This window comes from Streptomyces sp. NPDC107654 (assembly GCF_055639035.1).
Map to the genome: position 1 here is coordinate 110,508 of NZ_JBVKBI010000009.1, position 57,186 is coordinate 167,693.

At 73.3% G+C, this 57,186-nt stretch carries 46 protein-coding genes and 1 pseudogene (2 of these 47 running past the window's edge); 28 read left to right on the top strand and 19 right to left on the bottom strand.

Annotated elements, in window-relative coordinates; all coding sequences use genetic code 11:
- Both ACZ7N4_RS17980 and ACZ7N4_RS17985 read left to right on the top strand, forming a co-directional pair.
- Nucleotides 1-647, top strand: the 3' portion of a protein-coding gene (locus ACZ7N4_RS17980) for a DSD1 family PLP-dependent enzyme (RefSeq protein ID WP_471359272.1). It extends 568 nt beyond the left edge of the window; 647 of the gene's 1,215 nt are visible here — the last part of the coding sequence; the start codon falls outside the window, past its left edge; it ends in the stop codon at nucleotides 645-647.
- Between the two features lie 51 nt (nucleotides 648-698).
- Complete coding sequence (locus tag ACZ7N4_RS17985) at nucleotides 699-1,682, top strand: threo-3-hydroxy-L-aspartate ammonia-lyase (RefSeq protein ID WP_471359273.1); 984 nt, start codon at nucleotides 699-701, stop codon at nucleotides 1,680-1,682.
- Nucleotides 1,683-1,861: 179 nt separating this feature from the next.
- On the opposite strand, the gene ACZ7N4_RS17990 is transcribed toward ACZ7N4_RS17985, so the two are convergent.
- Nucleotides 1,862-3,931 (bottom strand): SpoIIE family protein phosphatase, encoded by a 2,070-nt coding sequence (locus ACZ7N4_RS17990; protein ID WP_471359274.1) that lies wholly within the window; start codon nucleotides 3,929-3,931, stop codon nucleotides 1,862-1,864.
- 745 nt (nucleotides 3,932-4,676) lie between these two features.
- Here ACZ7N4_RS17990 and ACZ7N4_RS17995 point away from each other — a divergent pair.
- Together ACZ7N4_RS17995 and ACZ7N4_RS18000 are read left to right on the top strand one after the other, a co-directional pair.
- Nucleotides 4,677-5,576 carry an endonuclease/exonuclease/phosphatase family protein gene (locus ACZ7N4_RS17995; protein WP_471359275.1) on the top strand — a complete coding sequence of 300 codons (900 nt, stop codon included), beginning with the start codon at nucleotides 4,677-4,679 and terminating at the stop codon, nucleotides 5,574-5,576.
- A 148-nt stretch (nucleotides 5,577-5,724) separates the two neighbouring features.
- Nucleotides 5,725-6,717, top strand: a complete 993-nt coding sequence (locus ACZ7N4_RS18000; protein WP_471359276.1) for a trypsin-like serine peptidase — start codon at nucleotides 5,725-5,727, stop codon at nucleotides 6,715-6,717.
- Between the two features lie 11 nt (nucleotides 6,718-6,728).
- On the opposite strand, the gene ACZ7N4_RS18005 is transcribed toward ACZ7N4_RS18000, so the two are convergent.
- The 4 genes from ACZ7N4_RS18005 to ACZ7N4_RS18020 form a co-directional block, all read right to left on the bottom strand.
- The gene (locus tag ACZ7N4_RS18005; RefSeq protein WP_471359495.1) at nucleotides 6,729-7,682 is read right to left on the bottom strand and encodes a quinone oxidoreductase family protein; all 954 of its coding nucleotides are present in this window, start codon (nucleotides 7,680-7,682) and stop codon (nucleotides 6,729-6,731) included.
- Nucleotides 7,683-7,818: 136 nt separating this feature from the next.
- Nucleotides 7,819-8,205, bottom strand: coding sequence for a DUF2267 domain-containing protein (locus ACZ7N4_RS18010; protein ID WP_471359277.1), 387 nt, complete (start codon nucleotides 8,203-8,205; stop codon nucleotides 7,819-7,821).
- 188 nt (nucleotides 8,206-8,393) lie between these two features.
- On the bottom strand, nucleotides 8,394-9,725 hold the full coding sequence (locus ACZ7N4_RS18015; RefSeq protein ID WP_471359278.1) for an erythromycin esterase family protein: 1,332 nt from the start codon (nucleotides 9,723-9,725) through the stop codon (nucleotides 8,394-8,396).
- A gap of 80 nt (nucleotides 9,726-9,805) precedes the next feature.
- Nucleotides 9,806-10,006, bottom strand: coding sequence for a hypothetical protein (locus ACZ7N4_RS18020; RefSeq protein WP_229896029.1), 201 nt, complete (start codon nucleotides 10,004-10,006; stop codon nucleotides 9,806-9,808).
- A 675-nt stretch (nucleotides 10,007-10,681) separates the two neighbouring features.
- Between ACZ7N4_RS18020 and ACZ7N4_RS18025 the strand changes: the two genes are divergently transcribed.
- On the top strand, nucleotides 10,682-11,266 hold the full coding sequence (locus tag ACZ7N4_RS18025; protein ID WP_471359279.1) for a histidine phosphatase family protein: 585 nt from the start codon (nucleotides 10,682-10,684) through the stop codon (nucleotides 11,264-11,266).
- 331 nt (nucleotides 11,267-11,597) lie between these two features.
- Here the strand turns inward: ACZ7N4_RS18025 and ACZ7N4_RS18030 are convergent, their stop codons facing one another.
- Together ACZ7N4_RS18030 and ACZ7N4_RS18035 are read right to left on the bottom strand one after the other, a co-directional pair.
- Nucleotides 11,598-11,975: a (2Fe-2S) ferredoxin domain-containing protein gene (locus tag ACZ7N4_RS18030; RefSeq protein ID WP_471359280.1), complete on the bottom strand. Its 378-nt coding sequence runs from the start codon at nucleotides 11,973-11,975 to the stop codon at nucleotides 11,598-11,600.
- A gap of 202 nt (nucleotides 11,976-12,177) precedes the next feature.
- The gene (locus ACZ7N4_RS18035; protein ID WP_471359281.1) at nucleotides 12,178-12,825 is read right to left on the bottom strand and encodes a superoxide dismutase; all 648 of its coding nucleotides are present in this window, start codon (nucleotides 12,823-12,825) and stop codon (nucleotides 12,178-12,180) included.
- A 288-nt stretch (nucleotides 12,826-13,113) separates the two neighbouring features.
- On the opposite strand from ACZ7N4_RS18035, the gene ACZ7N4_RS18040 reads away from it, so the two are divergent.
- Genes ACZ7N4_RS18040 through ACZ7N4_RS18055 form a run of 4 tightly spaced genes read left to right on the top strand, consistent with a single transcriptional unit; the run spans nucleotide 13,114 to nucleotide 16,578 of the window.
- Nucleotides 13,114-13,452, top strand: coding sequence for an antibiotic biosynthesis monooxygenase family protein (locus tag ACZ7N4_RS18040; protein WP_471359282.1), 339 nt, complete (start codon nucleotides 13,114-13,116; stop codon nucleotides 13,450-13,452).
- Nucleotides 13,449-14,336, top strand: a complete 888-nt coding sequence (locus tag ACZ7N4_RS18045) for an NAD(P)-dependent oxidoreductase (RefSeq protein WP_471359283.1) — start codon at nucleotides 13,449-13,451, stop codon at nucleotides 14,334-14,336. Before ACZ7N4_RS18040 ends, ACZ7N4_RS18045 begins: the two co-directional genes overlap by 4 nt.
- 53 nt (nucleotides 14,337-14,389) lie before the next feature.
- On the top strand, nucleotides 14,390-15,340 hold the full coding sequence (locus tag ACZ7N4_RS18050) for an amidohydrolase family protein (protein ID WP_471359284.1): 951 nt from the start codon (nucleotides 14,390-14,392) through the stop codon (nucleotides 15,338-15,340).
- The gene (locus tag ACZ7N4_RS18055; protein WP_471359285.1) at nucleotides 15,337-16,578 is read left to right on the top strand and encodes a cytochrome P450 family protein; all 1,242 of its coding nucleotides are present in this window, start codon (nucleotides 15,337-15,339) and stop codon (nucleotides 16,576-16,578) included. Before ACZ7N4_RS18050 ends, ACZ7N4_RS18055 begins: the two co-directional genes overlap by 4 nt.
- Before the next feature lie 314 nt (nucleotides 16,579-16,892).
- On the opposite strand, the gene ACZ7N4_RS18060 is transcribed toward ACZ7N4_RS18055, so the two are convergent.
- Entirely contained in the window at nucleotides 16,893-17,471 is a 579-nt protein-coding gene (locus ACZ7N4_RS18060) for a helix-turn-helix domain-containing protein (RefSeq protein ID WP_471359286.1), read from the bottom strand.
- Nucleotides 17,472-17,586: 115 nt separating this feature from the next.
- On the opposite strand from ACZ7N4_RS18060, the gene ACZ7N4_RS18065 reads away from it, so the two are divergent.
- Nucleotides 17,587-18,423, top strand: coding sequence for an EamA family transporter (locus tag ACZ7N4_RS18065; RefSeq protein ID WP_471359287.1), 837 nt, complete (start codon nucleotides 17,587-17,589; stop codon nucleotides 18,421-18,423).
- 138 nt (nucleotides 18,424-18,561) lie between these two features.
- Nucleotides 18,562-19,269, top strand: a complete 708-nt coding sequence (locus ACZ7N4_RS18070; protein WP_471359288.1) for a B3/B4 domain-containing protein — start codon at nucleotides 18,562-18,564, stop codon at nucleotides 19,267-19,269.
- A gap of 4 nt (nucleotides 19,270-19,273) precedes the next feature.
- Here ACZ7N4_RS18070 and ACZ7N4_RS18075 read toward each other — a convergent pair whose 3' ends face one another.
- From ACZ7N4_RS18075 to ACZ7N4_RS18085, 3 genes are all read right to left on the bottom strand, one after another.
- Nucleotides 19,274-20,266: a DMT family transporter gene (locus tag ACZ7N4_RS18075; RefSeq protein ID WP_471359289.1), complete on the bottom strand. Its 993-nt coding sequence runs from the start codon at nucleotides 20,264-20,266 to the stop codon at nucleotides 19,274-19,276.
- Nucleotides 20,263-20,880 (bottom strand): TetR/AcrR family transcriptional regulator, encoded by a 618-nt coding sequence (locus ACZ7N4_RS18080; protein WP_471359290.1) that lies wholly within the window; start codon nucleotides 20,878-20,880, stop codon nucleotides 20,263-20,265. Before ACZ7N4_RS18080 ends, ACZ7N4_RS18075 begins: the two co-directional genes overlap by 4 nt.
- A gap of 247 nt (nucleotides 20,881-21,127) precedes the next feature.
- Nucleotides 21,128-21,997, bottom strand: coding sequence for a universal stress protein (locus ACZ7N4_RS18085; RefSeq protein ID WP_471359291.1), 870 nt, complete (start codon nucleotides 21,995-21,997; stop codon nucleotides 21,128-21,130).
- A 627-nt stretch (nucleotides 21,998-22,624) separates the two neighbouring features.
- Here ACZ7N4_RS18085 and ACZ7N4_RS18090 point away from each other — a divergent pair.
- On the top strand, nucleotides 22,625-24,001 hold the full coding sequence (locus tag ACZ7N4_RS18090) for an alkaline phosphatase PhoX (protein ID WP_471359292.1): 1,377 nt from the start codon (nucleotides 22,625-22,627) through the stop codon (nucleotides 23,999-24,001).
- A gap of 197 nt (nucleotides 24,002-24,198) precedes the next feature.
- Here the strand turns inward: ACZ7N4_RS18090 and ACZ7N4_RS18095 are convergent.
- Both ACZ7N4_RS18095 and ACZ7N4_RS18100 read right to left on the bottom strand, forming a co-directional pair.
- Nucleotides 24,199-24,525 (bottom strand): annotated as a pseudogene (locus tag ACZ7N4_RS18095) (P-type ATPase actuator domain-containing protein); the annotation flags it as partial.
- 280 nt (nucleotides 24,526-24,805) lie between these two features.
- Complete coding sequence (locus ACZ7N4_RS18100) at nucleotides 24,806-25,501, bottom strand: type 1 glutamine amidotransferase domain-containing protein (RefSeq protein ID WP_471359293.1); 696 nt, start codon at nucleotides 25,499-25,501, stop codon at nucleotides 24,806-24,808.
- 257 nt (nucleotides 25,502-25,758) lie between these two features.
- Here ACZ7N4_RS18100 and ACZ7N4_RS18105 point away from each other — a divergent pair, with 257 nt between their 5' ends.
- From ACZ7N4_RS18105 to ACZ7N4_RS18125, 5 genes are all read left to right on the top strand, one after another.
- Entirely contained in the window at nucleotides 25,759-27,129 is a 1,371-nt protein-coding gene (locus ACZ7N4_RS18105) for a hypothetical protein (RefSeq protein WP_471359294.1), read from the top strand.
- A gap of 3 nt (nucleotides 27,130-27,132) precedes the next feature.
- Nucleotides 27,133-28,020: a hypothetical protein gene (locus tag ACZ7N4_RS18110; protein ID WP_471359295.1), complete on the top strand. Its 888-nt coding sequence runs from the start codon at nucleotides 27,133-27,135 to the stop codon at nucleotides 28,018-28,020.
- Complete coding sequence (locus ACZ7N4_RS18115; protein WP_471359296.1) at nucleotides 27,993-28,949, top strand: alpha/beta fold hydrolase; 957 nt, start codon at nucleotides 27,993-27,995, stop codon at nucleotides 28,947-28,949. The genes ACZ7N4_RS18110 and ACZ7N4_RS18115 overlap by 28 nt, the downstream gene beginning before the upstream one ends.
- Before the next feature lie 138 nt (nucleotides 28,950-29,087).
- Nucleotides 29,088-30,398 carry a phosphatase PAP2 family protein gene (locus ACZ7N4_RS18120; protein ID WP_471359297.1) on the top strand — a complete coding sequence of 437 codons (1,311 nt, stop codon included), beginning with the start codon at nucleotides 29,088-29,090 and terminating at the stop codon, nucleotides 30,396-30,398.
- 331 nt (nucleotides 30,399-30,729) lie between these two features.
- Nucleotides 30,730-31,761, top strand: a complete 1,032-nt coding sequence (locus ACZ7N4_RS18125; protein WP_471359298.1) for a fatty acid desaturase family protein — start codon at nucleotides 30,730-30,732, stop codon at nucleotides 31,759-31,761.
- Nucleotides 31,762-31,774: 13 nt separating this feature from the next.
- Here the strand turns inward: ACZ7N4_RS18125 and msrA are convergent, their stop codons facing one another.
- Nucleotides 31,775-32,296 (bottom strand): peptide-methionine (S)-S-oxide reductase MsrA, encoded by a 522-nt coding sequence (msrA, locus tag ACZ7N4_RS18130; protein ID WP_471359299.1) that lies wholly within the window; start codon nucleotides 32,294-32,296, stop codon nucleotides 31,775-31,777.
- A 237-nt stretch (nucleotides 32,297-32,533) separates the two neighbouring features.
- Here msrA and ACZ7N4_RS18135 point away from each other — a divergent pair, with 237 nt between their 5' ends.
- Nucleotides 32,534-34,594: a galactose-binding domain-containing protein gene (locus tag ACZ7N4_RS18135; RefSeq protein ID WP_471359496.1), complete on the top strand. Its 2,061-nt coding sequence runs from the start codon at nucleotides 32,534-32,536 to the stop codon at nucleotides 34,592-34,594.
- Between the two features lie 93 nt (nucleotides 34,595-34,687).
- Here ACZ7N4_RS18135 and ACZ7N4_RS18140 read toward each other — a convergent pair whose 3' ends face one another.
- Together ACZ7N4_RS18140 and ACZ7N4_RS18145 are read right to left on the bottom strand one after the other, a co-directional pair.
- Nucleotides 34,688-36,757 (bottom strand): SpoIIE family protein phosphatase, encoded by a 2,070-nt coding sequence (locus ACZ7N4_RS18140; protein ID WP_471359300.1) that lies wholly within the window; start codon nucleotides 36,755-36,757, stop codon nucleotides 34,688-34,690.
- Nucleotides 36,758-36,985: 228 nt separating this feature from the next.
- Nucleotides 36,986-38,245 carry an MFS transporter gene (locus tag ACZ7N4_RS18145; RefSeq protein WP_471359497.1) on the bottom strand — a complete coding sequence of 420 codons (1,260 nt, stop codon included), beginning with the start codon at nucleotides 38,243-38,245 and terminating at the stop codon, nucleotides 36,986-36,988.
- Between the two features lie 119 nt (nucleotides 38,246-38,364).
- Between ACZ7N4_RS18145 and ACZ7N4_RS18150 the strand changes: the two genes are divergently transcribed.
- Nucleotides 38,365-38,835 (top strand): winged helix-turn-helix transcriptional regulator, encoded by a 471-nt coding sequence (locus ACZ7N4_RS18150; protein ID WP_471359301.1) that lies wholly within the window; start codon nucleotides 38,365-38,367, stop codon nucleotides 38,833-38,835.
- Nucleotides 38,836-38,846: 11 nt separating this feature from the next.
- Here the strand turns inward: ACZ7N4_RS18150 and ACZ7N4_RS18155 are convergent, their stop codons facing one another.
- Nucleotides 38,847-40,448, bottom strand: a complete 1,602-nt coding sequence (locus tag ACZ7N4_RS18155) for a M4 family metallopeptidase (protein WP_471359302.1) — start codon at nucleotides 40,446-40,448, stop codon at nucleotides 38,847-38,849.
- A gap of 146 nt (nucleotides 40,449-40,594) precedes the next feature.
- Nucleotides 40,595-41,575: a LysR family transcriptional regulator gene (locus ACZ7N4_RS18160; protein WP_471359303.1), complete on the bottom strand. Its 981-nt coding sequence runs from the start codon at nucleotides 41,573-41,575 to the stop codon at nucleotides 40,595-40,597.
- A gap of 310 nt (nucleotides 41,576-41,885) precedes the next feature.
- Here ACZ7N4_RS18160 and ACZ7N4_RS18165 point away from each other — a divergent pair, with 310 nt between their 5' ends.
- Entirely contained in the window at nucleotides 41,886-42,896 is a 1,011-nt protein-coding gene (locus tag ACZ7N4_RS18165; RefSeq protein ID WP_471359304.1) for a hypothetical protein, read from the top strand.
- Nucleotides 42,897-42,953: 57 nt separating this feature from the next.
- Here ACZ7N4_RS18165 and ACZ7N4_RS18170 read toward each other — a convergent pair whose 3' ends face one another.
- Nucleotides 42,954-44,879 (bottom strand): flavin-containing monooxygenase, encoded by a 1,926-nt coding sequence (locus ACZ7N4_RS18170; protein ID WP_471359305.1) that lies wholly within the window; start codon nucleotides 44,877-44,879, stop codon nucleotides 42,954-42,956.
- A gap of 667 nt (nucleotides 44,880-45,546) precedes the next feature.
- Between ACZ7N4_RS18170 and ACZ7N4_RS18175 the strand changes: the two genes are divergently transcribed.
- From ACZ7N4_RS18175 to ACZ7N4_RS18210, 8 genes are all read left to right on the top strand, one after another.
- A complete protein-coding gene (locus ACZ7N4_RS18175; protein ID WP_471359306.1) occupies nucleotides 45,547-47,025 on the top strand; it encodes a sugar transferase in 1,479 nt (492 codons plus the stop codon).
- A gap of 74 nt (nucleotides 47,026-47,099) precedes the next feature.
- A complete protein-coding gene (locus tag ACZ7N4_RS18180; RefSeq protein WP_471359307.1) occupies nucleotides 47,100-48,416 on the top strand; it encodes a nucleotide sugar dehydrogenase in 1,317 nt (438 codons plus the stop codon).
- Nucleotides 48,406-49,671, top strand: a complete 1,266-nt coding sequence (locus ACZ7N4_RS18185) for a glycosyltransferase family 4 protein (RefSeq protein ID WP_471359308.1) — start codon at nucleotides 48,406-48,408, stop codon at nucleotides 49,669-49,671. Before ACZ7N4_RS18180 ends, ACZ7N4_RS18185 begins: the two co-directional genes overlap by 11 nt.
- On the top strand, nucleotides 49,668-51,065 hold the full coding sequence (locus ACZ7N4_RS18190; RefSeq protein ID WP_471359309.1) for a Wzz/FepE/Etk N-terminal domain-containing protein: 1,398 nt from the start codon (nucleotides 49,668-49,670) through the stop codon (nucleotides 51,063-51,065). The genes ACZ7N4_RS18185 and ACZ7N4_RS18190 overlap by 4 nt, the downstream gene beginning before the upstream one ends.
- Complete coding sequence (locus ACZ7N4_RS18195) at nucleotides 51,062-52,624, top strand: Wzz/FepE/Etk N-terminal domain-containing protein (RefSeq protein WP_471359310.1); 1,563 nt, start codon at nucleotides 51,062-51,064, stop codon at nucleotides 52,622-52,624. Before ACZ7N4_RS18190 ends, ACZ7N4_RS18195 begins: the two co-directional genes overlap by 4 nt.
- A 2-nt stretch (nucleotides 52,625-52,626) precedes the next feature.
- The gene (gene asnB / locus ACZ7N4_RS18200) at nucleotides 52,627-54,561 is read left to right on the top strand and encodes an asparagine synthase (glutamine-hydrolyzing) (RefSeq protein WP_471359311.1); all 1,935 of its coding nucleotides are present in this window, start codon (nucleotides 52,627-52,629) and stop codon (nucleotides 54,559-54,561) included.
- Between the two features lie 17 nt (nucleotides 54,562-54,578).
- A complete protein-coding gene (locus ACZ7N4_RS18205) occupies nucleotides 54,579-56,750 on the top strand; it encodes a bi-domain-containing oxidoreductase (protein WP_471359312.1) in 2,172 nt (723 codons plus the stop codon).
- On the top strand, nucleotides 56,747-57,186 hold the 5' end (the start) of the coding sequence (locus ACZ7N4_RS18210) for an alginate lyase family protein (RefSeq protein ID WP_471359313.1). 1,513 nt of this gene lie beyond the right edge of the window; 440 of the gene's 1,953 nt are visible here — the first part of the coding sequence; it begins with the start codon at nucleotides 56,747-56,749; its stop codon lies off the right edge, out of view. The genes ACZ7N4_RS18205 and ACZ7N4_RS18210 overlap by 4 nt, the downstream gene beginning before the upstream one ends.

Consider the following 57,186-nt stretch of genomic DNA (forward strand, 5'->3'; position numbering starts at 1 on the left):
TGACCCACGCGGGCGAGTCGTACCACTGTCACACCGCCGAGGAGCGGCGCGCGGCGGCGCGGAACGAGCGGGACGCCGTGGTCGCCGCGGCCGAGCGGCTGCGCGCGGCCGGCCTGCCCGTGCCCACCGTCAGCGTCGGCTCCACCCCCACCGCGCACGCGGCCGACGACCTCACCGGAGTCACCGAACTGCGCGCCGGCAACCACGTGTTCTTCGACCTGGTGATGGCCGGCCTCGGTGTGTGCGGGCTGGACGACCTCGCCCTGTCGGTCGTGGTCACCGTGATCGGTCACCGCCCCGAGTACGGATGGGTCGTCACCGACGGCGGCTGGATGGCGATGTCCCGCGACCGCGGCACCTCCGCCCAGCCGCAGGACCAGGGTTACGGCCTCGTCACCGACCTGAACGGCACCCTGCTCCCGGACGTGGTCATGACCGCGGCCAGCCAGGAGCACGGCACGCTCACCGCACGGAACGGAGCCGTCCTGCCCGAACTCCCCATCGGCACCCGGCTGCGCGTCCTGCCCAACCACGCCTGTGCCACCGCCGCCCAGCACCAGGGCTACCACGTCGTCGACGGTGCCCACGGCCCGGCGGCGTCCGCCCCGGAGATCACGGCATACTGGCCGCGCGTCACCGGCTGGTGAGCCGTCTGCCGCCCCTTCCCCCCGCCCGTCGAGGACAACCCGAGGACCCCCATGGCCACCGCCGCACCCCCCGTTTCGCTCGCCGACGTCCGCGAGGCCGCCGCCCGTCTCCAGGGCATCGCCCACCGCACGCCGGTCCTCACCTCCCGCACGCTGAACTCCCTCGTCGGCGCGGAGGTGTTCATCAAGGCAGAGAACTACCAGCGGATGGGTGCCTTCAAGTTCCGCGGTGCCTACAACGCCGTCGCCCGGCTGACCGCCGAGCAGCGGGCGAAGGGCATCGCGGCCTACTCGTCCGGGAACCACGCCCAGGCCACCGCGCTCGCCGCCCGGGAGCTGGGCACCACGGCCGTCATCGTGATGCCGGAGGACGCGCCGCGCTCCAAGGTGGCGGCGACCGTCGGATACGGAGCGGAGGTCGTCACCTACGACCGCTACACCCAGGACCGCTCCGCGCTCGCGCACGCCCTGGCCGAGGAGCGCGGGCTGACCCTGATCCCGCCCTACGACCACCCCCACGTCATCGCCGGCCAGGGCACCGCCGCGCTGGAACTCCTGGAGGAGACCGGCCCGTTGGACGCCCTCCTGGTGCCCGTGGGAGGCGGCGGGCTCATCGCCGGCAGTGCGACCGTCGCGACGGCGCTGCACCCCGGGATCCGCGTCATCGGTGTCGAACCGGAGGCGGGTGACGACACCAAGCGGTCGCTGCAGGCCGGGGCACGCGTGACCGTCCCGGTCCCCCGCACCATCGCCGACGGCCAGGCCCTGGACACCCCCGGCGAGATCACCTTCCCCATCAACCAGCGCCTGGTCGACTCCGTCGCGCTCGTCAGCGACGCCGAGATCGTCACCGCGATGCGCTTCGCGTTCGAACGGCTGAAGACCGTCCTGGAACCCAGCGGCGCCACTCCGCTGGCCGCACTGCTGGCCGGAAGCGTCGAGAACCCGCCGCGGCGGATCGGCGTCATCGCGTCCGGCGGCAACATCGACGCCGACCGATTCAACGCCCTCACGCAGCGGCCCGAGCGGGAGTGACGCGGATGAGGTGAGCAGCCGGCGCGGTGGGGTGAGCAGCGGTCGCCGCTGGGGCGGGTCGCCGGCGCGGGGCGAGGCGTGGCGGCGCAGGACGAGGAGCCCCAGGGCGTGGCGGCGCAGGACAGGGAGCCAGGGCGTGGCGGCTCGGCAGCAGGCGCCTCAGGGCGTGCCCCGCCCCCTCAGGGCTCCACCCGCGCCACCAGCAGCGCGACGTCGTCGTCGCCCCCGGGCGGCCGGAGTGTCTCCAGGACCCGGTCGCACGTCTCCCCCAGATCCCGGTCGGCGGTGGCGGTCAGGGCGTCGAGGAGGGTGCCGAGGCGGGCGTCGATCGGGTCGCGGCGGGTCTCCACCAGCCCGTCGGTGTAGAGGGCGAGCTGGTCACCGGGGCGGAGGGGGAACTCCGTCGACTCGAAGGCCGTACCGCCGACCCCCAGCGGTACCCCGGACGGCAGGTCGAGCAGCTGCGCCGGCCGGCCGGACCGGACGAGGACCGGGGGCAGATGACCGGCGAGGCTGATGCGGCACCGGCCCCGCTCGGGGTCGTAGCAGCAGTAGGCGCAGGTGGCGATGGTGTGCTCGACGTCCTCGGTCAGACGGTCGAGCTGCCGGAGCACCTCCGCCGGGTCCAGGTCCAGCCCGGCGAACGCGCGGGTCGCGCTGCGCAGCTGGCCCATGCTGGCGGCGGCGTTGATGCCGCTGCCCATCACGTCCCCGACGACGAGGGCGCTCCTGTCGCCGGGCAGCCGCATCGCGTCGAACCAGTCACCGCCGATCTCGCCGGCGGCTCCGGCCGGCAGGTAGCGGCAGGCGATCGCCAGGCCCGGCAGCCGGGACGGCAGCTGCGGGAGCAGCCGGCGCTGGAGGGTGAGGGCGGTGTTGCGGGCGCTCTGGTACCAGCGGGCGTTGTCGATGCAGGTCGCGGCACGTCCGGCCAGCTCGCAGGCGAGGAGCGTGTCGTCCTCGTCGAAGGGCGCGGGGCTGCCGGTGCGTCCGAGGCTGAGGGCGCCCAGGACCTCGCCGCGGGCCAGCAGCGGGACGGCGAGGTACGAGTGGACGCCCGTGCTCTCCAGGAGCGCGGCGGCCTCGCTGCTGCGGGCGATGTGCCGCAGGTCGTCGCGGGTGGTCTCGGCGACCCGTACCGGCCGGCGGGTGCGTACACAGCGGGTGAGCAGGCGGTCGCTCTCGTAGCGGACGAGTTCTCCGGGCGGGTCGGTGACGTGCGCCTCGGGGGCGTGGGCCGCTGCGACGGCGACGGCGCGGAACCGGGCGGGGCCGGCGACCGAGGGGGTGCGCCCGCGCAGGATGCTGTCGAGGACGTGGACGGTGGCGACGTCGGCCAGGTCCGGTACGACGACGCCGGCCAGCTCGTGCGCCGTCTGTTCCACGTCGAGGGTCGAACCGATGGCGGCGGAGGCACCCGCGATCATGGCGAGCCGGTTCCGCGCCCGCGTCGCCTCGATGGTCGCCTCGTGGCGCTCCGTGATGTCGATGACGGACGTGGCCACGCCGAGCACCCGGCCGGCCCCGTCCTCCAGCCGGTGCATCGACACCGACCAGGCGTGTTCGCGGTGCGGATCGGAGGTGGGTCGGCCGACGACGTGCCGGTCGGTCACCGGCTCCCCGGTCTCCAGGACCCGGCGCAGCCGGTCCTCGATGGCCTCGGCGTCCAGGAAGGTCAGGACGTCACGGACCCGCCGGCCGAGGTGGTCGGCGGCGGAGCGGCCGTGGATGCGTTCCAGCGCCGGGTTCACGGTCAGGTAGCGCAGGCCGGGATCGAGGATGGCGAGGCCGATCGGGGACTGGGTGACCAGACGTGCGGAGAGGGCGACGCCCCGTTCGACGCGGGCCACGGTCGCCTGGTCCACGGCCAGACCCAGGGCGTAGGTGTCGCCGAGGTCGTCCAGCAGCCGCATGTTGCGGAACTCGACCAGCCGGGTGCTGCCGTCCTTGTGCCGGATCGGGAAGGCCCCGGCCCAGTCGGTGCCGGACCCCATGACCTCGGCGAACAGCGCGATGACCTCGTCCCGGTGCTCCTCGTCGACCAGCAGTTGCACCGCGAACCGGCCGAGCGCCTCCGCCGCGGTGTAGCCGAACAATTCCTCCGCCTGAGGGCTCCAGAACACGACGCGGCCGTTGGTGTCCAGCACCACCGCGGCGACGCTCAGCAGGTCGAGCAGGCCGGTGGGTGACGTGCCGGCACCGGCCAGGGGGCGGCCCCGGCCGGGTCGCGAGGTGTCCGTCGTGTCCATCCCCGTGCTCCTCTCCCACCCGGTGGGAGGACGCGCCGCGTCGGCGCCTCGCCCGCGTCCTTTCGACGGCGCGCCCTCTTCGCCGTCGCCGTGTCCCTTCATAGTCACCGTGTTCGCGGCGGCGTGCCTCGCGACGCCCGCCCGCCGGCCGCCTGATCCCTACCCCGCGTGTACCCCGAAACCGGCACGGCCTCGACCGGCCGCCCGCCGGTCAGGAGCGCTTCCGGAACTCGACGCCTCGGTGGTCAACCGGTTCCCCCGCCGGGCATGATGCCCGGACGGGGCAGGCGTACGGCGGGGGAGCCGATGGTCAGCGAGGTACGGCGGGGCGGGGGCGGCGGGGAGGGCTTCTCCGGTGTCTTCGTTCCGTGCTGCGGGGCGCGCTGCTCATCGCCGGACAGGGCGCGGACCTGGTCACCGTCCCCGCGGCGAGGCGGTGGAGCCGGACCGGAAGGCCGTGGCGCCGCTGTGCCGGGCCGACGCCGGACGCCCCCTCCCCCACGCCGTCGGCGCGCTCCGCGCATCGCCGCCGGAGGCACCCGGGCCGGCCCGGGTGCACGCTCGTCCGCTGGTCGCGCTGGAGAGCGTGGAGCCGGGGTCCCCGGCCCGGACGACCCGCTCCGGCGTGCGGCCGACCGCACCGGCTCCACCACCGTGCGACCTTCACGCACCAGGACAACCCTGCGTGGCCGGCACCGGTGCGTTGAGACCCCGCACACCCACCGGCCCACCGTAGGAGGATTCAGTGGAACGCACACCCCGACGCCCCGCCCGCCGTGTGCTCACCGCCGTGCTAGCCGTCACCGCCGCGCTCGGCGCGGCAGCGGCGGGCGCCCTGGCACCGGGCGCCTCGGCGGCGGACCGGGCGGCCGGCACCGGACCGGCCGCGGCACGCGTCCCGCTGCGCGTGGCGACCTACAACATCCACGCCGGAGCCGGCGAGGACAACGTCTTCGACCTCGACCGCACGGCGGCGGCGGTCCGGGCCCTCGGCGCCGACGTGATCGGCCTCCAGGAGGTCGACGTGCACTGGGGCGCCCGGAGCGACTTCGCCGACGAGGCCCGGGAGTTGGCCGTACGGCTGCGCATGCGGGTCTTCTTCGCGCCGATCTACGACCTCCCTCCCGCGACGGCGGGCGGGGAGCGGCGGCAGTACGGGGTCGCCGTGCTGAGCCGGTATCCGGTGCGGGACGCGCAGAACCACGAGATCACCCGGCTGTCCACGCAGACCCCGGATCCGGTGCCGGCACCCGCTCCGGGTTTCGCCGAGGTGACGGTCCGGGTCCGGGGCGCCGCCGTGCACGTGTACACGACCCACCTCGACTACCGTACGGACCCCTCCGTGCGGCGGGCCCAGGTCGACGACATGCTGGCGGTCCTGGCCGAGGACGCGGGCCCGAAGGTCCTCCTCGGGGACTTCAACGCCGAGCCGGGTGCCCCTGAACTGGCCGGGCTGTGGGGCGTGTTGGCCGACGCGGCGGCGAACGGGGGCAGGACCTACCCGGCGGTCGACCCGGTCAGGCGGATCGACCTCGTGACCGTCTCCCCGGACGTCACCGTCACCGGTGCGCGGACGCGGGCCACCACCGCCTCGGACCACCGCCCGGTCGTCGCCGACCTCCTGCTGCGCCGGCGCGGCCGCTGACCCGCGTCCCACGGAATCGTCCTTTACGTGCTCCTGACAATTCGAGTGTCCCGTGGCACTCTGCCTCACGCACGTCCATCCGCACCGTTCTTCGTTCCCCCACCCTGCCCGGACCCGACCGGTCGGGGCACGGCAGAAGGAGACCTGCGTGAGACGCCATCGCACCGCCGCGGGCATTCTGTTGGCCGTCGGAGCCCTGTTCACCGGCGGCCTCGTCCAGGCCGGGGCCGCCGGCGCGGCGCCTTCCGCGCCGTCGGCCGCGGCCCACACCGCCTCGGCGGCCGCACAGCACGAGGCCCGCGCTTTCTGGACCGCCGACCGCATGCGCGGCGCCACCCCCCTCGACCTGCTGCTGAGCGGAAAGACGGCCGAGCGGCTCAAGTCCCCCGTGCCGCACGGGCCTTCGACCACCGTGTTACCCACCCGCGCTCCCCGCGCCACCCGCGCCGCCCTCGCCTCCTTCCCACAGGCCGGTGGCCCGTGGACCGGCGGCGGCGCCGTGGTCACCACCTCCGGCCGGGTGTTCTTCACCTTCCAGGGGCGCACCGCCTCCTGCACCGGCAACGCCGTGACCAGCCAGAACGCCAGCACGGTCATCACGGCCGGGCACTGCGTGAAGTACCAGGGCAGCTGGCACACCAACTGGGTCTTCGTCCCCGGCTACGACAACGGCAACGCGCCGTACGGCCAGTGGACCGCGGCCACGACGCTCACCACCCCGCAGTGGGAGGCGAGCGAGGACATCAACTACGACGTCGGGGCCGCGGTCGTCAGCCCCCTGAACGGCAGGACCCTCACCTCGGTCGTCGGCGCCCAGGGCATCCAGTTCAACGGCGGCTACACCAAGCCGATGTACTCCTTCGGTTTCCCGGCGGCGTCGCCGTACGACGGCACGAAGCTCGTCTACTGCAGCGGCACCAGCTCGAAGGACTTCCTGTTCTCACAGGACCACAGCCTGGGCTGCAACATGACGGGCGGCTCCAGCGGCGGCCCCTGGTTCACCGGCTTCACCGAGGCGTCCGGCACCGGCCTGCAGGTCTCCGTGAACAGCTTCGGCTACACCTTCCTGCCGAACCGGATGTTCGGGCCGTACTTCGGTGACGTGGTCAAGGCCCTGTACGACAAGGCCCAGGCCGCCTAGGGACGGCAGGCTCAGGGAAGCAGGACGAGCTTGCCCTTCGTGCGGCGGCCCAGGAGGTCGGCGTGGGCGGCGGCGGCGCTTCCCAAGTCGTACTCCGAGCCGACCAGCGGCCGGAGGCGGTGCCGTGCGGTGAGATCGATCAGCTCCTCCAGTGCCGCACCGCCCGCTCCGGTCCGGGCGAGGAGCGGAGTCACCCAGAAGCCGGCGACGGCTGCGTTCCGCACGGCGAGGCCGGCCGGCGGCACGGGGGTGGCGGGCTGCCGGGACGAGGATCCGTAGGTGACCAGCCGCCCCAGGAAGCCGAGCGTGTCCAGGGCGGCGTCGAGCACGGGTCCGCCTACGGCGTCCAGGACGACGTCGACCGGGCGGCCCCGGTTGGCGTCCAGGACGCGCTCCCGGTAGCCCTCCGCCGCACCGTCGACGGCGACGTCGGCGCCGAGTTCCAGGGCGAAGGCCCGCTTCTCCTCGGACGACGCCGTGGCGATGATCCGGCCCGCCCCGAACTCGCGGGCCAGTTGCACCACCAGGCTGCCGGTCCCGCCCGCGGCGGCGTGGACCACGACGCTCTCCCCCGCCCGCAGGCGCGCCACCGACCTCAGCAGGTGGTACGCGGTCAGGCCCTGCACGAGCAGCGCCAGGGCCTCCCCCGCACCCACCCCCCGCGGCAGCGGGGCGAGGTCCCGGTCGGCGACGGCGGCCTTCGCGGCATAGCCGCCCTGGCGGACGTAGCCGAGGACCCGCCGGCCGTCGGCGGTCCGGCCGACGACCTCCATGCCGGGGACGCGCGGCAGGGGGCCCCGCATCGCGTGGGGGCCTTCGGTCAGTTCACCGGCGATGTCCTTGATGTCGCCGAAGTTGACGCCCGCGGCCTCCACCTCGACCAGCGTCTCGCCCGGCCCCGCCACCGGGTCCGGCGCCTCGACCTCCTCCAGGACCTCCGGACCGCCGAACCGCTCGAACCGCATGGCACGCAAGGGCCGCCGCCTCCCGCCTCGATCGTGTCGCACCGGCCCGGCCGCCGAACCGACCCCGTGTTCGGGCTACTTGAGTGTGATCACACACAACCTACCGCTTGCCACCGGTCCCGGGCCCGGCCACGCGTCAGCTCGGTTCCGGCCGGCCGAACAGGTCGGCGTAGGAGCCCGGCAGCTGCGACAGCAGGTGGTCGACCTCGTCGCCGGGCACCGCGTCGGCGACGGTGGACAGCACCGCGCTGGCGTCCCACTCCGCGGTCCGCGGTCGGGCGCCCGTCCGCTGGGCCACGCGCCGCAGGAACTCCTCGCGGGCGAGGGACCGCGGCCCCTCCCGTTCCCCGTGGAGCACGTCGTCCAGCGGGGCGGGCAACTGCGCCGCCAGGTCGTCGGCCTCCTCCGGGGTGATCCGTGCCGCGAGCACACCCAGCACCGCCGCGCTGATGTCCTCGGCCTCCTCCTGACTGCGGTACTCCCCGCGGTCCCGGACCTGAGCCAGAAATTCCGCCAGCCTCACGGTGCCCTCCTGCCGTCCGTCCGCCGCGCGGCCCGTGTCCCCCCGGGTTCCGGCTCCGGGTGCCCCTCGGGAGGCGAGGAGAAACGGCGGGGAGGGGGTGCGGTCCGGTGACCTCCGGTGGTCGCGGGTGTGGTGGGGCGGGACGCCGGCGGCTCCTACGCCGGCCTGTACCGCGGACGCCCCCGCCGTCACACGCCCACGGGCCAGGTCTGCTTCTCGCGGCTGTCCTCGGCCACGGGACGGAGCGGGGTGAGCGCGTGGGTGCGGTCGAGGTGGCAGAAGGCGTCGTAGCGCTGGGCCAGGACGGTGGGCACGTAGGTGGCGACCTGCTCGACGTGCGGCCGGTACACCACGCCGATCGCGCGGTGGCCGTGCTCCTCGTGGAACCACTCGGTCCGGCCGGTGGCGTGCGGGTGCTGGAGCTGCACGTGGGGGAAGACGAACAGCGCGCGCTCCTCCGGCAGCGCCCGGTGCAGCAGGTCCTCCAGGCTGCCGGTGTGGGCGGGCGGCACGTCCATGGTCCGCGGTACGCCGCCCCAGGCGTCCGCGGCGAGCACCGTGCCCGAGTGCGAGCCGAACCCGACCAGGACCACGCCCCTGCCCGTGTGGCGTTCGCGCACCAGCTGACCGACGTTGACCATGCCGGTGTCGGCCATGTCCGTGGCGCGGGCGTCGCCGATGTGGGTGTTGTGCGCCCACACCACCGCCTTGGCGCCCGGGCCGTGGTGGTCCATCAGCCGGTCCAGGGTGTCGGCCATGTGGTGCTCACGGATGTTCCAGGACTGCGGCCCGCTGTCGACCATGGCCCGGTAGTAGCTCTCGGCTCCGGCCAGCACCTCGGCGTTCTGCCGGGCGGCGAACTCCGCGGGCGAGCCGTCCCCGCCGGCCGCCCCCGCGGCCCGCCGCCGCAGCTCCGTCAGCAGGGAGACGACCTGCGGCTCACAGCCCTCTGGCAGGTACCTCGTGGACAGCGCGTAGGCCTGCGGTTCCCCGGCGTACGGCTCGAAGCAGCGGTACGCCTCCAGGGCGTGCTCCACCCGGTCGGGGTCGTGGGCGCGGAGGTGGTCGAGGATCGCGTGCAGCGACTCCCACAGGCTGTAGACGTCCAGGCCGTGGAAGCCGACGCGCCGCTCGGCCGGCAGTGCCTCGTTGTGCCGGCGCAGCCAGCGGGTGAACGCGGCGGCATCGGTGTTGCCCCAGAGCCAGGTGGGCCAGCGGTCGAAGCCGGCCAGCACCTCTCCGGGGTCCTCGGGCGCGCCCGGCGCCGCGGTAACGGAGCGGTGCACGGCCTGGCAGTCCGGCCAGTCACCCTCCACCGCGACGAAGGAGAAGCCCTTCTCCTCGATGAGCCGGCGCGTCAGCATGTCACGCACTTGGTAGTAGTCGGCGGTGCCGTGGGACGCCTCGCCCAGCAGCACGTAGCGTGCGTCGCCGATGCGCTCCATCAGCGGGTCGAGCGACGCCGGTCCTGTCAGCGGGAGGGCCTGGCTCCGGATGCCGGCCTGGTGGGTGTCGGGCACGGCGTACCCCCATTTCCGCGGGTGCGGCACCGGGTTCCCGGAGCCGCGCGCGCCGAAACGCGGGCAGCGGGCGGCCGGGGTCAGCGGGCGCAGCCGACGTCCAGCACCTCGATGACGTCGCCGTGGACCGTGTACACCAGCCAGCACCACTCCCCGAAAGCGGCCGCCAGGTCCGGTGCGTGGGTCCGGGAGTCGCGGGTGACCGCGTCGATGAGCGTGATGATCTCCTCGTGCGTGTCGTCCGGCACGTCGAAGAGCACGTCGGCGGCCCTCTGGATCATTTCGATTTTCATGGCACCCCCCGGACGAGCAGGAGCGGTACGGTCCGGCGGAGCCGGAGGTCCAGCCGGATGTCCGGGCTGCGCTCGACGACCGAACAGAGCCCTCAGGACCACCGTAAACCCGCGGGGCCAGGGAGACGGGCGGGTACGGGGCCCCGGTGACGGCGGGTGCGCGCCGCCGACCGTCGCCACGGGCGCCGACCGGGACGGCGGGAGCGCGCGCCGCCCCGGTCGGTGTGCCCGGCATCCGACCCCGGACGGCCGCGCCGCCGTCACGGGCGCCGGTGGGGAACGGCGGGAGCCACGGGAGCGGCAGGAGTGGCGGGGGGCCTTTCCCCGCCATCCGGCTGGGCGACGACCGCGGCGGGCCGGGCCCCGAGCAGGCCGCCTGGTCCGTCGACGTCACCGGCTCCCGGGGCGCCCGGCCCGAGGTCGCCGTCGGCGCGGGGGCCGGCGAGGGCACGGCCACGGAGACCGGCCTGCCCTGTGTGGCGCAGGGCGCGGGCGCCCCGCCCGTACGGAGGGCCCGGGTGCTAGGTTCGCGAGGGCGGGGGCCACAGGAGGCCGGACCCGGCCACCCGCCACCCCCTGGCACCCGCCGGCACTCGGGGCTTCCGGGCTTCCGGACTTCCGGACCGTCGCCGCCGGTGCCCCATCCACAACAGGAGCGACCGCGTGACCAGCCGAGTCCTGTTCGTCTCGCCCGCCCTGAGCGGGTCACTGCGGCAGGCCCGCTTCGACGACGGCGGCTCGCTCGACGAGGGCGGCGCGGCGCTGGCCCGCGCGGCGGCCGGGTCGCTGCCCTCCGCGGCCGCCCGTGTGCTGGTCTCCCCCAGCGCGCGCTGTACGGGGACGGCCACGGCCCTGGGCCTGGACGGTGCGCCGGCACCGGAGCTGGCGGGGCTCGACGTGGGTCGCTGGCGAGGCCGCACCCTGGACGAGGTGGGGGCCGCCGAACCCGAGGCGGTGGGCCGCTGGCTCACCGACCCCGGGTGCGCGCCGCACGGCGGCGAGTCCGTCCAGGACCTGTGCGGACGGGTCGCGCGCTGGCTCGCCGACGCGCAGCCCGTGGAGGGTCGTACGCTCGCGGTGGTCGAGCCGGAGGTGGTGCGCGCCGCGGTCGTGGCGGCGCTCGACATGCCCGCCGTGGTCTTCTGGCGCCTGGACGTGCCGCCGCTGACCGTGACCGAACTCAGCGGCCGGGCCGGGCGGTGGAACCTGCGGCTCGGCCGCCCACTGTCCGCGCCGGGGGCCGGTTAGGCGCCGAGGAACGAGTTCCGGCTACGACGGAACAGCGCACCACCGCGCGGCGCAGCCACCACTCCCGCCGTCCCCGCCAAGCTGCCGCTCGGTGCGCTTCGCCCGCTGGGGGAGGCCCCCGCTCGGGCGCTCCGGCCTCCGGGATGAGAACCACGGGATGGCCTGGGCGGCCTGGACGGCCGGCGCGGACAGGCGAAACCACCACAGCGGGGTGGCGGGGAGACGGACAGACCGTGCCGCGCGGTGCGGGGACGGCCGAGACCGCATTCACCCGGCGTGGCCTTCCCCTCGGACCGGGCACGTAGTCCGCGGCGGGCGGCGCGCCCGGGGCTCAGGGTTCGGCGCGCCGGCGCGGGGGTCGGAAGGTGTACAGGTCGAGGACGGCCGGCTGCGGCGCGACGCCCGGGCCGCCGGCGCGGACCCAGGTGACGATGTCCTCGGTCGCGTCGGGGTCGTTGACGAGCCCCAGCCAGACGGGCCGCGCGCCGGCGGCCCGGCCGGCCGTGGAGGGCTGTACGACGATGACGTTGGCCTGGTCGCACACGTCGAGGCAGTCGGAGATGCGTACGGGCACCTCCGCGCGCAACCGCGCGGTCTGCGCCGCGTGGTCGCCGGTCACCTTCGGGCTGCCGCAGCAGCAGTCCCGGCACACGACGACCCGGCAGGGCACCGGTGCCCCCGCTGTCTCTTTCGTCGGCCTCTTGGGCACGCCCGCCCATCCCTCCCCGGAGGCCGGGAGTTCCGGAGGATCCCGGAGGTCCGGCCGCCGTCTCCTCGCGTCGCGGTCATCATGTCATCCCCCGGTGACACCCAGCCCCCGAGCCCCACCGTGCGGTCCCCGAACCCCGGAAGCCCACCGTGGCGTACCCGAATCCCGGCCCCGGACCCACCGTGCGAAAGGAACTACCGCGTCACGGCGCGAGCAGCAGCACGTTCGCGCGGGACTTCGCGGCCTCGTAACGGCGGGCGACATCCTGCCAGTTGACGACCTGCCACATCGCCTCGATGAAGTCCACCTTCTGGTTGCGGTACTGGAGGTAGAAGGCGTGCTCCCAGGCGTCGAAGACCAGGACCGGGGTCGAGCCCTGGCCGACGTTGCCCTGGTGGTCGTAGACCTGCTCCACGATCAGGCGCCCGCTCAGCGGCTCGTAGGCGAGCACGCCCCAGCCCGAACCCTGCGTGGTGGCGGCGGCCTTGGACAGCTGGGTCTTGAAGGCGGCGAAGGAGCCGAAGGACTCCTTGATCGCCTCGGCCAGCTCGCCCACGCCGTCGGTGGCGAGGGGCTCGCCGCCGCCGTCCTTCGGGCCGGTCATGTTCTGCCAGTAGATGCTGTGCAGGATGTGCCCGGAGAGGTGGAAGGCCAGGTTCTTCTCCAGTCCGTTGACCGAGCCCCAGGCCCCCTTCTCCCGGGCCTCGGCGAGCTGGTCCAGGGTGTCGTTCGCGCCCTTCACGTAGGCCGCGTGGTGCTTGTCGTGGTGCAGCTCGATGATCTCCGGGCTGATGACCGGTGCCAGCGCCGAGTAGTCGTACGGAAGCTCCGGGAGCGTGTACAGCGCCATGTCCAACGTCCTCCGAGGTTATTGCGAATCACTTGCAGATGCACGTTAACAGCAAGAATCTCTGATTGCCGATCAGCCCTTGGTCCTAGGACCCCGTGTCCGCCTCCGACACCGACGCGGGCGCGGATCACTCGCACGAGGGACCGTGACCAGTCACCCGAAACGAGTAATGACGGACTGTGCATCCCTTGTCCCCATTGGGTCGTCCCCCGTTCGGAGTTGCGGCCGTACGAGCGACATGAGTCCGTTGGTGTCGTGTCCTTCCGGCTCTCACCACAGGAGGAGACAGTGGGCACCAACGACAAAGGCCAGACAGCCGAGAAGCTGAACGTCGTCTTCGCGGTCCGCGTGATCGAGGGCGGCGAGCAGGGCTTCCTCGACCTGTACGAACACCTGCGGAAGTCCGTGGCCGGCACCCCCGGTCACATCGTCGAACGGCTCGGTGAGCCCGTGGACGACTCCCGCCAGTGGGTGATCACCAGTGAATGGCGGTCGGCGGAGGACTTCTTCGCCTGGCAGCAGAGCGCCGAGCACCAGGAACTGGTGGCCCCGCTGCGTCAGTGGGTCGACCAGCGGCAGTCGATGCGGTTCCGCGTCATCAAGGAGACCAAGGGGGTGGCCTCGTGACGCCCCCCGTGCACGGCCCCGTCGCCGTCCTCGGCCTGGGCACGATGGGCGCCGGACTGGCCGGTCGCCTCCTCGACCAGGGGATACAGGTCCGGGTCTGGAACCGTACCCCGGAGCGCGCCGCGCCGCTCGCCCGGGCGGGCGCCTACGTGGCCGCCAACCCCACCGACGCCGTCGCGGGCACGAGCGCCGCCCTCTGCGTCGTGGCCGACGGACAGGCCCTCGGCGCCGTGCTGCACGGGCCGGGCGGCGTACTGGCCGAGGGCCCCTACCCGGGCGTCCTCGTCTGCGCCAGCACCGTCGCCCCCGAGGAGGTCGTCCAGATCGCCGGTGAACTCCCCGCGGTCCTGGACGTCGGGATGCTGGGCAACCGCGACCACGCGCGCGACGGGGAGCTGCGGCTCTTCGCCGGCGGCGAGCAGCGGGCGTTCGACACCGCCCACCCGCTGCTTCGGACGCTGGGGAAGGAGGTGGTCCATCTGGGCGCACTCGGTTCCGGCATGCGGATGAAACTGCTCCTCAACCTCCTGATGGGCATCGAGGTGCAGGCGCTGGCCGAGGCCACCGAACTGGCGGACGCCTGCGGCCTCGACCGGCAGCTGGTCCTGAGGACCATCGCGGGCAGCGGGTTCGCCTCGCCGGTGATGGCGTTCAAGTCCCGCCGGCTGGCCTCCAACCGGTTCGACGAGCCGGACTTCCGGCTGCGGCTGATGGCGAAAGACCTCATGCTCGCTTCCAAGCAGGCGGCAGCGGTCGGCCTGACCCTGCCGCTCGCGAACGCCGCGGCGGAGACCCATGTCCGTGCCACCGAGCAGGGACTGGGCGACCAGGACTGTGCCGCGGTCACCCGCGCCCTCGCACCGAAACCGGGAACCGACACGTGATCATCGACATCCACGGGCATCTCTCCCCACCCGAAGCGGCGAAACGTTTCCCCATGCCGCCGAGCCTGACCGACGTGGACGGCATGCTCGCCGCGCGCGCCGAGGCCGGGATCGACCTCACCCTCATCGGCAGCCCCGTCGGGGCCGGCGCGATGGCGCGTGTGCCGGGCGTGGACAACTACGCCCAGCCGCGCGACCGGCTGCGCGCCTTCCACGCCTGGATGTCGGGGCTGATCCGCAGGTTCCCGGACCAGTTGCGCGGTTACGTGTACGCCAACCCGTTCGGCGACGACGACCACCTCGAAGGGGTGCGGGAGACCCTGGCGGACCCCGCCTTCGTCGGTCTGATCACCACGTCGAGCGTGCACGGGGAACTGCTCGGCTCGCAGCGCGCCGACTCCTTCTTCGCGCTGGCCGCGGAGGCGGGGGTGCCGGTCCTGGTGCACGCCCCGGCCGAACCGGTGGGCACGGAGCGGGTGGACCCGACCGGCTTCGTGGAGCAGATCGGCCGCTTCGGCGATGTCACCCTGGGCATGGCCATGATCGCGTTCGCGGGATGGCTGGACAAGTACCCCGGTCTGCGGCTGATCGGCGCGACCGGCGGCGGCGCGATGGCGCTGCTGCCGGAGCGCCTGCAGACGGCGGCGCGCCCCCGGCACTGGGCCGGGGGCGCGCCGCCCTCCGGCCGGCCCGGGGCCGACGCCGCCGCGCCGGGGGCCCCCGAGGCGGACGCTGAGGAGGGTGTGCGGCCGTCCGCCGACCCGGCCGCGGCCCTGCGGCGCATGTACGTCGACACAAGCCCGTTCAGCCCGGCACACCTGGCCCTGAACGCCGAAGTGCTGGGGCCGGAGCGGATGTTGTTCGGCACCGACTCTCCGCCGATGGCGGCGCCGCTGGAGGACTTCGTCCACATGGTCGAGAAGCTCCCGGTCGACTCGGCCTCGCAGCAGCTCATCCTCGGCGGCAACGCCCAAGCCCTCTTCGACCTCAGGAGTCGTCCGTGACCACCACGCACGAGGCCGTCGCCGCGGCCGAGCGGTGCACCCCGGAGTTCCGGCGCGATCCGCACCCGTTCTACGCCCACCTGCGCGCGGCGGCGCCGGTCTGCCCCATGAGACCGCCGCACGGCAACGAGACGTACCTGATCACCCGGTACGACGACGCGCGGGCCGCCCTGGCGGATCCCCGGCTGAGCAAGGACATGTACGGGGCGATGGACGCGTACCGGAGGATCTTCGGTGACTCGTCCGTCGCACTGGACGACAACATGCTCAACTCCGACGCACCGAAGCACACCCGGCTGCGCAGGATGGTCAACTCCGCGTTCACGCCGCGGCGCGTGGAGGCCCTGCGGCCGCGGATCGAGGAGGTCGTCCGGAACCTGCTGGACGCGTGCCCCGCCCGGGAGCCCTTCGACCTGCTGCCCGCGTTCGCGTTCCCGCTGCCGATCGCCGTGATCTGCGATCTGCTCGGTGTGCCGGCCGAGGACCGGCCACGGATGCAGCACCTGTCCACCACGGTGGCGCAGACCGGGTTCGGCGAGGAGGCCAAGCGGGCCCAGCAGCGGGCGGAGGAGGATCTGCACGCGTACTTCACGGCCCTCATCGACGCCAAGCGGGAGCGCCCCGGGGACGATCTGCTGAGCGCGCTGATCGCGGTCCGGGACAACGACGACGCGCTCACCGAGAACGAGCTGGTCTCCACGGCGTTCCTGCTGATGTTCGCCGGTCACAAGACGACCGCCTACCTCATCGGCAACGCCGTCCACCACCTGCTGTCCCACCCCGAGCAGCTCCGCGCCATGCGGGAGAACCCGGACCTGACCCGGGCGGCGGTCGAGGAACTGGTGCGCTACGACGGATCGGTGGAGAGCGCGACGTTCCGCTACGCGACCGAGGACGTGGAGTACAGCGGGACGCTGATCCCCAAGGGCGCCCTGGTCCAGATCGCGATCAGCTCGGCCAACCGCGATCCGCAGAAGTTCGACTCACCGGACGAGTTGAACGTGATGCGGCCGGGCAACGCGCAGGACGCCCACCTGGGCTTCGGGCACGGCGGCCACTACTGCCTGGGCGCCCCGCTGGCCCGGCTGGAGACGCAGCTGGCGCTCACCCGCCTGTTCGACCGGTTTCCCCGGATGGCCCTGGCCGGTTCCGGCGAGGGCCCCCGGTGGCTGGAGGTGCCGTTCCCGGCCTTCCGCGGCCTCGCGGAACTGCCGGTGATCCTCGAACCGGAGGGCTGAGCCAGAGCGCCCCGCACGGCCTGGTCGCCCCACACCGCCCGTCGCCCAGCGCGCCCCGGTGGCCCCACGACGCCCGGGTGCCTCACGCGGCCGGCGCGCCACAGTGCCCGGTCACCCGCCCCGCCCGGTCGCCTCGCGCGGCCGGGCGGGGCGCGGTGTACGGCCGGGCGGTGCGCGGGGCACGGCCCGGCGGGGCGCGGTGTACGACCTGGCGGGGCGCGGTGTACGACCTGGCGGTGCGCAGGGCACGACCGGGCGGGGCGCGGTGTGCGGCCGCCGGGGGTCCGCTTCCTTCCCGCCGTGGCCGCGCGCCCTCACCCGGTCGCGCCGGGCGGCAGGTGGACCGTCATGACCAGGTGGCAGGTCCCGGTGCCGGCACCACGGTAGGTGTGCGGGGCGTCGGCGTCGAAGGTGGCGGTCTGGCCGGCTTCCACGGTGTGTTCGGTGCCGTCGACGACCAGGGTCATCCGGCCGGCGGTGACGCTGACGGTCTCCACGACCCCGGACTGGTGAGGGTGGCTCGGGTACTCCTCCCCCGGTTCCAGCCGCCAGCGCCAGACCTCGACGGGGGCCGGTCCCGACGTCGTCAGCATGAGCCGGGCCTCGCCGCCCCGCGCCCCGGTCCACAGGGGCGCCGCCGCTTCGGCGGAGACGACACGGACGCGGCCCTCGGCCGGTCCCTCCAGCAGCGCTGACACCGAGACACCGAGGGTGTCGGCCAGCCGTACCAGGGTGGCGAAGTTGGGGTTGCCCTGGGCCTTCTCCAGCCCGACCAGGGCGCCCTTGCTGACCTGGGCGCGCCGGCCGAGTTCGTCCAGGGACAGACCGGCGCGGGTGCGTGCCGCCCGGACGTTGCGCGCGAGCGCCTGGAGGGCTGCGGCCGTCTCGGCCATCCGATCACTTCCTCGCGAGGGGACCATCACACTGCACCGGGCGGTCGTTCGGTTGACACGGTGCGGTCGTTTCGTTGTACGGTTCGGTCGTTCCACTGATTGTAAGGGATGTACCGTGATCGCTCTGCTGCTGGCTCTGGGCAGTTCCCTCGCCTACGGATGCGCCGACTTCCTCGGCGGCCTCGGCGCCCGCAAGGCCCATGTGCTGCGCACGGTGATGGTCGCGGCTCCGGCCTCGCTCATGGTCGAGCTGCTGCTGTGGCCGTTCCTCGGCGCCTCGTTCGACATCGGCGCCCTGACCTGGGGCGCGGCCTCCGGGGTCGCCTCGGCCGCCGCGTTCGCCCTGCTCTACCGCACGCTGGCGATCGGCCCGATGAACGTGCTGTCGCCCGTGACCGCGCTGGTCTCCGCCGCGCTTCCGGTCGGGGTCGGGCTGCTGCAGGGCGAGCACCTGGCCGCCGCCGGGCTGGTCGGCCTGCCGCTGGCGCTGGTGGCGGTGGTGCTGGTCAGCGCCGGACACGGGGCCGGCGCGACGCGCCCCTCGGGTACGGCGCTGCTGCTGGCGCTCGGCGCGGGCGCCGCCATCGCGATCCAGCTGGTCTGCCTGCACCAGGCCCCGTCCGGCAGCGGCATCGCCCCGTTGATCACCGGCCGCGCGGTCTCCTCGGCCGTCACCCTGGCCGCGGCCGGGCTGCTGCACCGCAGGCTCGGCCCGGAGCGGCCGGCGTACGCGCTGTCCGCCACGGCGGGCGTGCTGGACTCGGTGGCGAACCTGCTGTTCCTGCTGGCCGCCCGGAGCGGGGACCTCACGGTCGTGGCGGTGGTCACCGCCCTCTACCCGGCCGGCACGGTCCTGCTCGCCCGCGGGGTGCTCGCCGAACGCATCCACCGCGGCCAGCTCGTCGGCCTGGGCACGGCCGCGGTCGCCGTCAGCCTCCTCGCCCTCACCTAGAACCGGCGATCCGCACGGTCACCGAAGCCCCGAACCGGCCTCGCCCGCCCGCCCGCCAGGAACCCGACACCCACCCAACCGCCCATCCATCCGCCCATCCGCCCATTCGCCCATCCGCCAGGAAACGGAACACCGCCCATGCCCGCCTTCCGTCTCGCCCCCGCCGTCGCGGACGCCTTCCCCGGCACCCTCGTCGCCCTCGTCACCGCCACCGGCCTGCGCGGCCACGAACCCTGGCCGCACACCGAGGCCGCACTGGAGGAGCTGGAGCAGCGGCTCGCCGACGGCAGCTGGCGGCCCGCGGACGAGACCGACCCCCGCATCGGGGCCTGGCACGCCGCCTACCGTTCCTTCGGCACCAACCCCCGCCGCGTCCGGCCCAGCGTCGACGCGCTGGGCCGGCGGATGGCGAGGAAGGGGAGCCTGCCCCGCATCAACCCGGCCGTCGACTCCTACAACGCCGTCTCCGTCCGGCACGGGCTGCCCGCCGGCGCCTTCGACCTGGACCGGGTCACCGGCGACGTCGACATCCGGCACGCGGACGGCACCGAGTCCTTCACCCCGCTCGGCGAACCCGGCACCGTCGAGCACCCCGGACCCGGCGAGATCGTCTACGCGGACACCACCGGCGTGCTGACCCGCCACTGGAACCACCGCGACGCCCACCGCACCCGCGTCACGGAGGACTCCACCCACGTCGCCTTCCTCCTCGAAACCCTGCGCGCCGACCGCGACGGCGGGCTCCTGAAGACCGCGGCGGAAGAACTCCGGAGCCTGCTCGCCCCGCACTCCACGCAGACCGCCGTGCACCACCTCGACCCGGCGCGGCCCCGGGTCACCGTCTGAGCGTTCACCCGCGTTCCCTCGCCGCCGGCGGTGCGCTGCCCTGCCGGGCCCCGGACCGCACCGGGCTCCCGGACCCGCGCCTGCGGCGGCGGAGGGCGGACGAGGGGGTGGTAAGGACGACGAGGCAGGTGATGACGAGCGCGACACCGGCCCAGCCCGCGGCGGGGAGGCGTTCGCCGACGACGAGGACGGCGAGGACCGCCGCGACGGCCGGTTCGAGCAGGGACAGCGTGGTCGCGGTGCCGGCCGGCACGCGTGCCAGCCCCCAGCCGAACAGGACGTAACCGGCGAACATGGGGACGAGCGCCATGTAGGTGGCTACGGCCGCGGCGGACCAGGAGGCGACCAGTGGTGCGCCGGCGGCCGGCAGGACGGGCAGCAGGAACAGCCCGCCGAGTCCGAAGACCGTGCCCATCGCCGCGCGGGCGGGCACGCGGCGGGTGATGAGCCGGTGCGCGGCCCAGGAGTAGAGGGCGTAGGTCGCGGCGGCGAGCAGTCCGAGGCCCACGCCGGACAGCGTGCCGGCCGCGGACGCCCGGCCGGTGCGGCCGGCGTGGGCGGCCTCGGCGACGCACAGCAGGACGGTGCCGAGCAGACCGAGGGCAGCCGCGGCCGTCCAGCGGCGGGTGAGCCGGCGGCCCTCCAGGACGCGTTCGATCAGCGCCGAGGCGAGCGGTGCCGTGCCGATCGAGACCACGGTGCCCACGGCGACCCCGGCCAGGCGCATGGAGCTGTAGAACGCCAGTGGATAGACCGCCACCGAGGCCGCGCCGAGCAGCACCGTGCCGCGCTGCTCGCACAGGCGGGCCGCGTGGCGGGCGATCCGCGGGGCGGCGACGAGGGCCTGGAGCAGTCCGCCGAGGCCCATGGCGACCGCCCCGACGGCGAGCGGTCCCGCGTCCGGGGCGAAGGTGGCCGCCGTGCCCGTCGTCCCCCACAGGACGGAAGCCGCCAGCACGCAGAGCGCGCCGGTGCCGGTGGCGGCGGGCCGCCTCACAGCCGGTCCAGCAGGCCGGCCGCCAGGCAGCGGGCGTGCCGTACGCGGTCGGCGTCGCCCTCCAGTCCGGCGCGGGCCATCGCACCCTCCAGGAGGAACGCGAGGTGTTCGGCCAGCGCGGGTACCTCGTCCGGGCGCCCGGGCAGCAGCTCCTCCAGGTGGCCCGCGATCAGCCGCTCGACCTCCTCCTTGTGGGCGCGAACGACCGCCCGGCCCCCGTCCCCGGCCGGAAGCTCGGCGGCGGCGTTGAGCAGGCCGCAGCCGCGGAAGCCGTGCCCGTAGGCGACCTCCGCGTGGTCGGCGTAGGCGTCGAAGACCGCGAGGACGCCGTCGCGCGGCCCCCGGGCCTGGTCCAGCCGGGCCCGGTACAGCCGGAGCCACTCCTCGTGCCGGGCCTCAAGGTAGGCCCTGACCAACTCGGCCTTGGAGGCGAAGTTGTTGTAGAGGCTCATCTTGGCCACGCCGGCGTCCGCGGTGATCGTGTCGATGCCGGTGGCCGCCACACCGTCGGCGTAGAAACGCCGGGCCGCCGCGGCCAGCAGCCGCTCCCTCGCCGGACGCCGCCGGCCGCTCTCCGCCGCACTCACCGGGGTCTCCCTCACATCAGGCCACATTAGGTAGGTCGGTCTACCCAGAGTACGCGGTGTCCCGGCGGGCGCCCAGCGGGCAGGCGCTCGCCGGTGAGGAAGCAGAAGACCGGGGCCGGAGGGAGCGCGGGGGCGAGGCCGTCCGGAGTCCGCTGCGGACAGGGGCATGAGCCGTGCGGGGTGAGGCATCGCGCCGTGCGTCGCACGGCGAGCGGCCGGGGCTGTCGATGCCGCGGGGCAGGGAGCACGGTGATCACGATGCCGGCGGACCGGGTCAGCGCTGGGGTACGACCGCCACCGGGCACTGGGCGTGGTGGAGCAGGCTGTGCGCGACGCGGCCGAGCTGGTGCCCGGCGCCGTCGTGCCGGTGGCCGACGACGACGAGGTCGGCCGCGGCCGACAGGTCCGCCAGCACCTTCCGGGCCGTCCCCTGGGGCGTCGCGCGCCGCACCCGCGTCCGGGGATGCCCGGCGGTCACGCCCCCCAGCAGGGTGTCGAGCAGTTCGGCCGCCTGCCGCTCGTGCCGGTCCGCGGCCTCCCCGGCGCGCAGGCCACGGACGACGCTCTCGTGCGCGGGCGCGTGCCAGACGCGTACGGCGTCGAGGGCACAGCCGCGGGCCTCGGCCTCCTGGAAGGCGAAGCGCACGGCCTCGCCGGCGGTGTCCGGTCGCCCGGCGCCGAGCAGCACCCGGCCGTGGGTGCCCGCCAGACCGGCTCGGTCCCCGCGGACGACGATGACCGGGCAGCCGGCGCGGGCGGCCACGGCCGGCCCGACCGAGCCGGGCAGCAGCCCCTTGAGCGCGCTCCGGCCACGTGCCCCCGTGACCAGCGCGAAAGCCTCCTGCCCTGCCCGCAGCAGAGCGTCCACCGGGCCCTGCGGGAGGATGTCGGTGTCCGTCTTGACGTCCGGCGACCGCTGCCGGGCCCGCGCGGCCGCGGAGGCGACGATCCGCTCGGCCATCACCTGCTCCGAGGGATCTTCCCGCTCGCCCTGCGGTACGGACCCCTCGTACCGCTCCCACAGGGAGGCGTACACCAGCCGCAGCGGCAGGCGGTGGCGGGCCGCCTCGTCCGCCGCCCAGTCCACGGCCGCCAAGCTGGGCTCCGAACCGTCCACTCCCACCACCAGGGGCAGTTCCGTCATCGGGCTCACCGCCTTGCACCGGGCCGCCCGGCCGGCGGCACGGTCTCTCGATGCCACCGTGACACGCCTCGCCCGCACGCACGACCAGAGGGCCGCGCCGGCCCGCGACCGGCTCCGCGTCGCCTTCGCCGACACCCGGCCGGCCGCCCTCAGGCCCCCGTCCCGACGCCGGGCTCGGGCTCGCCCCCACCGCCCCGAGGCGCGTGCGGACCCGTCCAGTCGGGTGCCGCCCGTGTCCGGGCGGTCGAGCCGCAGGTCGCCGCCGAGTCCGCGCGCCCTCCCCGAGAGGTTGCGCAGTCCGCTGCGGCGTCCCCCGGGCGGGATGCCTGCCCCGCCGTCGGTGACCGTGAGGCGAACCTGTTGACCCGTCGGTCCTCAGGTCCACGTCGGCACGGCCTGCGCGGGCGTGCCGGGCGATGTCACGGCGCGGGGTGCGCGACCTGCTGGACGACGAGCCGGACGTCACGGTGGCCGGGGAGCGGCCACCGTCGCACTTCCCTCCGTCCGGCGCGCGGCGGCACGGAGGGAAGGGGACACGGGCCACGCGCGTGGTTCCCGTGGCCCGTACCAGGTGATAGACACAGCGGGATCACAGTTCCTGTCCGCCAGCAGGAAGGTTGCTGCCGCATGTCTGCAACACGCCGTCAGGTCCTGGCCCGCGCGAGTGCCCTGGGAGCGGGCATCGCCTTCACCGGAGCCCTGTCCGAGCTCTTCGCGGGCACCGCCGCCGCACAGAGCACGGGCCACACCGGCTACGGCCCGCTCGTCCCCGATCCGAACGGACTGCTCGATCTGCCGGAAGGTTTCCGCTACACCGTGCTCTCCCGCGAGGGCGACCAGCTCCGCTCCGGGGAGGGCCTCGTCCCCTCGAACCACGACGGCATGGCCGCCTTCGCCGGCAGAGCCGGCCGTAGGCACCTCGTCCGCAACCACGAGAACCGCGTCACCGCGCGGATCGCGGTACCGACCGTCGGTGGTCTCACCTACGACCCGGCGGGCAAGGGCGGCTGTACGGCCCTGACGCTCGACGCCGGCGACCGCGTCCTGTCCGAGCGGGTCGCCATCGCCGGTACGGCCGTGAACTGCGCGGGCGGCCGCACCCCGTGGGGCACCTGGCTGACCTGCGAGGAGACCGAGGACAGGGCGGGCACCAACGGCTACACCAAGGACCACGGCTTCATCTTCGAGGTCCACCCCACCGACCCGCACCGCACCGGCGCCGTCCCGCTGACCGCGATGGGCCGCTTCCAGCACGAGGCGATCGCGGTCGACCCGCACAGCGGCGTCGTGTACGAGACGGAGGACGCCTTCGTCAAGCCGTTCGGCCTGTTCTACCGCTTCCTCCCGCACAAACCGCTCGGCGGCGTCGGTTCGCTGCGCGCGGGCGGCCGGCTGCAGGCGATGCGGGTCCCCGGCGTACCGGACCTGTCCACGATCCAGGAGACCGGCGCGCACTTCGACGGCGTGGAATGGGTGGACGTGCCCGACCCGCTGGCCGCCGCCACCCCCACCCGTCTGCAGGACTACGGCCCGCGGGGCATCACGCACGCGCAGAAGCTGGAGGGCTGCTACTGGGGCGGCTCCTGCGTGTACTTCGTGTCGTCCTTCGCCCGCAGCGCGGAGGGCTCGGCGGCCGACCACTACGGCCAGATCTGGCGCTACGACCCGCGGCGGCACCGCCTGACACTGGTCGTCGTCTTCGGCCCGGCCACGGACGTGCAACTGCCCGGCGAGTCCCCGGACAACATCTGCCTCGCCCCGAGCGGCGGCCTGATGGTGTGCGAGGACGGCAACGGCGCACAGCACGTCTTCGGCCTGACGCGCACCGGCGAGGTGTACGCGATGGCCCGCAACCGGCAGGTCATCGCACCAGCCGCGGCCGGCGCCACTCCGGAATGGGGCGAGTTCGCCGGAGTCACCTTCTCCCCCGACGGCGGCACGATGTACGTCAACTGCTACACGCCCGGCACCACCTTCGCCGTGACCGGGCCCTGGCGGGGATAGCGCTCCTGCTCGAAGTGGCTCGGCCCGCCGTCCCGCAGCACCACGCGGCCGAGCCGGGCGGCCCGGTCGCGCGGCAGCAGGGCCCGGGTGCCGTCGGCGCGGCGCGGGGCGACCGCGTGCCAGGGTGTGGTCCAGCCGTCGGGGGCGTCGGCGCGGAGAACACGGTCCTGGCGCCGGTGCGGTCGGTGACGGGGCGTGGCGCCCGGTCGCATCTCGCCGGGCTCGCTCTCGCCGGTGACCAGGGACAGGTCCACCGCGGAACGCCCCTCCACCACCTCGCCGTCGGTGGCGACGCGGTCCCCGGGGCGGACGACGAAGACCGGGCCGGCCGCCAACCGCTCGACGCGCTCGAGGTGTTCGGTTTGGTCCTGGCGTACCGACGCTTTACTGACGGCCAGTTGTGCGAGCGACCTGAAGGCTTCTCCGGTTCCGCGCCCGGCCCTGGCCTCCAGGAAGCGTCCGGCCCGTACGAACGGCGGGACTCCGACGGCCGCTTCGAGGTGGAGGTGGGCGGCGCCGTCCGGTACCGGTGTCCTGCATTCCGGGTGCCACGGGGCCGGCGGCCGTCCCGGCGGTGTACGCCACCGCGCCCATCAGCGCGAGCAGCAGGAGGAAGCCGCACAGGGCGGGCGGGGGCAGCGCCTTCCGCGACGGCGCGCCCCCGCCGGAAAGGGCTCCTTGCGACTCGTCCAGCACCGGTCCCCGTCACGTCGTACGGCATCGGCCGGATCAGGCCGAACCGCTTCAGGAGTCGGCGCGTTCCGGGGACGAGTTCCGGGCGAGGGGGGTGGTGCGTGTCGCGGCTCAGCCCAGCTGCTTGAGCAGCTCGGTGGCGACCGGGGCGGAGGAGGCGGGGTTCTGGCCGGTGACCAGTGCGCGGTCGACCACCACGTGGGGCGCCCAGGGCTCGCCGGCCCGCACCCGCAGGCCGGCCTCGGTGAGGCGGTCCTGCAGCAGCCACCCGGCCTTGTCGGCCAGGCCCGCCTGGGTCTCCTCGGCGTTGGTGAACGCGGCGACCTCGTAGCCGGCGAAGGCGTTGGTGCCGTCCTCGCGGGTGGCGGCGAGCAGCGCGGCCGAGGCGTGGCAGACCACGCCGAGCGGCTTGCCGGCGGCGAGGGCGTCGATCAGCAGGCCGCCGGAGGCGGTGTCGACGGCGAGGTCCTCCATGGGGCCGTGACCGCCGGGGTAGAAGACGGCGGCGTAGGCGTCGAGGTCGACGTCCTCCAGCCGGACCGGGTGCCGCAGCTCGCTCATGGCGGCGAGCCGGGCCGCGATCCTGTCGGCGTTCTCCTGGCCGCCGTTGACCTCGGCGGCGAGGCTGCCCTTGTCGACGGTGGGGACGACGCCGCCGGGGGTGGCGACGACGATCTCGTGCCCGGCCTCCTTGAACGCCTCGTAGGGGGTGACGGCCTCCTCGGCCCAGAAACCGGTGGGATGCTCGGTGCCGTCGGCCAGCGTCCAGTGGTCGGCGCCGGTCATCACGAAGAGGATCTTCGACATGGTGTCTCTTCCCAGGGGTGGCGGACGGGGTGCCGTACCGGACGGGGTCCGTGCGGATCCCGTGGGTGCGGCGATGTCCTCGAACGTACGGCGCTCCGCCATGGCTTTCCAATGAGGAACCGAATGTCCGGCATCGGAATTCCTATGGGTGCCTCTCCCGGGATGAGGGGCGGCGCGCGACGGCCTACCGTCGAAGGGAGCACGGCCGCGCGGCGCCGTCCCGTCCGAGGGAGGCAGACGTGGAGTGCGGTTCGGGAGTGATCCTGCGTGACCTGTGGCCCCGGCTGCCGGGCGGGGCCCGTTCGGCGCTGCTGCGGTGCGGCGCCGGAACCGACCCGTGGGTCCTAGACGCGTCGCGGAGCCACTGGGAGGCGCTGCGTCCGCTGGTGTTCTCCGCGGCGGACTACCACCGGTTCGGCGCGCTCGCGGCGGACGTGCTCCGGTGCGCTCTCCTCGCGTGCGGGCGCCGGGCCGGGACCGCCGGCGAGCTGTGCGGGGCGTTGGACGACCGTCCCGAGCTGCCGCTTCTGGACCCGTCGCAGCCGCTGTCCGACGCGGCCCTGCTGCGCATGGCCCGGCCCGACGCGCTGCTGGTGGGCGGTACGCCGTGGTTCGTGGAGCTGAACATCGGGCCGAACATCTACGGGGTGCCGGGTCTGGAGGAGCGGGGCGCGGCGTTCGCCCGGAGCCGGCCGGACGGCACCCTCGCCGAGCCCCCGTCCACGCTGCGGGCCCGGGCGGCCGCGCTGGCCGGGGCCGTGGCCGCGCCGGACGGCACGCGCCGCCGGGTGCTCGTCCCGACCTGGCGGGCGGCCTCGGGTCTCGCGGCGAAGCTGCACGGCACCCCGGCCCTGCGCCGCTATCTCCGGCCGGCCGCGGAAGCCGCCCGGGCGGCGGGTGTGGACGTGTGCGTCGCGGACCTGTCCGAGGTGCACGGCGGCGCCGGCGGGCTGTGGGTGGGCGGGGACCGTGTGGACGGGGTCTTCAACCAGTTCGCCGGCCGGGTGCTGGCGGACGGCGCGGCCCTCGGTGTCCTGCGCGCCGCGGTCCTGGCCGGCACCGTGCGGTTGTTCGTCCCGGAGGCGTCGTGTCTGCTCAGCGCGAAGCAGGTGCTGGCCTGGATGCACGAGGACGTGGACCTGTACGAGCCCGCGGACCGCGAGCTGATCCTGCGGCATGTGCCGTGGACGGCGTGGCTGGGCCCCCGGCAGTCCGCCGAGCGGCGCCTGCGCGTCCTGGACCGGGCCGTGCGGGAGAGGGCCGGCCTCGTCGTCAAACCCTCGTGCGGCCACGGGGGAACGGGCTTCGTCGCCGGGAACGGGGTCACGGACCGGGACTGGCTCGACCTGCTGACGCGGCGGTCCGCCGAGGGGACGGTCGTCGTCCAGCGCCGGCTCGTGCCCGACGGGACGGCGATGCGGTTCCGGAGCCTCGACGGGGCCCGGGCCGCCGCACGGGTGCCGTTCGTCCTCTCCCCGTTCCTGGTGGACGGCCGTGTCGCGGGCGCCCACGTCCGCCACCCGGGCCCGGCGGGGCACTTCGCGGCACAGCCCGTGAACACCGCGGCGGGAGCCGTCTCCAACACGGTGCTGCTGCTCCCGGACCGCGAAGGGCGGCCCCCGCGGTGACCCGTGAACGGCCCGGGCCACGCGGCCCCGGTGGCCGTGGGTCCGCTCGGCGAGCCCCTCGGCTTCGAACCGGACGCCGGGCCGCTGCCGGGGACGGGCCGCGGCGGGTACGAGTCGCTGCGCGTCGAGCTGCCGGACGGCAGTCTGCCGGCGCTGTACACCAACGGTCTCCTCCGGGAGGCCCCGGACGCGCGCAGCACCCTGCTGCGCCTTCTCTCCCGTCCCGACCGTGCCCTGCCGGGGCTTGCCGACGACGTGGTGTACACCCTGATGCCCGGCCAGGGCGAGGACGACGCCGTCCTGCTGCCGGCCCGTACCCGCGGGCTGGAGGAGGACCGTCTCGCCGAATGGACGCTGCCGTGGGACCCGGCGGTCGTGGGGACGGCACGGCGGCTCGCCGAGCACCAGCCGGCGGCCTGGCACTTGGAGGAGCCGGCGTTCACGACGGAGCTGATCGTCAGCGAACTGGTCACCCACGCCATCCGCTACGGCACTCCGCCGATCCGGCTGCGCATGATCCGCGACCGCGGTCTCCTGTGCGAGGTCTCCGACGGCAGCAGCACCGCCCCCCCACCTGCGCCATGCCCGCGCCACGGACGAGGGCGGGCGGGGGCTGGGGATCGTCGCCCAGCTCGCCGTCCGCTGGGGGACGCGGTTCGGGCACCGGGGCAAGACCATCTGGTGCGAGCAGGAGATGGACGGCGGCCGACCGCCGTACGCCGACCGGCCCCGGGCCGGTCCCGGCCCACCGCGGCTCGCACCCCGAAGGGGCCGCGGCCCGTGTCAGGTTCCTGGTCGCGGAGAAACGCCACGTCCGCGACGCCCACCGGCCGTCCGGAGATCACCGCGCGTACGCTCTGCCCATGGTCGAGCATCGCATCGTGGACGTGAACGGCATCCGGCTGCACATCGCCGAGCAGGGCAGCGGCCCCCTGGTGGTGCTGCTGCACGGCTTCCCCGAGTCCTGGCACTCCTGGCACCACCAGTTCGGTCCGCTGGCCGACGCGGGCTTCCGTGTGGTCGCCCCCGACCAGCGCGGGTACGGGCGGAGCGACCACCCCGAGGCCGTCGACGCGTACACGATCCTGCACCTGGTGGGCGATGTCGTCGGGCTGGTCCACGCGCTCGGCGAGGAGAAGGCGTACGTCGTCGGGCACGACTGGGGTGCGCCGGTCGCCTGGCACACCGCGCTGCTGCGGCCGGACATGGTGCTCGGGGTGGCCGGTCTGAGCGTGCCGCCGCCGTTCCGCGGGACCCAGCCGCCGCTGGCCGCCATGGAGAAGCGGTTCGACGGCCGGTTCTACTGGAACTACTTCAACCGCCCGGGCGTCGCGGACGCCGAGTTCGCGCGGGATACGCGCACCACGTTGCGGAAGTTCTTCCACTGGGCCTCCGGGGACGCTCCCGACGCCGGGTCGGGACGGCAGCCGCTGGTCGACCCCGAGCGCGGCTGGCTCGCGACCATGCCGGACCCGGAGGTGCTGCCGGAGTGGTTCACCGAGGACGACCTGGACGCGCTCACCGAGAGCTTCTCGCAGGGCTTCACCGGGGCTCTCAACTGGTACCGCAACCTCGACCGCAACTGGGAGCTGACCGCCGCCTGGCACGGTGCCGTCGTCACCCCGCGGGCCCTGTACGTCTATGGCGACCGCGACCTCGTCCCCGCCTTCCCCGGCACCCCGGAACTCATCGCGAGGCTGCCCGAGCTGATGCCCAACCTGTGGCGGGAGCCCCTCGCGCTGGAGGGCTGCGGACACTGGACCCAGCAGGAACGCCCGCACGAGGTGAACGAAGCCCTCATCGACTTCCTCCGGGGCTAGGTCCGTACCCCCTCCGATAGCATCAGCGAACGCACACGAAGAGTGCCTGTTTGCTTACAACCAACAAAACGGCCAAAACAATTGATAAATAGACCATCGCGGGCGTTTTCGCGAATAAACGACAGAACCGATAGCGCGGTGTGGCGCCGGCCACGGACCGTCCTGTGGGCCGCCGCGGCAGTGGTGACCGTCGGTTTCCTCATCGCGCTGGAGATCGCCGCGCGCCACTACGGCATGCCGGGGCCGATCAGCAACCAGGCGAAAGAGGTGGTGTTCGCCCCCAAGTCGGGACCGCTGCTGTACGCCAGCATGGCGTTGATGATGGTGGTGCTCACCTGGCGGGAGCGGTTCATCGCGGCCGGGATCGCGGTCGGCATCGACATCGTCTTCTTCCTGGTGCGGTGGGCGCTCGACGCCAAGACGCCGCCGCACAGCGGCCACCCCTTCGGCAACGGCGCGTTGTGGGTGCTCCTGGGCTACGCGGTGATCGCGCTCACGCGCCGCACCGGACGGGAACGCGTCCTGCTGCTGAAGGGCGTCGGGCTGGGCCTGCTGCTGGTGGCCGGCCGAAAGACCGGCGACACCTGGCTGCTCATCACCTCCAAGACCCGCCCGGCGGTGCTCGACCAGTACGTGGCCACCGCCGACCACGCGCTGGGCAACCCTTCCTGGCTGGTGGGCCGGCTGGTCGAGGCCACCGGCACGGTCGGCACGCACATCCTCGACTACGTCTACATCCAGCTGGCGGTGGCCGCGGTGGTCGTCGCGCTGTACCAGCTGCGTCATGTGGCCGTCGAGCGCCGCTTCCCGGACCACCACCTGGTGCGCACCTTCCTGGTGATCGGCCTGCTCGGGCCGGGCATCTACATGATCTTCCCGGTGGTGGGACCGCTCTTCGCGTACGGCGCCGACGGCGGGCACTGGGCGGTGGCCGACCTGTGGCCGAACACACCGTCGCCGGTCACCGTCCCGCACGCCATGCCGTTCGACGAGATCACCCCGCGCAACTGCATGCCGAGCCTGCACACCGCGTGGGCCACCGCGATCTTCATCCACTCCCGCAAGGGGCCGCGCGCCCTGCGGTTCGCCGGCACCTTCTGGCTGATCGCCACCCTCGGCGCGACCCTGGGCTTCGGCTACCACTACGGCGCGGACATCCTGGCCGGCGTGGTGTTCACGCTCACGATCGAGGCGGCGCTGCGTTCGCTCGCCCGCGGCTGGGACCGGTCGGGGATCCAGCTGGTCGCCCACGGCGCCACGGTCTTCACCGCGCTCCTGGTGGCGTACCGCTACCTGCCGTTGCAGATGGCCGAGCACGCGTGGCTCTTCGGGCCGCTCCTCGTGCTCGCGGTGGCCTCGGTGATCCACGCCTATCTGCGCACCACCCGGCTGTGGGAACCGAAGACCGTGCCGGCCCTGCAACCGGAACCGCAGCCCGAACCGGTGTGAGCCGGATCGGCGCACCTGCGGCGAGCACCGCGTCCGTGCGCCCCTGTGCAGATTTGGCCCCCGCTGGTCCGCCGCCCCGGGACCGGCGGACCAGCGCCACCGAGGGCGCCGTCGCGGGGTGATACGGAACCTACGCCTCCGCCGGGCGGGGTGGAAGAGCTGGAGATGTGGTCCAGATCACTCCCCCGGGCGGGGGGCGGGGAGCCTGCCACGGCCTAGGTCACGGACGCGTCCGGGGGAAAACCCCCGCCCGGGGGTGGGGCGGGCCTTGTGCGCACACGGTGGCTGGCAGGCTTCTTCGGGGCGTACGGCCGTCCCCAGAATTCTCGGCATGACGATCTCTTCCGACTCCCCCGTCACCACCGGCAGCGACTTCGCCGCTCTGGCCCGGCGGATCACCGAGGCCGGTCTGCTGCGGCGGCGCCCCGGCTACTACACGGTGCGGCTCGCTCTGGTGACCGGTTCCTTCGCCGCCGGCTGGGCGGCCTTCCTCGCTCTCGGCGACACCTGGTGGCAACTGGCCGTGGCCGCCTTCCTGGCCCTCGTGTTCGGGCAGGTCGCCCTGGTGGCGCACGACCTGGCACACGGTCAGGTCTTCCGGCGGCGCCGGCACGGCGAGATCGGGGGGCGGCTGTTCGGCAACCTCGGTATCGGCATGAGCTACGGGTGGTGGATGAACAAGCACACCCGCCACCACGCGCACCCCAACCACGAGGAACTCGATCCGGACGTCGCACCGGACATCCTGGTGTGGTCCGCCGAGCAGGCCCGCGCCAGCCGGGGCCTGGCCCGCCTCCTCGGGGGGCACCAGGCGCTGCTGTTCTTCCCGTTGCTGACCCTGGAGGGCTTCAACCTGCACGTCGCGAGCGTGCGGGCGCTGCGCTCACCGTTCATGAAGAACCGGGTGCTGGAGGGCGCGCTGCTCCTGCTGCACTTCGCCGCCGTGCTCTCCGCCCTGTTCCTGGTGCTGCCGCCGGGCAAGGCGGTGGCGTTCCTCGCCGTGAACCAGTGCCTGTTCGGCGTCTACCTGGGCTGCACCTTCGCCCCCAACCACAAGGGCATGCCGACGCTCACCGGTGACCAGCGGCTCGACTTCCTGCGCCGCCAGGTCCTGACCTCCCGCAACGTGCGCGGCGGCAGGCTCACCGACATGATGCTGGGCGGGCTCAACTACCAGATCGAGCACCATCTGTTCCCGAGCATGCCCACGGTCCATCTGCGCCGGGCGCGGGTCGTCGTGCGGCAGTACTGCGCCGAGATCGGGGTGCCGTACCACGAGACCGGACTGATCCGGTCCTACCGCGAGGCGCTGACGCACCTGCACCGCGTGGGGGAGCCGATCCGGCGGCGGCGCAGGGCGTGAGCGGGGAGCGCCTTCAGCTCGCCGGGGACGAGGCCCGGCGCGGCAGCTTCCAGCCGGGGCGCGGGAAGTGGCAGGTGTAGCCGTCCGGATAGCGTTCCAGGTAGTCCTGGTGCTCCGGCTCGGCCTCCCAGAAGTCGCCCACGGGCTCGACCTCGGTGACCACCTTGCCCGGCCACAGACCGCTCGCCTCGACGTCCGCGATGGTGTCCAGGGCGACGCGGTGCTGCTCCTCGTCGGTGTAGTAGATGGCGGAGCGGTAGCTGCGCCCGATGTCGTTGCCCTGGCGGTCCTTCGTCGTCGGGTCGTGGATCTGGAAGAAGAACTCCAGGATGTCGCGGTAGCTCGTGACCGCCGGATCGAAGAGGATCTCGATGGCCTCGGCGTGGTCGCCGTGGTCACGGTAGGTGGCGTTCGGCGTGTCGCCGCCGCTGTACCCGACGCGGGTGGACACCACGCCCGGCTGCCTGCGGATCAGGTCCTGCATGCCCCAGAAACAACCGCCCGCGAGTACGGCCCGCTCGGTCTCCGATGTCATCGGTCGCTCCCTCACCCTCGAGCCGCGGTCCGGCGCGGTCGTCTACGTACGGTTCCCACGTCCCTCCAGCTTATTACTACGGGCGAGTAACCGGAGAGCGGGCCGGGCAGCATACCCGCGGCCGACCCCGCGGCCCGCGTCTTGACTCGGGAGGCGGCACCACCCATCCTCATGGCGCACGGTTTACGCAGACATGACAAACAGGTTTCCGTCGACCGAGGGACGTGGGCCGTGGCCATGACCAGCCGCCCGTACCGCCGACGCACAGACGTCACCGTAGTCTCGCTGCTCCTCCTCGTCCTCGCCGCCGTGCTCGGCCCCACCCCGAGTTCGGCGGCCGGGAACGACTGGTGGGTGCCGAGCGCACGGCCGTCGCCGGACTCCGGGATCGGCGTCACCGGCGAGCCGTTCACGGGCACGAACGGCCAGGGAGAGGTGCGCGGGTTCGTGGACGCCCACGACCACCTGTTCGCCAACGAGGCCTTCGGCGGCCGGCTCATCTGCGGCAAGGTCTTCTCCGAGGCGGGGATCGCCGACGCGCTCAAGGACTGTCCCGAGCACTACCCCGACGGCTCGCTGGCCGTGTTCGACTTCATCACCAAGGGCGGTGACGGCAGGCACGACCCGGTCGGCTGGCCCACCTTCAAGGACTGGCCGGCGCACGACTCGCTGACCCACCAGCAGAACTACTACGCGTGGGTGGAACGGGCCTGGCGCGGCGGCCAGCGGGTGCTCGTCAACGACCTCGTCACCAACGGCGTGATCTGCTCGGTGTACTTCTTCAAGGACCGCGGTTGCGACGAGATGACGTCCATCCGGCTCCAGGCGAAGCTGAGTTACGACCTCCAGGCCTACGTCGACCGGATGTACGGCGGTCCGGGCAAGGGCTGGTTCCGCATCGTCACCGACAGCGCGCAGGCCCGCGAGGTCGTCCGGCAGGGCAAGCTGGCGGTCGTGCTGGGCGTGGAGACCTCCGAGCCCTTCGGCTGCAAGCAGATCCTGGACGTCCCGCAGTGCGACCGCAAGGACATCGACGCCGGCCTCGACGAGCTGTACGCGCTGGGCGTGCGCAGCATGTTCCTGTGCCACAAGTTCGACAACGCGCTGTGCGGGGTGCGTTTCGACTCGGGCAGCCTCGGAACGGCCATCAACGTGGGGCAGTTCCTGTCCACCGGCACCTTCTGGAAGACGGAGAAGTGCACGGGGCCGCAGGCCGACAACCCCATCGGCTCCGCCGCGGCGCCCGGGGCCGAGGCGAAGCTCCCGGCGGGCGTGAGCGTTCCCTCGTACGACGCGGGCGCCCGGTGCAACGTACGGGGGCTCACCGACCTCGGCGAGTACGCCGTGCGGGGCATGATGAAGCGCAAGATGATGCTGGAGATCGACCACATGAGCGTCAAGGCCGTCGGCCGCGCGCTCGACATCTTCGACTCCGCGTCCTACCCGGGCGTGATCTCCTCGCACAGCTGGATGGACATGAACTGGACCGACCGGGTCTACGGGCTCGGCGGTTTCGCCGCCCAGTACATGAACGGCTCGCAGGGCTTCGTCGCCGAGGCGAACCGCACCAAGGCGCTGCGGGACAAGTACGGCGTCGGCTACGGGTACGGCACGGACATGAACGGCGTCGGCGGCTGGCCGGGGCCCCGGGGCGCGGACGCGCCGGACAAGGTCACCTACCCCTTCCGCAGCGTCGACGGAGGTTCCGTCATCGACCGGGTGACCACCGGTGAGCGCACCTGGGACCTGAACACCGACGGGGCCGCGCACTACGGTCTCGTCCCGGACTGGATCGAGGACATCCGGCGCGTCGGCGGCGGGGACGTGGTGAAGGACCTGTTCCGGGGCGCCGAGTCCTACCTCGACACGTGGGGGGCGACCGAGCGGCACGAGGCGGGGGCCGACCTCGCCCAGGGGGCGGCCGCCACGGCCAGTTCGGCGGAGTGGTGGAACCCCTTCACCAACTACGCCCCCGGTCGCGCCGTCGACGGCAGCCGGGACACCCGCTGGGCCAGCGAGTGGAGCGACGACCAGTGGCTGCGGATCGACCTGGGCTCCACCCACCGGGTCGGCCGGGTCACGCTCGACTGGGAGCGGGCGTACGCGAAGGCGTACGGCATCCAGCTCTCCACCGACGGCACGAACTGGCGGACGGTCTGGTCGACCACCACGGGCGACGGCGGCCTCGACACCGCGCGCTTCGCCGGGACACCGGCGCGCTACGTCCGTGTCGCGGGCACGGAGCGAGGCACCCAGTGGGGTTACTCGCTCTACGAGGTCGGCGTCCACAGCGACTGACGCAAGGGCCCGGCGGTGCCGGTCACGCGGCCGCTGAGCCGCGGCTGCCTCGAACACGCCCGGCGCCCGGGCGCGGCCGGTGTCCCGGCCCGCTCAGGGCAGGGCCCGGGCGATGAGCAGGGCCACGTCGTCGTCGCCGCCGGGCGGCCGGAGCATCCGCAGGATGCGGTCGCAGCCGTCCTGCAGATCGCGGCCCCGCGTCGCGGTGAGGGCGTCGAGCAGGGTGCGCAGGCGGGCGTCGATGGGTTCGCTCCGGGTCTCGACCAGGCCGTCCGTGTAGAGGACCAGCTCGTCGCCGGGGCCGAAGGGGAGGGTGGTGGCCTCGAAGGGGACCCCGCCGACACCGAGCGGCGCCCCGGTGGGCAGGTCGAGAAGCCGGGCCGGGCGGCCGGGTCGCATCAGGGCCGGCGGCAGGTGACCGGCGAGGCAGATCTCGCACTCGCCGCGGCCGGGGTCGTAGACGCAGTAGATGCAGGTGGTGATGGCCTGCTCGATCCCTTCGGTCAGATGGTCCAGGTGGCCCAGCGCCTCCGCCGGGGGAAGGGCGAGTTCGGCGAAGGCCCGGGCGGCGCTGCGGAGTTGGCCCATCGTGGCGGCGGCCGTGATACCGCTGCCCATGACGTCCCCGACGACCAGCGCCGTCTTGTCGCCCCGCAGCGGGATGGCGTCGTACCAGTCGCCGCCGATCTCGCTCGTGACCCCGGCCGGCTGGTAGCGGCAGGCGACCTCCAGTCCGGGCACGCGCGACGGGGGTTCGGGCAGCAGACTGCGCTGGAGCGTGAGGGCCGCATGGCGCTGGGCCTGGTATCCGCGCGCGTTGTCGATGCAGACCGCGGCGCGCGCGGCCAGCTCCCAGGCGAGGAACAGGTCGTCGTCGTCGAACGGTGCCCGGTTCCGGGTGCGTTTGAGGTCGAGGGCGCCGAGGACCTCGCCCCGGGCGAGCAGCGGTACGGCCAGGTACGAGTGCACACCGGCCGCCGCGAGATGGGCGGCGGCCTCGCCGTGGCGGGCGATGCGGTCCAGGTCGTCGCGACTGGTGTGGGGCAGCAGGACCGGTTGGCGGGTGCGCACGCACTGGGTGATGAGCCGGTCGCTGTCGTAGGTGGCGAGTTCCCCCGGCGGGTCGGCGGCGCGGACGGCCTCGGTGGCGTGGGAGGCGCTGATGGCGAGGGCGCGGAAGCGGGCCGGGCCGTCGTGCGACGCGGTCCGGCCGTCGAGGGCACTGTCCAGGACGTCCACGGCCGCCACGTCGGCGAGGGCCGGCACGACGACCTCGGCCAGCTCGCACGCCGTCGTCTCCAGGTCGAGGGTGGTCCCCACGGACGCGGACGCCCTGGCGATCAGTGCCAGCCGCTGCCGGGCCTGCGCCGCCTCGGCAGCGGCCTGGTGGCGCTCGGTGACGTCGATGACGGAGTAGGCCAGGCCCAGCACGCGCCCGCCGGAGTCCTCCAGCCGGTAGTACGAGACCGACCAGGCGTGCTCGTGGTCCGGGTCGACGGGGGGATGGCAGACGATGTCCCGGTCCACGACCGACTCGCCCGTCTCCAGGACCCGGCGCAGCCGTGCCTCCGGGTCCGTGTCCAGGTAGGTCAGGACCTCGCCGACCGGCCGGCCGAGACGGTCGGCGGCGCCCTGGCCGGTGATGCGTTCGAGGGCGGGGTTGACGGCGAGGTAGCGCAGCTGCGGGTCGAGGATCGCGAGGCCGACCGGGGACTGAGACACCAGGCGCATGGCCAGGGCGGCGTCCCGCTCGATCCGCTCCACCGCCGCCTGGTCCGCGGCGAGACCGAGGACGTAGGTGTCGCCGAGGTCGTCCAGCAGCCGCATGTTGCGGAACTCCACCATTCGGGTGCTGCCGTCCTTGTGCCGGATCGGGAAGGCCCCGGCCCAGTCGGTGCCGGACTCCATGACCTCGGCGAACAGCCTGACCACTTCGTCCCGGTGCTCCTCGTGGATGGTCAGCGGAGCCGCGTACTGGCCGAGCGCCTCCGTCGCGGTGTAGCCGAACAGTTCCTCGGCCTTCGTGCTCCAGAAGACGACCTGGCCGCTCGTGTTCAGCACCACCGCGGCGACGCTCAGCAGATCGAGCAGCCCACTGGGCGGCGCGGCGTGGCCTGCCGCCGGCCGGGCGTCGCCTGCCCGGGAGGAGTCCGTCGTGCCCATGCCCCATCCTCCCTCCCGCTCGGCGCCATGGCTCGTGCGGTACCGGCGGGCGTTCTCCCCATCCATGGTCGTCCCAGATCCGGGCGGCACACCATCCGGTCCGACTGGTGGACACTCCGGACCTTTCCGGACATGCCGCCGCATCCTCTCCGGCGCCCGGCCGGCGGCTGTGTCGCGCCCGTCCGCACGGGGCCGGTGACGGGGGCTCCCGGCACTGGAGGCCACCGGTCACCGGTCACCGGTCACCGGACGTCGCCGGGTCGTCGCCCACAGGAGCAGGGCGGCCAGACTGAAGGCTGCGCCGAGCGCGGACACGGCCGGCCAGCCCGCCGCCGCGTAGGCCAGGGAGGAGCCGAGGGCGCCGAGGGCGCTGCCCGCCGAGTAGAAGACCATGTAGCCGCCGATGATCCTGCTGCCCGCGTCGGGCCGGACGGCGTGGACCAGGGTCTGGTTGGTGACGTGGACGGCCTGCACGGCGAAGTCCAGCAGGACGGCGCCGGCCGCGAGCGCCCACAGCGACTGCCCGGTCAGGGCGATCGGGAGCCAGGACAGCGCCAGCAGGGCGAGGCCGGCGCCGGTCGTGCGCTGGGCGAGCCCCCGGTCGTTCCAGCGCCCGGCCGCCCGGGCCGCGACGGCCCCGGCGGCTCCGGCGAGCCCGAACGCACCGATCGCGGTGTGCGACAGCGACCACGGCGGCCCGCTCAGCGGCTGCGCCACCCCGCTCCACAGCGTGCTGAAGGCCGCGAACACCAGCAGGGCGAGGGCGCCCCGGATCCGCAGCAGCGGATGACGGGCGAACAGGGTGACGGTCGAGGCCACGAGCCGCCCGTACGACACCTCGCGCACCCCCGCGGCCGGCGCGCCCGGCGGCAGCGCACGGCGCAGCAGCAGGGCGAGGACGGCGGTGACGCCCGCGGACGTCAGGTAGACCGCCCGCCAGCCGGCCAGGTCGGCGAGGACGCCGGCGGCGGCGCGGGCCAGCAGGATGCCGGTGACGATGCCGCCGGTGACCGTTCCGACGGCGCGGCCACGCCGGGCGGGCGGGCTCAGGGCGGCGGCGGCCGCGACCATCGTCTGGGCGACGACGGCGAGCAGCCCGACCAGGGCGAGTGCGCCGAGCAGCGCCACGACGCCCGGCGCCAGTCCGGCGGCCAGCAGGGCGAGCGCCAGCAGCCCGAGCTGGGCGGTGACCAGCCGCCGGTGACCGACCAGGTCGCCGAGCGGCACGAGCGTCAGCAGGCCGGCCGCGTAGCCGAGCTGGGTCACGGTGACGATCGCGCCGAGCAGTCCCGCGCCGAGCGCGAACCGCTCGCCGAGGGTCACCAGCAGGGGCTGGGCGAAGTAGACGGTGGCGACGGAGCTGCCGCAGGCGAGGGCGAGCAGGGGGAGGACCCGGGCGGGCGGTGACGCGTCCGGTGCCGGCGCTTCGGTGTGCGCCTCGTGGCCGGCTGTCCCGCCGCACCCGCCGACCGCGTCCGGGCACTGGATCGCCACACCGACACCCCTCTCCCCTTGGTTGCATCTTGCTACCGGCATGACCGTAGCCGTGCGAGGTAGCATGTTGCAACCGCACCTGGAGGGGGTGCGCCGGAGGAGAGGAGCCGCGGATGGTCGCCCGCACCCGTTTCGACGCCGACCCCTGCCCCGTGGCCCGGTCGGTGAACGCGATCGGCGACTGGTGGTCCCTGCTGATCGTGCGGGACGCCTTCGACGGCAGCCGCCGGTTCGGCGAATTCCGGCGCAGCCTCGGCATCGCCAAGAACATCCTGGCGGCCCGGCTGCGCGCGCTGGAGGAGGCCGGGGTGCTGCGCGGCGCGCCCGCACCGGACGGCGGGCCCCACCGCGAGTACCTCCTCACGGACAAGGGCCGCGCCCTGTTCCCGGTGATCGTCGCCCTGCGCCAGTGGGGCGAGGAGCAGTGCTTCGCCCCCGGGGAGGACCACTCCCGCCTGCTGGACCGCCGCACCAGCCGCCCGTTGCGCCCGGTGCGGGTCCGGGCGGCGGACGGACGGCCGGTGGGGCCGGAGGACACCGTCGTGGAGAAGGTCCACGAGACGGAGGCGGGCGGGGCCCGCTGACCGGGGTGGGGTCAGGAGACGCCGACGGCGCTCCAGGCGGCGGCCACGGTGGTGTACTCGGGGCCGGTGGCGCCGTAGAGGTCCTTCGCCGCGTTCAGCGTCGCGGTCCGGGCGCCCTTGTAGTCCGTGGTGGAGGTCATGTAGACGGTCAGCGCCCGGTACCAGATGGCGGAGGCCTTCTGGTTGCCGATGCCGGTGACGGTGGAGCCGTTGCAGGTGGGGCTGTTGTAGGAGACGCCGTTGACGGTCTTGGCGCCGCTGCCCTCACTCGCGAGGTAGAACCAGTGGTTGCCGACGCCCGAGGAGTAGTGCACGTCGAGCCGGCCGACCGACTTCGACCAGCAGTCGGCGGAGCGGCCGTCCAGGGACGGCTTGTCGAAGCGGCGCAGCCACGGCGGGGTGGACTGGTCGCTGAAGAGGTAGTCCGGGGTGTCCACCGGGTTGCGGGCGTACCACTCGACCATGGTGCCGAGGATGTCGCTGGTGGCCTCGTTCAGGCCACCGGACTCGCCGCTGTAGCGCAGGTTGGCGGTGGCCGAGGTGACGCCGTGGGTCATCTCGTGTCCCATGGTGTCGAGGTCGACCTGCTCGGGGTCGGTGCTGCCGTCGCCGTCGCCGGTCATCATGCAGAAGCAGGAGTCCGACCACTGGGCGTTGTCCCAGTTGGTGCCGACGTGGACGAAGACGGTGGCGCCGCGGCCGTCGTTCTTGATGCCGTTGCGGCCGAAGGTCGTCTTGTAGTAGTCGAACGTCTCGGCGGTGTTGGCGTGCGCGTCGACGGCGGCGGTGGCCCGGTCGGTGGAGAACTTCCTGCCGTCGCCCCAGACGTTGTCGGCGTCGGTGAACAGGGTGCCGGAGGAGGCGTTGAGGGACGAGGAGGAGGCGTTGTGCGCGTCCTTGGTGACGTGGCCGCGCACCGGGTCGGTCAGGGAGAAGGTGCCGTCGGCCCGCTGGGTGGTGTCGAGGGTGACGTCACCGGTGTACTCGGAGTGGCCGGTGCCGGTCGACTCGCGCTCGGCGTCGTAGTTCTCGATCGCCGCGCCGGTGGCGGCGTCGGTGACGAAGACCTCGCCGTGCGGCTGGCCCGTGTCGCCCAGGCCCTGCACGGTGGTGCGCCAGGCCAGGCGCGGGGTGCCGTCGGCGGCCCACACGATCAGCTCGGGGGTGGACCTGGCCTGGCGCACCAGCCCGTGCGAACGCTTCAGGGCCTTGGCGGCGGTGCCCTTGGCGTCGACGGCGGGGGTGACGGAGGCGAGCGCCACCTTGTGGGCCTTGGCGCGGGTGGATCCCTTGAGCGAGCCGTCGGCCTTCTGGTGGACCACGAAGTCGCCGCCGACGACGGGGAGTCCGCGGTAGGTCCGCTCGAAGCGGACGTGCTGCGTGCCGTCGGCGTCGATCACGACGTCCTTCACCTTGAGCGTCTGGCCGGCACCGAACCCGAAGGTGTCGGCGTGCCGGGTCACGTTCGCCTTGGCGTGGGATATCGCCGTGTCGCGGACGGAGGTGGTGCTCCGTGCCGCGTGGGACTGCGAGTAGGCGGGTACGGCCGACGCACCCGTGGTGATGACGCCGGCGGCGACCATCGCGGAAAGGGCGAGAAGAGGACGGGGCATGACGGGGAGATTCCTTCGCTCGTCGTGGGGTGACGACGTCCCGTGGACGTTGACGCGAAGTGTTCACCAGGTGACATGTTCCTGACGTGATCCCATCTGGGATACAACCCCGGAGCTATACGGCGCGGAGGTCGCGACCCGGCCGGTCAGCCGTCCCCGCCGAGCGCGAACTCCGCTCCCCCGCCCTCCCACCAGGCCAGATACTGCGGCCGCTGCCGCACCAGCGACAGATAGGCGGCCAGCAGACGCTCGCACGCCGCGTCGGCCAGCTCCGACGGGAACGACTCCCTGTTCCAGGCCAGCACCAGCCGCCGGTGGAACGGGACGTCCACGAGCGGCCGTTGCACGGTGCCCTGCGCGGAGACGTCGGCGGTCGGCCACACCCCGCAGACGGCACGCCGGCCGGTGACCAGGATCTGCGCCACGGACAGGTCCGGCGTCACATGGGCGATGCGCGGGGTGAAACCCGCCGACTGGCAGGTGAGGTGGAGGTACGCGTGCACACCGCTCTCGTCGGCCTCCGGCATCGCCCAGTCCTCCTCCGCCAGTTCATGGAGGGCGACCGTCTCCTGGCGGGCCAGCGGGTGGTCCTCGGCGAGCAGGACGAAGACCGGTTCGCGGAGCAGGGTACGGGTCACCACCGACTCGCCGACCGGGAGGGGGAAGCCCGGGAACTCGCCGAACACCGCGATGTCGCACTTCGACAGGCTCAGCGATTTGACCAGGGTGTGCACGGAGCGGCGGGCGTCGATGGTGAGCCGGCGTTCCGGGACGAGTTCGAAGAGGGCGGAGAGCAGCAGGGACACCAGCGGGCCGGCGGTTCCGCCCGCCCGCAGCGGGGCGGCGGCCCGGCGGTCCGCCTCGGCCGCCGACCGCGCGTGCGCGCGCAGCCGGTCGAAGCCCGCGACGAGGTCGCGGGCGCAGCGCAGCACGTACTGCCCGCTCTCGTTCGGCTTCACCCCGTCGGCACCGCGCACGAAGAGCGGGCCGCCCAGCTCCTGTTCGATCCGTTTCAGCTGGGCGCTCATGGCCGGCTGCGAGAGCTGCAGCCGTGCGGCGGCCCTCCGGATGCTGCCGGCCTCGGCGACCGTGAGCAGGACACGCAGGTGCCGGAACTCCAGGTGCATGAACCATCCCCGCTCAGCGCGGGGGCCCCTGAACCCCCCCGTGACCAGCAGAACCAGCTGCCCGACGGCATGGTGACCAAGAGTCCGACGAGCCCGTTCGGCGCGACAACCACGGGACGGTAAAACCTGGCCGCGGGCGTGAGAACCGTTTCTCTCAGCCGGGGCAACCATCCGGGCAGGTCGTGAGTCTTCTGATCGATCATGTAGTGATCGGACTTACCAGGAGACCATCATCAGCGCCATACACAAGACCCTGACCGCCGCCGCCGTCGTCGGTGTCGTCCTCGCGGGGTCCGCCGCCTGCGGAACGGTGGAGCAGCTTTCCGCCGGCAAGAAGCTCGACCAGGCCTTCGACAAGCTCGGCAAGAAGAAGCAGATCTCCTTCGAGCTGGACCTGGACACCGATGCCGCGTCCCTGAAGGCGCTGGACGCCAAGTCCGACCCCGAGCCCGGCGAGGAGATTCCGGACGAGGCCGCCGACATGCTCAGCGGCGCGAAGGTCACCCTGACCGTGCAGTCGAAGAAGCCGCTCGAGGACTCCGGCGACAAGGATCTCGTCGGCATGGCCATGAAGGTCAGCAGCCCGGAGGGCGACCTCGTCGAGTACCGGGTGATCGGCGACGTCGCCTACGTCCGCGCCGACATGCACACCGTCGGCAAGGTGACCGGCAGCCCCATCCCCTCCGCCGACGACCTGCCCCCGGAGGCCGGGGCGTTCAAGGACGTTCTGGAGGGCAAGTGGGTGAAGTTCAGCGTCAAGGACATGGAGAAGGCCTCCGGCAAGGGCAAGGAGGCCGGGGGCGCTCCCGTTCCCGAGCCGTCCTTCGACGCCAGGACGCAGAAGAAGCTCGCGGAGGCCCTGCGCAAGGTCGTCGCCCGTGAGGTCACCTTCAAGACCGCCGGCGGCGAGGACGGCACCGAGCACGTCACCGCCACGGCCCCCTTCCGCTCGCTCGTCACCGAGCTGTTCGGCGAGATCCGCCCCCTGGCGAAGGACCTGCCGCCGGGCATGGAGCTGCCGACGGACAAGGACCTGAAGGACGCCCCCGACAAGAAGGTGACGGCGGACTTCATGCTCAAGAACGGTGAGCTGACCGAGGTGGACGTGGACCTCGCCAAGCTGGCCGAGGACGCCAAGGTCAAGAAGCTGGGCCTGACCCTGCGGATGAGCGAGGGCGCCAGGCCCACCGCTCCGGCCGGCGCCAAGGAGCTGGACCTGGGCGAGATGGCACAGGGCTTCTTCGGCGGCGCGGCGATGGGCGAGCCCGACATCGACACGAGCGGCCTGGACGGCGAGGGCTTCGCGGACAGCGAGCTCTGACCGAGCGGCGCGAGCCGTACGCCCGCACGGCGAGGGTGTGGTGACCGGTCACCGGGCTCAGCGGATCTCCAGGTCCGCGAAGTCCGGGTGGCGCAGGAAGCGCCACACCTCGCCGGCCGAGAAGGGGCACTGGGTCGCCGTGCGGCCCGCCTCCGTCCAGTAATAGGTGCGGGCGCGGGGGTCGCTCCAGGTCTTGGTGAGGTTGCGCCGGTCGACCTCCTCGTTGAACCGCCGGTACGGCTCTTCCCTCACCGTGATCGCCTTCTTGCCGTCGCGCACCAGGCGCTCGATGCATTCGAGGGCGTGGACCGTGATCAGTTCGTGGTAGGTGGGGATGTTGAGCATGCTGCTGGTGTTCGGGCCGTAGACGGTCCACAGGTTCGGGAAGCCCGGCATCATGCAGCCCTTGTAGGCACGTGCCCCGTCCTCGCTCCACAGCTCGTCCAGCGTCAGCCCGCCGCGCCCGGTGATCTTCATGGGGAACAGGTAGTCCCTGGCGCGGAAGCCGGTCGCGTAGACGATCGCGTCCAGCTCGTGCCGGGTGCCGTCCCGCGTCTCGATCCCCGTGCGGTCGATCCGGCGGATGCCGTCGGTGACGAGGGTGACGTCGTCCCGCTGCACGGCGTCGAGGACGCTGTACTCGGGGTCCACCAGGACCGGTCGCGCCGAGAGCACGGGATGCGGGGGCGTCATCCTCTCCACGAGCCGGGGATCGCCCAGCTTGCCTTCGAGGAAGGCCAAGGCGTTGTCCCTGGCCGCCTTGTTCGCGGCGCTCAGGGCGTGCGGGTCGTCGAAGTCGGGGTCGATCTCGGTCACGCTCGCCAGCGCCTCGGTCGCGTACGTCGCGCGGAAGCGCATGAAGTTGGTGTGGTACGGCATGTTCCGGTCGAGCCAGGTGACCTGCTCGGGGAAGGGCGAGCGGTAGCCGGGCACGCCGAACAGCCACTGCGGCGTGCGCTGGAAGACGGTGACGTGCCCGGCCTTGAGGGCCAGCTCGGGGATGAGCTGGTAGCCCGTGCAGCCCGTTCCGACGACCGCGATCCGCTTGCCGGCCAGGTCGGCGTCCCGGGGCCACCGGGCCGTGTGCCAGGAGGGGCCGGCGAACTCCTCGGCTCCCTCGATCCGGGGGACGTTCGGCCGGTTGAGGAAACCCACGGCTGAGATGACCGCGTTCGAGCGGACCGTGTACTCCCCCTGCGGGCCGGTGACGTGGATCGCCCAGGTCCCGGAGTCCTCGTCCCAGTCCATCGCGCGCACCTCCGTGTCGAACACGATGCCGGTGCGCACGTCGAACTCGTCGGCGACCCAGTCCAGGTACTCGGCGTTCTTCTCCGCCGGGCAGAAGGGGTACGGGTAGCCGAAGTCGACGCCGTACAGGTGTGTGTACGCGCGGCTCGGGGAGTCGACGCGGCAGCCCGGGTAGCGGTTCTCCCACCAGGTGCCGCCGACACCGGAGTTCTTCTCGATCACGGTGTGGGCGATGCCCGCCCGCTTGAGCTGGACCGCGGCGTTGAGGCCTCCGAGGCCGGCGCCGATCACCGTGACGTGGAAGTCGTCCAGCCGCTCGCGGGGCGGTGGCCCCTGCCACCGCAGGGAGCGGGCCCACGGGTCCAGGGCGAGGTCCTCCAGCCACAGCCCCATGTCCTCGTCGGGGATGTCCTGGCCGGCCGCGAGCGTCAGGCTGACCGGCAGGCGCTCGGCCGGTCCGGGTCCGATGGCACCGGCTCCCGCGTCGCGGTACGCCCTCAGGAACCGCGCCGACTTCCGCCGGAGCAGCGCGATGTCCTCGTCGCGGTGGAGGACCTGCATGGCGAGGGCGCCCGCCGGTACGGTCGTCACCCGCATCGCAGTGACCTCCTCGTCCCCGGTCAGTTGGTACAGCAGGCCCCGCAGCACCATCGGGTCGGCGTACCGGACGGCGTCCTCGATGGTCGCGTCGCTCGCGTCGAGCAACTCCTTTCGGGGCTCTTCACGTGTCGCCATGAAGTCGTTCCTTCCGGTACGAGCTCATCGCCTGGCCGGTCGGCATCATGGTCACGCCCCTCACCTGACTGTCGTGGACACACCAGTCCCTACCCTAACTGCCGTGCCGCGCGGGGTTGTTGAAGAGCGACCGATCAAGCCGGAACGGCGCGGCAGACGAGGTGACGGTCGCGTACAGGCCAATCACGGGCGTGCGCTGGCGCGAATTCATCTTCGAGAGGGCACCGATCCGAGGACCGCTCCCAAAGCCTGAGCACAAATTCCACACATCCCCTCTCCATACCGGTTCCGATGGTCTAGATTGACCGTGCTTCAGCCGTTCGGGCACATGGCAACCAATAACGATCTTCAGGTTCGGCGTTCCGGATAGCCGGCGGTCGCGCTCCCGGGGCGTGAGGTACAGGTGATCGATTCCTGGAGCTCGAAAGGGGGCCTCGGGTGTGGGGAGCACCCGGGGATTCGGCGAGTTTTCGAACACCTCGTCATCCGACAGGACGCGCGAATGCGCTGCGGCCGGGAAGAGTTGTTCGAATAACTGGGAAATAGCCGGGACGGCATGCGTGGGGCGCCTCCCGAAAGGAGGGGCGGTGCGGGAGGCGGGGGCCTCCCGATGGGGAGGAACAGTGTTGGGCGAACACGTCGAACCACTGGGACCTGGGGGGGTTCTGTGCGGCAAGGGGGACTTGTCCGCCCTGTTCCGTCGGCGCGCGAGCGTCTGTCGGACGGGGCAATCAGCCGGCCCGCGATCGAGTGGGAGCAGCGGTACCGCCGTACCGTGATCATCAGCGACACCGTGGCCACCGCCGTCGTGGTGGCGGCGATCGGCAATTTCTTCGGGGCCCGGGACGCGGCCAACTGGCACGAGAAGTGGGGGATTCTCGCATTCGGCACCGAACTGCTGGTGCTGGGTTCGCTCGCGGTGAGCCGTTCGTGGGCTCCGGCCGTACTCGGCCAGGGCGCCGAGGAATTCCGGCGGCTCGGACGCTCGCTGTTCACGGCGACCGTCGTCCTGGCGCTCGGCGGGATCGCCCTCACCTCGCGCAACATCAAACTCTGGATCTTCGTGGCCATCCCGGCCATCGCGCTCGTCACCATGACCGCGCGGTATCTGCTGCGTCTGTGGCTGCACGGACACCGGAAGGAAGGACGGTGCCTGAGACCGGTGCTCGCCGCCGGAAGCGCGGCCACCGTACGCGACCTGATCGTGCGCACCCGCAAGTTCCCGCACCTCGGCTGGCGCGTGGACGCGGTCTGCACGACGGACGGTCCCGGACTCGACGGCGACGACCTGGACGGCGTACCGATCGTCGGACGGCTGGCGGACGTCGCCCACCACGTCCGCCGCGACGGCTACCGGGTCGTCGCGGTCACACCGGACCCGCACTGGTCGCCGGACCGGCTGCAACGGCTGGCCTGGAAACTGGAGGGCAGCGACGCCGAGATGGTCGTGGCCCCCGTGCTGATGGAGGTGGCCGGCCCGCGGCTGCACGTCGACGCGGTACTCGGGATCCCGCTGCTGCGGGTCAGCATGCCGACCTTCACCGGCGGCCGCCGGGCGGTCAAGGGAGTCGTCGACCGGATGGGCGCGGCGGTCCTGCTGGTGCTGTTCGCGCCGCTGATGGTGTTGGTCGGGCTGCTCGTGGTGGCGGGCAGCCGGGGCGGGGCGTTCTACCGGCAGCGCCGGGTCGGCAAGGACGGTCACGAGTTCACCATGTACAAGTTCCGCACCATGGTGGTCGGGGCCGACCGGGCACGCGCCCAGCTGGCCCACCGCAACGAGGGCGCCGGTCCGCTGTTCAAGATGCGCCGGGATCCGCGGGTGACCCGGGTGGGAGCGGTGCTGCGCCGGTACTCGCTCGACGAACTGCCGCAGCTCTTCAACGTGCTCACCGGATCCATGTCGCTCGTCGGCCCCCGGCCGCCGCTGCCGGAGGAGTGCGCCGCGTACGACCCGGACATCCGGCGGCGGCTGCTGGTCAAGCCCGGGCTCACCGGCCTGTGGCAGATCAGCGGACGCAGCGACCTGTCGTGGGAGGAGGCGGTCCGGCTGGACCTGCGGTACGTGGAGGACTGGTCGCTCGCCCTGGACACAGTGATCTTGTGGAAGACGCTGCGTGCGGTGCTCTACGGGCAGGGCGCCTACTGATGCGAGGGGGCCGTCGTCCGGCCCGGCGCGCGAACCGCAGGCCGGACGGCCTGCCTTGGGGGGAGGAACAGATCATGAGAGTCAGCGTTTTCGGGCTCGGCTACGTGGGCTGCGTGTCGGCCGCGTGCCTGGCCAGCATGGGACACGAGGTCATCGGGGTGGACGTGAACCAGGTGAAGGTCGACCTGGTCAACGACGGCAGGGCCCCGGTGGTCGAGGAACGGATCGGCGAACTCACCGCCGAGGTCGTGGCGGCCGGGGCGCTGCGCGCAACCCGCGACGTCCGCGAGGCGATCATGGGCAGCGAGGTGTCGCTGGTCTGCGTGGGGACGCCGTCGGAGCCCAACGGCAGCCTGTGCACCACGTACCTGGAGCGGGTCACCGAGGAGATCGGCGCGGCGCTGGCCGAGCGGGGCGGGCGGCACACCGTCGTCTTCCGCAGCACCATGCTCCCGGGCACCTGCCTGAACCTGCTGGTGCCGATCCTGGAGAAGTACGTCGGCGGTACCGCCGGAGTGGACATCGGGGTCGCGGTCAACCCGGAGTTCCTGCGCGAGGGCACCAGTGTGCGGGACTTCTTCGATCCGCCGAAGACCGTCATCGGCGAGCTGGACACGGCGAGCGGTGACGCGGTGGCGGCGTTGTACGACGGCCTGCCCGGCGAGGTGTTCCGGGTGCCGGTCCCGACGGCCGAGGCGATCAAGTACGCGGACAACGCCTTCCACGGCCTCAAGATCGGCTTCGCCAACGAACTGGGCGCGGTGTGCCAGGCACTCGGGGTGGACTCGCACCAGGTGATGGACGTGTTCCTGGCCGACCGCAAGCTCAACATCAGCCCCGCCTACCTGCGGCCCGGCTTCGCCTTCGGCGGCTCCTGCCTGCCCAAGGACCTGCGCAGCCTGGTCCACGCGGCACAGCGGGCCGACGTCTCGGTGCCCATCCTCGCCCACGTGCTGCCCTCCAACTCCGAACACCTGCAACGCGCGGTGGACCTGGTCGAGCGCACCGGCAGACGCCGCATAGGGATGTTCGGGCTCTCCTTCAAACCCGGCACCGACGACCTCCGCGAGAGCCCGCTCGTCGAGCTGGCGGAGCGGCTCTTCGGCAAGGGGTACGACCTGCGCATCTACGACGCCAACGTGAACCTCTCCCGGCTGATCGGCGCGAACCGCGAGTACATCGAGAACCGGCTGCCGCACCTCGCGCAGCTCCTCGCGGAGTCCGTCGGGGAAGTGCTGGACCACGCCGAGGTGTGCCTGATCGGAACCAGGGACCCGGCCGTGCTGTCGGCGCTGCCCCAGGGCGACGGACCGGTGCTCGTCGACCTCGTCCGCCTTCCCGACGCCGAGGCGCGGCGGGCCGAACCGGGGTACGTGGGCCTTGCCTGGTGACGCGGTCAGCGGTGAAGGGTCGGGCCGGCGCGCGCTGATCCTGGTGGAGAACCTGTCGGTGCCGTTCGACCGGCGGGTGTGGCAGGAGTGCACGACGCTGCGGGACGCGGGCTGGGAGGTGCACGTCATCTGCCCCCGGGGGACCAGGCGGGACACGGAGCCGGAGGCGGAGATCGACGGGGTGCGGATCCACCGCTACCCGTTGCGCGCGGCCACCGGAGGTCCGGCCGGCTACCTGCGGGAGTACGGAGCGGCGTTGTGGCACACGCTCCGGCTGGCCCGGAAGGTCGGCCCGGTCGACGTGGTCCACGCCTGCAACCCGCCCGACCTGCTGTTCCTGCCGGCCCTGTGGCTCAAGCGGCGCGGCGCGCGGTTCGTGTTCGACCAGCACGACCTGGTACCCGAGCTGTACCTCTCCCGGTTCGGCCGCGGCGAGGACCTGCTCTACCGCGCCGTGTGCGCGCTGGAACGGCGGACCTACCGGGCCGCGGACGTCGTGCTCGCCACGAACGAGAGCTACCGGGACGTCGCGCTGCGCCGCGGCGGCCGGCGGCCGGAGGACGTCTTCGTGGTGCGCAGCGCGCCCGACACCGCCCGGTTCCACCCCGTCCCGTCCGAGCCCGAGCTGAAGCGCGGCAAGCCCCATCTGCTCTGCTATCTCGGTGTCATGGGCCCGCAGGACGGCGTCGACTACGCCTTGCGGGCCCTCGCGAAGCTGCGCGACGACCTGGGGCGGACCGACTGGCACGCGGTGTTCGTCGGCGCCGGCGACACCTTCGACGCGATGGTGGAGCTGTCCCGGCGGCTCGGGCTCGCGGAGCAGGTGCAGTTCACCGGGCGCGTCCCGGACGCCGACCTGGTGCGCTACCTGTCCACCGCGGACGTGTGCCTCTCCCCCGACCCCCGCAATCCGCTCAACGACGTGTCGACCATGAACAAGGTCCTGGAGTACATGGTGATGGGCCGGCCGATCGTCTCGTTCGACCTGAAGGAGGCGCGGGTCTCCGCCGGTGACGCCGCCCTCTACGCGCCCGCCGACGACGAGGCCGCGTTCGCCCGGCTCATCGCGGTGCTGCTGGACGATCCGGAGAAGCGGGCCTGGATGGGCAAGACCGGCCAGGAGCGGATCGGCGGGCCGCTCTCCTGGCGGAACTCGCAGGCGTCGCTTCTCGCCGCCTACGCCGCCGCCTGCCGTGGCCGCGCTCCGGTGTCGGAGGGCGCCCCGGGCCGGGCAGGGAAGAGGCCGCGGCGTTGAGCGACGACACGATACGCCTGGTCACGATCGGGCGGATACTCCGCCGGCGCTGGCGGCTCCTCACCGTCCTCGCGGTGGTGGGCGCGCTCGTCGGCTACGGCGCCTCCCTGCTGTTCCCGCCCCGGTACACGACGTCGGCGTCGGTCCTGCTGCCGGGGCAGTGGGAGGAGCGCGAGCTGCTGACCCAGGCGGAGATAGCGACCAGTTCGGTGGTGGTCGACCGCGCTGCCGCCGCACTGCGCTGGCCCGGGGTCGGCCGCAGGGAACTGCAGGACCGGGTGAGCGCCAAGGCCACCGACGGGAACATCATCCGGATCTCGGGTACGGCCGACACCCCGGAGCGTGCGCAGCGGCTCTCCGACCAGGTGGCGCAGCAGTTCGTCGCCTTCGCCGCGCGGCTCGCGGGCGACGGCACCGACCCCGGATCGGCGGACGGGCCCGACGCGCTGCGCAAGATGGTGGCGCAGACCAGCCGCCGCATCACCGACCTGGCCGAGGCGGCCGATCCGGGGCAGACCGTGGAGAGCGTGCAGGCCCGCACCGAGCTGGAGAAGCTGCGTACCGCGCTGCAGGACGCCGTGAAGAAACTGGACGAGGCCGACCCGGCGACCGAGAGGGCCACCATGGTCGTCATGGGGCCGGCGGCCCGGCCGACCGGCGAGGCGGCGCCGACCAGGACGCAGTTCGTCGTCGCCGGGGCGGTGCTGTTCCTGCTGCTCGCGGTCATCGGCCATGTCGCGGCCGCGCGGATGAGCCGCCGGCCGCGCACCGCGCCGGAGATCGCCGCGGCGCTGGGCTCGGCGCTGCTGGGCACCGTCGACGTACCCGGTGACGGGTCCGGGGGCCGCCCGGAGGGCCGTGGCCCGCGGGCCCGGATCCGCCGGCTGCTGGGCCTCGACACCCGGTGGGACGTACCGGACCCGCAGCCGTCCGGCGGCGAGGCCGGCAGGCGGATCCGCTACCGGCGGGTGTGTGCCCGGCTCCGGGACCGGCTGCCGGGCTCGCGGCGGCTGCTGGTCGTCGTACCGGACGGCGACGAGATCGCCCGCCGGGCCGCGGAGCGGCTGGTGGCCGAGGCCGAGGACGATCCCTCCCCGGCCTCGTCGAGCAGGGGGTACCCCGTGCTGCGGGCGGTGGAGGTCTCGATGCCGAGGCCGCTGGTGCCGGACCGGGACACCGAGTCCGGTGCCCTGGTGGTGCTCAGCGCGGGCAGCTGGACCGCCGGGGAACTGGCCGGGATCGCCGAGGCGTGCGCGGACGCGGGGCACCAGGTCGTCGGTGTCGTCGTCGCCGGCGCGGTCCGGAGCCGTCCGACGCGGTCCGCCGGCCGTCCCGCGGACGAGGGCGCTCTGGCGCTCGCCGGGCACGGCCACGCGACGGGAGGCCCGGCATGACGACGAACGTGACACCGGAGCCGTCGGCCGCCGCTCCGCTGCTGGATCTGCAGGCGCTGGTGGTGGCCGTACGCAGGCGCCGCCGTCTGTGGTGCTCCCTGGCGTTGCTGGGGCTTCTGGTCGGCGCGGCGGTGGCGGTCCTGATGCCGCCTCCGCCGGCCGCGACGACCAAGGTGCTGGTCGCGCACAAGGAGGACCAGCCGAACGACACCGGAACGCTGATCCGCACCGATGCCGCGCTGCTGCACACCACGCGGATCGCCGGCGAGGCCCTGCGGTCCCTCAAGTCCCGGGAGAATCCCGAGGACTTCATGCGGGACTACCGCGGCACCGGCCTGACCAACAACCTGCTGCAGATCGATGTGACGGGCGCCAGCGAAGCGGAGGCGGTGGCCCGGGCCCGGGCGCTGGCCGACGCGTTCGTCGCGGACCACGTGCGGCGGATGCGGGAGACCGCGAAGGCCGAGTCCGAGGCGCTGCTCGACCAGCGCGACCGCATGCGCAAGGAACTCGCCCAGGTCAACAAGGAGATCGGGGCCGGACCGCCGCAGAGTGACCCGAAGGCGTCGGCGAGCATGGAGTCGCTCTTCGCCCGCCGGGCCGAACTCAGCGCGCGGGTCGCCGACTTCGACCAGCGCGCCGAGGAGGCGCGGATGGGCACGCCCCAGCTCGTCGCCGGCACGCAGATCGTGGACGCCCCGCGCCCGGTGCGGCGGTCCCTGCCCAGGGCCGCTGCCACCGACGCCGTGATCGGGCTCGTCCTCGGGCTCGTCCTGGGGCTCGCGGTGGCCGCGGTCGGCGCGGTGGTGGCGGACCGCCCCGTGCTGCGCCGGGAGATCGCCGCGAACCTCGGCGCCTCGGTCATCGCGGAGCTGCCCCGCACACCCCGCCGTCCGGCCGGACGGTGGCAGCGGCGCAGGACCCGGGCGGCACGCGAACGGCTCATCGCGTCCCTGGCCCGGACCGTGCGCGGCTCCGCGGAACCGGTGTCGCTGCTGGAACTGGGCTGTGCGCGCGGCACGAGCGCGCTCGCCCTGGGGGTCGCCAGGGCACTGGCGGCGGAGGGGCCCGTGGCCGTCGTCGACGGCCTGCCCGGACGGCAGCTCGCGGGCCGCCGCCAGAAGCCGGGCGACCCGCCCGTGGTCGGCGACGAGGACGCCGAGGCCGTACCGCGCGAGGGGCTCCGGCTCGGCGTCGGCTCGGTCGCGCCCGGCACGGCGTGGACCGACCTGCGGCACCTCGGCACCCGGACCGTACTCGTCGTGCGTGCCGGGCACGGCAGCGCCGCGTGGCTGCACACCGTGGCGCGGCAGCTCGCGGACCAGCGGATCCCGGTGATCGGCGTGGTGCTGATCGATCCCGATCCGCGGGACCGGACCGACGGCACGCTGTGGGACGGGCTGCACATCGCGCTGCGGGGCCACGGCGAACGGCTCCCCCGGCAGAACGGCGGGGGTTCCTCCCACGCCGTCCCGGCAGCGGGAGAGGGCCGGCGGCAGACGGAGCGGCTGCCGATGTGGGCGGGACGGGTCCCGGACAGCGACCAGGAGGCGCGGTAGACATGTGTGGCATCGCAGGCACGTACCGCTGGCCGGACGGGAAGGCCGTGACCGACCGGCTCACCGACACCCTCGCCCACCGCGGCCCGGACGGGGCGGGCCGGTACAGCCACCCCGCCGGTGACGGCGAAGTGCACCTGGGGCACCGCCGGCTGGCCATCATCGACCTGTCCGAGACCGGCGCCCAGCCGATGGTCTCGGACGGTCTCGTCCTGACGTACAACGGCGAGCTGTACAACGCGCCGGAGCTGCGGGCCCAGCTCGCGGCCGCCGGCGTGCGCTTCCGCGGTACCTCCGACAGCGAGGTGCTGCTGGAGGCCTGGCGGCGCTGGGGCACCGACTGCCTGTCCCGGCTGCGCGGCATGTTCGCGTTCGGGATCTTCGACGAGCGGACCGGTGAGCTGGTGCTCGCCCGCGACCAGCTCGGCATCAAGCCGCTGTTCCTGCTCCGGCGCGGCGAGGGCCTGGTGTTCGCCTCCGAGCTGAAGGCACTGGCCGCCGTGACCGGCGGGTCGCTGGAGGTGGACCACGCGGCGCTGGTGGCCTCGCTGCTGTACTACTGGGTGCCGGACTCCCGGTGCGCGTTCCGCGAGGCGGAGAAGCTGCCGCCGGGGAGCTGGCTGAGGTGCCGGCCCGACGGCAGGGTGGAGCGCGGCCGGTTCTGGCAGCTGAAGGACGTCGCCGCCGAGGGCCGGGAGCGGGCCCGGGCCGGCGAGCGGCCGGACCTGGCCGCCGTCGTCGAGGAGTCGACGCGGCGCCACCTGCTGTCCGACGTACCCGTGGCGACCTTCCTCTCCGGCGGCCTCGACTCCAGCTATCTGACCGCGCTGGCGGCCCGCGACCGGCCCGGGATCTCCGCCTACACGATCGGGTTCCGCGCCGAGGACGCCAGGTTCGAGGCGATGCCGGACGACCTGCGCTACGCCCGGCAGGTGGCCGGACGGTTCGGCGTGGACCTGCACGAGATCGAGATCGCGCCGAACGTGCTCGACCTGCTGCCGCGGATGACGTACCACCTGGACGAGCCGATCGGCGACCCGGCCGCGATCAACACGTTCCTGATCTGCTCGGCCGCCCGGGAGGCCGGCGTCAAGGTGATGCTCTCGGGCATGGGTGCCGACGAACTGTTCGCCGGGTACCGCAAGCACCTGGCCAACCTGCTCGCGCTGCGCTACCAGCGCGTCCCGCGGCCCCTGCGGCGCGGGGTGTCCGCGGCCGTGGACCGGATGCCGGTCGCCTCGTCCCGCCGGGGGTACCGGTCGGTCAGGTTCGCGAAGCGGTTCCTCTCCTTCGCCGAACTGCCGGAGGAGACGGCGTTCCGGCGCAGTTACACCCTGTACGACCGGCAGGAGCTGCTCGCCCTGGTCGATCCGGACCTGGCCCCGGCGGTCGAGGACGTGCTGACCGAACACGCGGACGTCTACGAGGACAACGACCTCGACGACTTCGTCAACCGCATGTGCCTGGGCGACGCCCGGATGTTCCTGCCGGGCCTGAACCTCGCGTACACGGACCGCTCCAGCATGGCCGCGTCGACCGAGGTGCGGGTGCCGTACGTGGACGTCGAGGTGGTCAGGGCGGCGTTCGCCGTGCCCGGCGACCGCAAGATCGCCGGCCGGCAGGGCAAGGCCGTCCTCAAGGAGGCGGCCGCCTCGGTCCTGCCCCGGGAGATCGTGTACCGGCCCAAGGGCCTGTTCAGCGCTCCGCTGCGGGCCTGGATGAGCCGGGATCTGGCACCGCTGGTGCGCGAGGTGGTCAACGACGGGGTGCTGGTCCGCTCCGGGTTCCTGCGCCGCGACGCGCTGGCGCGGCTCGTCGCCGAGGACGCCGCCGGGCAGCGGGACTTCTCCAAGCATCTGTGGCATGTGCTGACCCTTGAGTACTGGTATCGCGACGCGACCTCCGGGTCCGGCCAGAACTCGCCGTCGACGGTGTAGAGACAAGAGGACTTCGGGTGAAACAGGTCGTGCAGAACTACAAGAGCGGCGAGCTGGCGGTGCTCGACGTGCCGGTGCCGGGGTGCAAGCCGGGCGGTGTGCTGGTGCGTACCGCCTACTCGCTGATCTCCACCGGGACCGAGCTGATGAAGGTCTCCGAGGCCGGCATGTCGATGCTGGGCAAGGCCCGCTCCCGTCCGGACCAGGTGGCCAAGGTCATGCAGAGCGTGGCCACCAACGGGGTGCCCGCCACCTACCGCAAGGTGATGGGCAAGCTGGACTCCTACACGCCGCTGGGCTACTCGCTGTGCGGGGTGGTCGAGGAGGTCGGCGCCGGGATCGACGACGTGGCGGTCGGTGACCTCGTGGCCTGCGCGGGCAACGAGCACGCGCTGCACGCCGAGTTGAACTGGGTGCCGAAGAACCTCTACGCCCGGGTGCCGGACGGGCTCGCGCCCCGGCACGCGGCCTTCGGCACCGTCGGGTCGATCGCGTTGCAGGGCGTCCGGCGCGGCGAGCCGCGGCTCGGCGAGGTGGCGCTGGTCATCGGCCTGGGGCTGATCGGGCAGCTGGTGGTGCAGCTCCTCGCCGCCTGCGGAGTCCGTGTCGTCGGGGTCGACCCCGACCCGGTGCGCTGCGAGCTGGCGGAGCGTCTGGGCGCCGCGGCCTGCGGCGATCCCGCGTCCGCGGCCGTGGAGGCCGCCGTCGCTGATCTCACCGGCGGCCTGGGCGTGGACCAGGTGTACCTGGCCGCCGGCGGTGGCAGCAACCAGCCCGTCGAGCTGGCGGCCCGGTTGAGCCGGGACCGCGGCCGGGTCGTCGACATCGGCAAGTGCCGTCTGGACCTGCCGTGGAACGCGTACTACGAGAAGGAGCTCGACGTCCGCTTCTCCCGCAGTTACGGCCCCGGGCGCTACGACCCCGAGTACGAGCTGGAGGGCCGTGACTACCCGATCGGCTACGTGCGCTGGACCGAGCGCCGCAATCTGGCCTGCTTCCTCGACCTCGTCGCCCGCGGCGGCGTCGACGTGGAGCCGTTGGTCTCCCACGTCGCCGACTTCGACGACGCCGTCGAGACGTACCGGGACCTGAAGGACGGCGGCCTGAAGGCGGTGGCCGTGCTCTTCCGGTACCCCGAGCGGCCGGAAGAGCGGGCGGCCCCGGAGGTGGCCGTGCCGACGGTGAACGTGCGGCGGAGTGAGGCCAGGGCCGCCAGGACGCCGGTGCGGCTCGCCTTCGTGGGCGCGGGCAACTACGCGACGTCCATGCTGCTGCCGCACCTGGCGCGGCGCGACGGCGTCGAGCTGTCGACCGTCGTCACCACGACCGCGCTGTCCGCGGCCAACGCGCAGCGGAAGTTCGGCTTCGCCGAGGCGACCACCGATCTCGACGCCGTGCTCGGCGACCCGTCCGTCCACGCGGTGTTCGTGGTCACCCGGCACAGTTCGCACGCCGAACTGACCCGGAGGGCGCTGCTGGCCGGCAAGACCGTGTTCGTGGAGAAGCCGCTGGCGCTCACCGAGGACGAGCTGGCCGGGGTGCTCGCGGCGGTGGAGGAGTCCGGCAACGACCGGCTGCAGGTGGGCTTCAACCGCCGGTTCGCGCCGCTGCTGCGGGAGGCCAGGGAGCGGTTCGGCGCCCGGACCGGTCCGGCGCACCTGCGGTACCTGGTCAACGCGGGGCGGCTTCAGCACGGCAGCTGGTACCTCCAGCAGGGCACCGAGGGCTCGCGGTTCGCCGGCGAGGGCGGTCACTTCATCGACACGGCGAGCTGGCTGCTCGACGCCGACCCGGTGTCGGTGTACGCGGTCGCCACGTCCGGCAACGAGGACCTGCAGGTCGTGCTGCGCTACCCGGACGGCTCCACCGCCACCATCAGCTATGTCATCGGCGGCCCGGCGGGCTTCCCCAAGGAGACGCTGGACCTGGTCGCGGACGGCCGTGCGCTGCGGCTCGACGACTTCGTCCGCGCCTCGGTCCACGGCCGCAAGCGGTGGGTCAGTTCGCGGCTGCCCAAGGCCCGGGACAAGGGCCAGAACGCCGAACTGGCCGCGTTCGTCAAGGCGGTGCGGACCGGCGGGCCGATGCCGGTGCCGCTGGAGTCGCTGGTCGCCACCACGGCGGCCACCCTCGCCGTGCGGACCGCCCTGGCCGGTGGCGCGCCGGTGACGTTGGCGAGGCCGCGATGACGGTGAGTTCGGGGAGCGCGGGCTGGTACCTGCGGCGGCTGTCCCGGATGGGGCCGCGCGAGGTCGCCGGCCGGGTGGGCGACACGGTGCGCAGGCGGCGGTGGCGTTCGGCGCCGCCGGACTGCCCGGTCGTGACCGGCGCCCGGTTCACCGCCGTACTGCCCGAGGGGACGCTCGCCGCGGTCCCGCCGGACGCCGTGAAGCGTCTCGTGGCCGAGGCGGACCGGCTGATGTCCGGGCACGCCGAGTACTTCGGGGTGGTCCGCGACGACCTGGCCGACCCGGACTGGTGGTACGACCCGAAGACCGGGCGCCGGGCTCCGTCGGGCTACGCCTTCGACGTGCCGTACCGGGACGAGGACGCGGTCGGGGACATCAAGCAGATCTGGGAGCCGTCCCGGCACCAGTACCTCACCGTGCTCGCCGCCGCCTACGC

What these genes read in the sequence shown, in the direction of transcription:
- ACZ7N4_RS18085 (WP_471359291.1), bottom strand. Translation starts at nt 21,997, where the DNA reads ATGACGGAACTGCCCCTGGTGGTGGGAGTGGACGGTTCGGAGCCCAGC.
- ACZ7N4_RS18020 (WP_229896029.1), bottom strand. Translation starts at nt 10,006, where the DNA reads ATGATCCAGAGGGCCGCCGACGTGCTCTTCGACGTGCCGGACGACACG.
- ACZ7N4_RS18005 (WP_471359495.1), bottom strand. Translation starts at nt 7,682, where the DNA reads ATGCGGTTCGAGCGGTTCGGCGGTCCGGAGGTCCTGGAGGAGGTCGAG.
- ACZ7N4_RS18180 (WP_471359307.1), top strand. Translation starts at nt 47,100, where the DNA reads ATGAGAGTCAGCGTTTTCGGGCTCGGCTACGTGGGCTGCGTGTCGGCC.
- ACZ7N4_RS18170 (WP_471359305.1), bottom strand. Translation starts at nt 44,879, where the DNA reads ATGGCGACACGTGAAGAGCCCCGAAAGGAGTTGCTCGACGCGAGCGAC.
- ACZ7N4_RS18100 (WP_471359293.1), bottom strand. Translation starts at nt 25,501, where the DNA reads ATGTCGAAGATCCTCTTCGTGATGACCGGCGCCGACCACTGGACGCTG.
- msrA (WP_471359299.1), bottom strand. Translation starts at nt 32,296, where the DNA reads ATGACATCGGAGACCGAGCGGGCCGTACTCGCGGGCGGTTGTTTCTGG.
- asnB (WP_471359311.1), top strand. Translation starts at nt 52,627, where the DNA reads ATGTGTGGCATCGCAGGCACGTACCGCTGGCCGGACGGGAAGGCCGTG.
- ACZ7N4_RS18050 (WP_471359284.1), top strand. Translation starts at nt 14,390, where the DNA reads ATGCCGCCGAGCCTGACCGACGTGGACGGCATGCTCGCCGCGCGCGCC.
- ACZ7N4_RS17985 (WP_471359273.1), top strand. Translation starts at nt 699, where the DNA reads ATGGCCACCGCCGCACCCCCCGTTTCGCTCGCCGACGTCCGCGAGGCC.
- ACZ7N4_RS18195 (WP_471359310.1), top strand. Translation starts at nt 51,062, where the DNA reads ATGACGACGAACGTGACACCGGAGCCGTCGGCCGCCGCTCCGCTGCTG.
- ACZ7N4_RS18135 (WP_471359496.1), top strand. Translation starts at nt 32,534, where the DNA reads ATGACCAGCCGCCCGTACCGCCGACGCACAGACGTCACCGTAGTCTCG.
- ACZ7N4_RS18155 (WP_471359302.1), bottom strand. Translation starts at nt 40,448, where the DNA reads ATGCCCCGTCCTCTTCTCGCCCTTTCCGCGATGGTCGCCGCCGGCGTC.
- ACZ7N4_RS18035 (WP_471359281.1), bottom strand. Translation starts at nt 12,825, where the DNA reads ATGGCGCTGTACACGCTCCCGGAGCTTCCGTACGACTACTCGGCGCTG.
- ACZ7N4_RS18115 (WP_471359296.1), top strand. Translation starts at nt 27,993, where the DNA reads ATGGTCGAGCATCGCATCGTGGACGTGAACGGCATCCGGCTGCACATC.
- ACZ7N4_RS18140 (WP_471359300.1), bottom strand. Translation starts at nt 36,757, where the DNA reads ATGGGCACGACGGACTCCTCCCGGGCAGGCGACGCCCGGCCGGCGGCA.
- ACZ7N4_RS18070 (WP_471359288.1), top strand. Translation starts at nt 18,562, where the DNA reads ATGCCCGCCTTCCGTCTCGCCCCCGCCGTCGCGGACGCCTTCCCCGGC.
- ACZ7N4_RS18060 (WP_471359286.1), bottom strand. Translation starts at nt 17,471, where the DNA reads ATGGCCGAGACGGCCGCAGCCCTCCAGGCGCTCGCGCGCAACGTCCGG.
- ACZ7N4_RS18160 (WP_471359303.1), bottom strand. Translation starts at nt 41,575, where the DNA reads ATGCACCTGGAGTTCCGGCACCTGCGTGTCCTGCTCACGGTCGCCGAG.
- ACZ7N4_RS18080 (WP_471359290.1), bottom strand. Translation starts at nt 20,880, where the DNA reads ATGTGGCCTGATGTGAGGGAGACCCCGGTGAGTGCGGCGGAGAGCGGC.
- ACZ7N4_RS18150 (WP_471359301.1), top strand. Translation starts at nt 38,365, where the DNA reads ATGGTCGCCCGCACCCGTTTCGACGCCGACCCCTGCCCCGTGGCCCGG.
- ACZ7N4_RS18125 (WP_471359298.1), top strand. Translation starts at nt 30,730, where the DNA reads ATGACGATCTCTTCCGACTCCCCCGTCACCACCGGCAGCGACTTCGCC.
- ACZ7N4_RS17990 (WP_471359274.1), bottom strand. Translation starts at nt 3,931, where the DNA reads ATGGACACGACGGACACCTCGCGACCCGGCCGGGGCCGCCCCCTGGCC.
- ACZ7N4_RS18090 (WP_471359292.1), top strand. Translation starts at nt 22,625, where the DNA reads ATGTCTGCAACACGCCGTCAGGTCCTGGCCCGCGCGAGTGCCCTGGGA.